A 57,671-nucleotide genomic window follows, 5' to 3' on the forward strand; every position below is an offset into this window, starting at 1 on the left:
TTCCAGATAAGTAGTTCGAGAAAATCTCTTAGTTTCCCGGTAAGGGAAAATGTGGTCGAACCGGTTATCTTATTACAATAAACCTTATCGATTAAAGTGTAGATAGGAGCTTCAAGGGAAATCTCATAAGAATGTTCTTTCTCTGACTTTTGCTTATCCTCAGGATCGCGATTAATTTTGTACTTAACATCTCCCAGCAAAATATAATCTCCCTCTGTCAAGTAAATAGGATCCTCGGTAACAACAGATAGTGTTACCTTATCTTTATCCATTATTCCTTGATTCAGCGAAGCATTCTCTTTGGATATGCTGCAAACCGTAGTTTGAGCACCATCTACAAGCCTGTATATACTGATTAATTCATCCATTGATTACCCTACATTTTAAATCAAACCGAAGCACGCGAGAAGACAAGTAAGTAACCGTCGTTCCATCCTTAAAATATACAGAGCGAGCCGTATTACCGGGTAGTGTCAGAGTATGAAGTCCGGGAGTTATCAGCAAAGAATTCAGTTGATGCATCTTATTGTACAGGTCATAAATATCATTGCCCACCATATTACATTGCTGGCTAAAATCATAATATGATCGATGTGAAGTCTCTTTGTATAGAAGCGTGGTATTCCCTTCTACCCTCTTAGGCGTACTGTTTACATTACGGAAAGAAGTAATATGTAATCCAAAATCTTTTGCCAGATTGTATGAATCAAGCATATACTCACCGTTACCCGAAGCCGGAATTGTTATACTAGCAGGCACATAAGAGTATTCCCAGAACGGAGCTTTTATCACGGCCACACAATTAAACGGATATTCCGTTACGGCTATCTCATCCTTCTGTATGACATCAAACTCTCCGACTTCGGTCCATAGCTTCTTACAAGCAATACAAGCCCCTTTAAACGCGGCTAGCTTAGTGTGAAGATCAGCAAGAGAACTTCCTTTGATGGCTACATTAAGAGTTAATGAGCGACCGTCTAATTCAATATCAGAAGCATCAACGAAAGGTTCTATGGATGTTCCCCAATCGTATTCTGTTGTGCCTTTACGTTTTGGCAAATCAAACAATCCGGAAAGAGCTATTTTTTCTCCGGAAGCATTGGTGGGATATACCCCAAACTCTCTTAAGCTAACATTATCAATTTTATAATTCATGGTCCTTACCTCCCTGATGTATCTTTCGTATTCTTTTTTATCTCCGTAAGTTCACTCTTCAAGTCCTTAAACCCTGTATCAAGCTTATCAATCAATCCGTCTGTATTATCAGCTGTACGCTTGGTATTTTCATTGATCTGGCGGGTTTCATCAAGTATATTGAAGATGTAGTTCATCGTTTCAGCGTAATTCTGATAATGATCTGCGGACATTTCTTTTAGCGCACGTATATCAAGCGCACTCATGTTCATTACACCCAGGACTTCGGATGCCGTGCCCTCTGTCAATGCAGCTTCAAGTTTACCTGTAACGCCTTTCTCCGTGGAAGAATTAGTCGAGAGATCAATGCCGGCATTGGATAGATAAGAATTAACCTCTTTAAGAATATTCTCTAACGTTGGGATATTTGTTTCATAATTGCCAACTAATACTTTTGTCAGTTCAGAGACCTTCTTCATTAATTGCGATTCGTTAATATTGCCCTTAGCATATTCCTCATATACATTAGCTATATCATCGCTAAAACTACCAACAACTTTATCTAAAACGATACTCTTTAACATATCTGACACTATATCGCGGAACGTACTAGATGCATATTCTTTAAAGCTATCCAAGGCGTTTTTACCTTCATCAAACCAATCCCAGATGGAATCAACAAAGTTATTCACAAGAGGCTCATAAAGAGTGCTAACATACTCATGCAGCTGCTCCAGATATTCATCATACTTTTCTTGCAACTCCATTAAAGCCTCGAGTGTGTCCTTGGTCTGCCCGACTAGTTTATCACCATAATTATCTAAAATTGATTTTGCGAGCTCGGTATTTAGATTTAGTTCTTTATCGAAAAGGTTTGTATCTAAACCTTTAAACTTATCCTTATTTTCATTGATCCACGTTTGCAGATCTTCTGTTTTCTGAGATTTTCCCCCTATACCGGAGCCGAGAAATCCTTTACTTTTTTTTCTAGTCTCAATACGCAAGTTATTTATCGCGGCCGTTGTTCCTTTTTCGTAGTCATGTCCGAATATACTTGTGCCATAAATAGAATCATATACACCAAGCAATGAATTCCATGGATTAGTGATCCATCCTCCGCCCGATTGATTTTGATAAACAGCTTGAGCTTCCTTTACTTTGTCAATATAGGCATCCCATACAGCCTCCTGGACCTCTTTGTAGTCTCTTAGATTCTTTAGGTTATCTTCAGAAAACCAACCTGACTCTGCGTTATTAGCCTCTAGCACTGCTATCTTGTAATCGTTTACAGCATCGGTTAATTTGTTAATTTCTTCTATTTTTGCTGCATATTTCTCATATTCATTATAAGCATCAGGAAGTATGGAATTAAGAGATCGCATCAATTGAATACCTGCTTGTAAAATAGTCAGTATAACACTTGCCTTTTCAAGGGCAAGTAAGACTCCAGCGCCTTTTTGGGAAACATTTGTTATACCAGATATTACCTCTGTAGTAAACGAACCAACATCCCCAATCAATGATATAATCTCTCCGGAAGTTCCCTCAATCGTACCTCCCAAGTTGGATAATGCATTGGCCAAACCATCTACTTTTTCAAGAGACGCTTTCTCTGCTTTTTGAAAATTATTGTTCGCCTCATTGGCTTTTTCCTTTGCTTTATTATACTTGGCTAAAGCTTCAGATGCTGATAAATAAACATTCTCTGCTTTAATCTTACCATTGTCAAGCTTTAAACTCTTTACTCCCGTTACTATCTTTGCGCCATTTCTCACAGCATCAAGCTGCTTTTGGGCTATAATAAGCTCTCTTTCCGCATCAATCAATTCTTTTTTTCTATCGGCAAGAGCCTTAAATGGATTTCTTGAATCCAGTTCATCCATCAATTCCCGAATCGTATTCGTGTATTCTCGCAAATCCTCAGGGTTAAGGGAAGCAGCAGCAGAATCTTTCACGGCCTCAAATTGATCAACTAGGGACATGAGCGTATCTGAAGAAGTATTTTTCAAATCCTCAAAAGCACGAATATAATCCGGAGACTGTTTGAGCATTTCATAAGAATTCTGCATCAGAGCTTTGCCTTTCTCTGTTGTGGCATTGGCTATGGCACTGTCTATTTTCGCCAGCTCATCTTTGTCTCCTTTGGCCAAAATCGCTTGTCTCTCTAATTGCAGAGCCAGAATATCATCATTATACTCTTTCTCAATGGCACGGCGCTTTGCATCGTAATCTTGATGTTTTTCAAGCAATGAGTTTAGCAAATCACTCTCAGCCTTTTCCCGCTCTCCATACGCAGCAGAGTACATTGATACAAGTTGTTTTTGTGAATTTTCAGGCAATTGAGAGATTTTTATTGTCGTAGGCTTAAACACAAGGCCTTTTTTCTCCCAATCAGGATTCTTTGTTTGCCATTCAAGTTTCTCCACTTCTTGCTGGGCTTTAAGCATCTCCTTTTCCTTATTCCGGATTTCAAGAATCATCTTATCATAATTCAAGGCTATTCGTGCTTTCTGTTTTGCATAACCTTCATCCATGCGGTCAATACGAGATTGCCAGAGATCAATCTCTCCTTGGTCAAGAGTTTCCTTTATCTTCTGGTTGCTTTCAATGATCTGTTTCGTTCTTTCGGCATCTGCTATTTTCTTTTTATTCGCTTCCTCCTTAGCCTTTCTCGCTGCATCTTGCTCTTGCTTATATGTATCACTGCCATTGTATTCAACAATACCGGCTTTTTTAAATTCATCGGAGAGTTGCTTATTTAAATCATCCGTTGACTTCATTACATGATTTCCCCATATCAAGTGCATACGGGCCTCAACACGGAACTGATTAGCTCTTTTCGACCTGTTAGCCTCCGCATTAGCTGTATCGGACATATCAATTCCTCTATCAATCGTTAAGCCACCTTTGGTTTTGGCAACTTTACGATAATCTTCTTCGGTAGGAGCCGAGTTCTCTATAAATTGAGCTTTCAGTTCAGCCCTGGCCATCTTCTCATACTCTTCCTGTGCTATTTTCTGATAGGCTGCCGCTTGTGCACGTAATTGCATGGCTTTGATTACAGAGTTGGTATTCCTAACAAGTGCATTCTCGGCCTCGTTAACTGTATTAACGGACAGACCTAGATTATGAAATTCATCTTTACTCTCTTCGATGAACTTTTTCTTCTTCTTTAAGTTATCTCCCAAGGCATCCCATCGTTTAATCAGATTATAGAGCGTTACCATCTGATCGGCGACAGTGGATGATACCGAATTAACCGCATTGCTAATTTGCTCCTGAGATTGTTTCTGTCTTTCGGCCGCATAACTAACCCGGGAACTGTATTTATCCCATAGGTAAATAAGGCCACCGATAGCCACCGTTAATCCTAATGTAAGCGTGGCCATTAATGCTTTTGCCGCCACATTTGAGATTCCAAGAGAAACAGCTAATCTCGTATTTGCGGCCGTAAGTAAGTTATCCGCTTTGACTAACAGTATTCGACGGACATAAGAGTCTTTATTTAAGGACGTAGCAACCTGTTGTAGACCTATGGTGATGGCCATTACAGATTGCAAACGAGTCTGTATCGCGGCTAGTTTCTCCTCTTCCATACCAAAGAGAGAAACGGCACCCATTCCGGCAGTCAATGCACCGGAAAAAAGATTCACACTCTCAACGGCAGTACGAATTCCTTTCTCATCATCAGCAAATATCTTTCCTTGAGTAGCAATATCTCCTTGCTTATCCATCAGATCACCAAGCTTCTTCATAGCCGCCTCATAGCCCTCTGATTCTTCCGTCATTAAAGCCATTTCTTCTTTTAGGTTTCTGATCTGTGTACGTAGGGAAATTGGACCGGTACTCGTTTTTTTCATTTGAGTCTCCAAATCCTGAAGAGCTATTTTATCTTCTTGCAGGACCTTCTTTGCTGCTTCCAGTTCCTGAAGGGCAAACATCTTGGCCTTGCCGGGAGCCGCATTCTCAAAAGTATTTTGAAGTGTCTTAATATCAGCCTCAGTTTGGTTAATCCCGATTTTTAGCTCCTTGATCTTATCAGTAATGCTAACGACCCCAGTCCCTGCTTTCGCAAAAGCATCTCTCATTTTACTGCCTTCGGCAACGATGTCATCAGTCATATCTCGAACAATCTTCTTCCCTTGTTCCGCATCTTCAGACAGACCGGAGTTATCTATACCGGTAGCAAAGTACATCGCATTATTCTTGTTTTTTATTCCCATAACCGTTTTCTCTTAAAATATAAAACCCTCGCGGGCTTCACAGCAGGCAAGGGTCAGGATAAATACTATTCTAAACCAAAATAATCTCTAAACTAATATATAGTCATAAGGTCAATTTTCTTTCGTATTCACCTTCCCTGCTATATCATAGTATTTTTTATAACGGATGGTTTTAGTAGGATCATCAAATGAAGGCAACTCTACCCATTCATAATCCTCTCCATCTTCGTCAGTACCTGTTTTCATGGCTCTTTTTCTCTCCTTTTGTATATAAATAAATTCTTGAAGCATAGCTTCTATCAGGGCAATACTACTATCTAGTGTATCTATATGGCTCAGTCCTAGGCAATCATGTACATTAACTAAGAATCGGGCTTGGCTGATTCCTGCCAGCTCATTAGATTCCTGCGGACGGCTATTATCTCCGTCTCCGTCTTTAATGGGCTCACTCTCCGCAGAGTCGTGATAGAGTTGTAAAAAGGGAAAAAACCTATTCTATAGATTATAGCATTAAGCAGAATCCTCATATCTTCCCAAGTGGTATTATCAATCAATACATCCCGGAACCATTCAGGCGGGTTGCTCTTTTTATTATGAATACCAAGGCAAATGATGTCTACAATTAAATCATCATATTTAGCCATTATATCCGCTAAATCAAGATTGACCTCATCTTTCTTAACTACTATCTTCTCCAAATCTTCCTTTTCAATCTGGAGGATAAGTGGTCTTATTCTAAACCATGTACGAACGGTTATCGGTTTGATAACAATAGTATCACCTAGATCCTTACCTTCCGGAACGGACTCTTTATTGCTAAAATCAAACGGTATTACAATAGCTTGTTCGGTTATTGTATCTGATTCTAATTGTGATAGATGCTTAATCATAATAGTACTTATAAAAAAGGCCGGGAGAGTCCTCTTCCGACCTTTTGAAACATAACCTAACCTAGTTTATTATCCAGCTGTCGGGGCAAGAACTTCACGCGTAAAAGCTGTTTTCTTTAACCCTGCCGCCGTAATTGCAGCCTGTTTGTATACTCTTACAAGCAACAATTCCGGCTGTTCAGCTCCGGGAGCTTGAGACAACTTAGCTGCAACTTTTCCGTTAACGATAGTATAACGGACATATTTCCCGTTACGTACCGGAGTATCAATCTGAAAAGACTTATTAATATCCGGTGTTTCAACCGATTCACTCCATTTATCTGTTTCGGCATCAAGTTCACCACCTGTCATTTCCTTAATTACATCATTCGACGGAGTAGGAAGTGAGAATTCAATGTAATCGGTAGAATCCTTCACAAGCGTTACATAGAGAGGATCAGAAGAGCCCTCTACATCAATACGGACTTCCTTAGGGTCTTGAAAATTAAATGCTACACTACTTTTTGTAGGCAACGGGAGATCGGTAAAAGCAGATGCCGGAACTCCATCTCCAACTGTTCCGTAAGCAATACGGGCAATGCCCATTGCAATAGGTCTTGAATTTGCCATAATTTTAATTATTATTTATCAGTTTCAAAAACAATTCTAATGTTCATACAATCAAATCCATCTTTAAGGTTTTCAATCCTCCCGGTCCATTCAATATGTGCATGGCGGTATTGTCCATTGATGGTTGATATGTTTTTAATAGAGGTACGAATAGATCGTACTGCCACTTTCATTGCGGCACGGTCTATCATACCATTTTGATTCAGTTTAATAAAGACGTTCACATTAACAGGAAGCAGACTAACGAAATCGGTAACTTCATCATCACCTTCATTCAGGTTTAAATGATTGATAACAATATGGTTATTAGCTTCTCCGGTAATAGAACGATCTTTATAAACCGTCAGACCTGTGTTAGCAGCTACAACTGCATCATATACGTAATCTATGATATCGAATTCGTCAGCCATTGTTATACTGTTTAAATACGCTCTGAATAGATTTCTTGAGATATATTTCCGCTTGGAAACATGCACCGGCAACAACATCATAGCCTTTAGCCTCAACGGCTGCAGCATATTGCATTCCAGCTACTCCAATAAGAACGTAACCCGACGGATAAGTTAAAGCAATAGACTTAGCCAATTGGCGCCCTTTACCTAGCCCTGTAGATTTATCTGCACCTCTTTCTGATTTCTCGAAATTTTCCATAATATTTTCGCCATCACGAACAATTATGTAACCTATCGAACTTCTTAAATTACCAGAATGGTCATCATAAGTATGTAAATTACGCGCATAATTTACAAACGTTTCTCCAGCAGCAGCAAGATGAATAAAGATCTGCTCTTCTGCCTCTTCCTTGAAAATATCGAACCATTGGTCTATTTCATCATCGGAAAACATTGGCGTAAAGCCTGCATTCTTGCTCATACGTAAATTACTGAATGTGATTGATACTGTTCCCAGGATATAATATCCACATCAATGCCTATTGAGTCAATATGTAAATGACTTGCTTCCTTTACAGCCTTTGCACGGGTATAAAATTCGCCATGAACCTCCTTTTCATTCCCCTGAGAGTTTACCTTGATGACCACCCTGGAATTACTAACGGGATCATAGTGTCCTTTCACTTCTAATTGAGTAGGGCTCTCACCGTTTACCCATTCACCGTTAACAACCTTTCCACCTGACCCGGGAACGGTTACAACTGCTGTATGTGCATTTCGTCTTACCATGAATGCCGCGATCTTCCTCGAGGAACTACAATATTATTTCCCAACTTTGCCGCTTTTTCAGATTCACCATTATCACTGTAAAGTTCTTTAGCTTTCTGTATATACCATGAACGGGGATAGGTCATTGATAACTTATTCTCTGTAAAGTCAGGGAGTCCACCAATCATTGAATACATATCAGCGACAGCCAAGCGAACAGAGGACTTTTCTTCCGCTCTATACTCCTTCTCCCCATCCATAGAACGGTCAGTTAGTACAGTCTCTAAAAAGTCCTCTCCGTCAGCAATGCCCGGAAAACTTAGTATGGTATCCCGGATGGTCTTCATCTTATTCTCCTTCTACTTTATTAGATTCCGGATCAACATCTTCACCCAAGAAAGAAGCAGGCACCTTATCAGTCCCCTCGGTATCTTCACTAGCAGCCCATGCAGAACCGTCTGCTTTGAGGATAAACATAGCATCAGGATCATTCACAACAGGGAAAGCATTAGCCTCTGCTTTAGTCCACTCTTTAAATGGTTCTTCAGTAGAAAACTTAGAGATCAGGATGAAATCCTTTTTCACCATGATAGCTTTCTTCTTTATAGATTCGGAAGCCTCAGCCGCTATCGGTCCATGTTGGATATCACCTACGTTCAAATCCTCCAAGAAACAAATGCGTTTACGTTCCCACGGGTTAATCGTTTTACGTTTGTGATTTTTATCCTCAATACGTACAGCCGGAGAGACTGTTATAATTTGCACAGGGATTTCTTGTTCAGACAAGTACTCGTTGATAACCTTTTTGGTAATGACAATTTTTGAAGTCTGATTAACCCAAGCTTTAATCTTTTCGATTGTTGATTTTTGCTTCTTCAACAACGCAAAGTCAGCTGTATGCATAATAACATACTTAATAGTTACCCCCTCGGCAGAAGCGGCTACAACAACATCATCAATATCCTGTAATCCATCAGCATTAGCAGCATTGGCCCAATCATATCCAGCGACTTTCTTGTTAGCAGAAGGCATACCACAACCTACAAATTCAGCGGTTACAATTCCATTATTATTTTGAGCAGTCAAGTGGAATCCTGCCTTTGACATGAGCTGCATACACCACCACTCAAAACGCCCACGAACGCCATTGTAAACAAAGTCTTCATCTTTGAATGCAAGGTTCAAAACTTCCATCTGCTGAGCATCCCCTTGTGCATCACGCTCCAATTGCTTATATTCGTTATAGTCACTCTCGTTCATACCACGTTTCAAGGCAGTTTTAGGAATGTCTCCAGACAACTTACTTACAACCTCACGTGTCTTTTGTGGTGCAGAAGAATCGAAACTGATAACGTCAGCAACAACAGGCGCACCCTTTTCCCCAACTAAAGTCTCCCATTTGAGTGAAGACTTGGCCTTTATTCCGAAAAAATTCGGAAAATACATAGGTTTAACATGTCTGGTGTTCAAACGGGCAGCCATGTTTTTTTGATTAACTTGTTTGATTAATGATCTTTCCATCTATTAAAATTTTAATATTAGACAATACGAATCCCCTGTGTAGTCAGACGTGCTTTAATAGCATCATCAATAGGAAATGGCATAACAGAACCATTCACAGTACCCCTAATAAGTAATCCGGACGATTGATTTGCAACCGTCAAATTAATCTTATTCATGGTTATTGGCAATTCAGAAGTAGTCTTTCCATACAGAGGTTCAGCAGAGCCGGCCTCTGCTTTAGCTTTTGCCTGAACAAGAACCTCTCCAAGAGCAGCAGCACCGATAGTACCTGCAAGAGTAATCTTATCAAAGGCTGAGTTGGATTTATCAATGGCAGTAATCACATCAGCTGCTTTAGTAAAGTCTCCACCTAAAGTAACAACATCACCGACAGCAAACAAATGATTCTTTTTCACTTGATAAACAACTGCATTTGCGGCTGCAACTGCCTGCACTGCCGCCGTTTTTAATACGTGATAAACGCCTGTGGTCTCATCTTTAACAACGATAACAAGCGGGGGTAATTCGTCTAGCTTAACGCCTGCAAAAACAGCATTCACTAAATCAGAGCGGGCAATCGTACCCCCACCCTGAACATCCTCAAGAATTAGTTCAATCCCGGGATGGTACTGAAATTCACTTTCTCTTTTTAAATACATAGAATAAAATATTTAGAAATTAATTATTTAAGTCCCAAGTCCACCGTTCCCGGATTGTTTGGGTTCGTATCACCATCCATCAGTTTTGCCCAGTCGGCTTCAGAACGATCTTTTGGCTGAAAGCCACCAACATGATATTCGCCGTTGGCAACCTTTTGATTAATTGCATCCTGTTGAATTTTGATATATTCATCACTAAGAATCTTTACCTGATCTTCAATAGGTGTTTTAGATTCAAGATCAACACGCCCCAGCCAGTTTTCAGGCAGTTTAGCATCTTCCATTAACTTCTTTGCTTTAACGCTCATTTCAGCAGTTGCAGCCTTCTTTTGGTTTCCCTCAATTAGTGCTTTCATTTCCTCTAGCTGTTTGTTTTGAGCTTCGATAAGAGCTTTTACAGATGGGTCCAGCCCTTTGAATTTATCTTCATCTGGATTCGGACTTTCAATGGGCTTACCTTCTTTGAGCCCATATTTCTTTTCGTATTCAGCGATTGCCGCATTAACAGACGCTTGAATAGTCTCTTGTGTGGGCTGTCCTGATGGCTGAAGATCAGGAAGAATGTTATCCTTAAAAAGTTGGATATAGGTTTCTAACCCATCTTCCTTTTCAATATTGAATAGCTTCTGTACCTTTTGAGCATACTTTTCGTCAATTCCAGCAGCTTTCAATCCTTTTTTAATTGCATCAATAAGTGTCATAACGATGTAAATTAGTTAGTACTTTTTCCTTTAAAATATAAGACCAACTAAATTTTCACGCACAAAAAAAGCAGCCTGTTACAGCTGCTCTGATTTACCTTGTAAGGTCGGTTATCCATTCCTGCGCTTCATACAATAATTGTTCTTGGTTAATTCCATCCTCAGGTTCGTAACCTGTCGCAAAAGCTGCGTTCAAAATATCTTCTTCATACTGCATAATCGTAATGTTTTGGTTATGCAATATTGGGTTGATAAGGTTAGTTATCCAAGGACATTAGCCTTTATTTCTGGTTTCCTTCAAACCATTTTTTATTATCCTTATACGCATACGAATCACGCATATATTCATTGTTTCGCATGAAGTCAAATGCTAGAGATGGGATATTACGAACAATTTTATTTTCAGGTAGCTCCTTAGTTAAAGAAAAATGAGCTAGCTCTTCAGGAGATGGAACCTTCAAAGTAGCAAAACAAATGCAGAATGGATGCCAAACAGTAAACATAAAATCTTTCGGATACTCACCTGCAAGAGCATCACATATCTTACAAGGCTCCTTTGCACTAGGAGAACGCTTTACTGTGATTCCTAGAGCAAATTTAAGCTTACTCCAACGCTTATGGTCTGCCATTCTATATGCTATATTCGTTTCCGTAGCAGTCAAGCGCAATGCGTTCATTTTAGACGAACGATATTGACCTATTCCAGGGTGATAACCTTTCATCGGTTGTGACGGGACCAACTCACCTTCTTCATTCCTTATTCGATGAAACCTCTTATTCGGATTTTCAAGTAATTGTCTGACATCTTGGCTTATTAGTGCAGCCGGCCTACCGAAAGACAAGCCACTTTTAAGATAGAATTCAAGCTGTGCCTTCGTCTGGTCCGTTATTCTCCAGACTTTTTCACTTAGATTCATCCCATTAGTTGTGCGCTGTTGAAGCGAAACTAAAGCTTCAGCATTACGAGCAAACATTCCTTGATCAACTATCTTGTTAACGACTAAACTCTGTACATAAGCCAAAAAATAATCGTTTTTTATATTAGATAATTCCCATGATTCTCCCTGGTTAGTATGAATGTTAGCTAATAAGGATGATTGTAGAGCTATTAGCTGGCGGTCAATTGCATTCTCAACAGCTGAATTGCGAATCCACACACTGCTTTTTCCGGTATCCGTCCATTGCTTAAGGCTTGTACCAACGGATGAACAAAACTCACTAAAGATGAGCCCGACTTGATTCTGCTGGCTCAATACATGCTGTATATGTTGACGTTCGTAAAATGATAATTTCTTCATATTACACTCCTCCAAATGTCATACCAACCATATTATTTCTTTCTGCCGCTTTCACCTCATCTTCTTCCATTCGTTTAAGTTCTCCCTCAACGTCTCCCGGAGGTGTTAACGGAGATTTAGAAACAACCGTTTGTTGTGAGTTAAAAGCCTTTCCACCGTTAGCGATAGAAAGAACATTGGCCTCTTCCACTGGATCTTTCGGTAAGATGGAATCAAATGACACAGTAATCCAATTATCTATAAGTTGCTGTCGATACTTGATATTGGTAATATTGGCAATACCCGCACATACAATAGAAACGCACCGCTGAATAGCCGGTCCAAAAACTTCCATGTTCTCGCTGGCCATTATTTCCGCATCGATCATCATAAATCGACGTGAGACACCCGATATATTACCGATGCCCTTTAAATTATCGAATGATAAATCAGGTTGAGATGTTCCACTGAATTGTTCATTACGCGTTTCACTAAGTTCTTCCTTTACCGAATCAATAGATTGCTGCCAAGCCAGATAATCAGCATCACCGTGAAATTCCTTACCTGTATCAGGGTCAACCTTAACAGGGAAAGATATCTCTTTTCCTACTGTATTCTTCCCCGGAAGATCAGTATCACCAAAAGTCTTTAATATAGGCTCTGAGAAATAATCATTAGTGTCGGCCATACGAGAAAGCCTCATCTCACGCGCATCCATTATTGAATTTACTTCGTCCCATATCGGAGCATTCAGCTCTGAATACACAACGGGGATAAGACCGAATGGATTAACAACCTCTTTTACTTCCCACCCTCCCCATGTCTGCATGGCAGTAATGATTCTTTCTCTAGTCCAAATAATAACGCGTTCCCTGACCATATTATCATCAGAAAGAACATGGTGACGATGCATAAAAGCATCCATATCATCATCATCATTAAAATGTGGATAGAATTCATACAGAACATTATCTTTATCCGGGAGGCAAAGTATTTTGCATTTAAGAGTAGTCGTTTTTGCACCGCTCCAATGTACAGAGGTGGCAGGATAAAACACAATGGCCGCTTTAGTTTCCGACATTACCTTTCGTGCAAAACACTTTAAAATAGATTGCATTTTAAGTCTCCTGGTCCATACATTCTTAAACTCGTTAAAACCATCATCCTGATTATCGGCGTTGATGTTCATCTTTCCGCCCATCATAAATGCAGCTGCAGTACGCACCGTTTTCTTTGGAAAGTTAGTGACGATACGAGCCACATCAACAATCTTATCATCTAAGCGTATAGGATTTCCCTTGGCATCTACAAGTGTATCGGAATAAACCTCAAGACGTTTAGGTTCACGCCATCCTACAGAGGTTTTACGTCGTCTGCGTTCACCGTTATACTCTTCCTTGTATTCTACAGGCGTACGGTTTTCAATTGTATCTACAGATAGTTCACTTACTATCTGCCCAAAGTTTTCTTTGTTTTTCGCGAGAATAGAATAAATATCCGGCATATTCTTTTCTCTTAAAATATAAGATGCATACACTTTACCTAATTAAAAGTCTCCGACCAAAATGCCTAATTTGTCCTTTTTCGTCGGAAAAGTATCCTGAAACAAATATTAATTTAACGATATATAAGTAAAAATAGTATGAAAACAAGCCCAATAGTTCTATTAAAGAAGCAAATTGATATATTTTGAACGCTATAACTCTATTTTCTCTTGTCCTTTAATACACAATCACTATTTGGTAACTTCGCAGGGCGAGGCAGGGCGTTGTCGATTTCAATTTTTAATCTATGAATTATGTCTAAGAAAAAAAGAAATCATAAAAAAAGCAATAGACCTTGCAATAAAAAGCATATCCAATCTCCGATCCTTAGATGGATTAAGTCTAGAACAGTAGAAAGCATCAATGAATTGGCTAAAGATGTAATAAAAGGAACCATCAAATTGATGTTACTATATATTTTACTCCAATTATTGTAACTCTCTCTATATATAATCTAACCGCAAAATTATATATGTATATATTTCCTAAATGGAAAGACTGTCAAAATGATCATTGCCAGAATAAAAAATGATTTATCATTTAAATTAGACTTCGACTACAATTCTACAAAAAATCTATGAAGAAATAATTAACAATAAAATTTAATCATTCTTTTTTCTTTAAAGGAGTACCATAAATTTCAATTTGACTATCAATATTATTTACTGTTGGCAAAAGTTCATTTACAGCATTAGGTGAAAAGAAAACCTTCTTCGTATTCTTTAGATCATCGGTTGATTCAATCCAAATAAACTCTGAAAATTCTGGGTTAATATCATCACTTTCAGGTTTGCCAATATTAAAGGCTGGGTTATTTACCCATTTTAAATGATGCATTACCTGTTTTAGTTGTATATTAGAAATCTTGTAATCACATTTATCTTTAATTTCGGCATGAATTGTAGTCATGGATGTAGACTCTCTTGACCTATCTTTTTTTACAACTATTTCTCCGATTAGTTTATATATTGGCTTACCTTCATCAGTAGAAATTTTCCCTATCTCTCCAGCAGAAATGGCATTAAGAACTACATTAATCGGACCTTCAGGAGAGTTATCAATATCAAGATCTGCACTCATTAAGGAGTTACTCTTTGAATTATATCCATAAACTCTACCTAGCAACGGATTTATAATTAATATTTCCCTTGGATTGATATCAAAAATCTCAGGAAATAAACTAGACCATATTCGCATAAATTCCTGATTTTTTTCATTTACTTTAGTCTCAATAAAAGTATTAAACTCAGAAGTTTTACCATTTGCTTTCAAATTGTTACCTGCACCTCTATATATTACATCACCTTTTTTCAAGTCATATTCAGGATAATCATTCTTGGGTATGAGCACTGAATTATGCTTCTCAATTAAAACATAATAAAATCTACGAGCTGCAATATTAAACATTTGTATATCTACATTTATTTGCAAATCAAATATTTTAGTAAATTGATCACAAAGATTTTTTAAATCAATTTTCTGTAATATCACTATATTATCCTCTTTTAAGCCATCATCAGTTATAGTTCCAGTCGCTTTGTCTTCATTAAAACCTAGAAATAAAATCCCACCGTTTTTATTTGCGAAAGCCAATATGTCTTTAGCAAAGTTTCTAAGAAAGATCACGATTTCATTAGCTTCTGGACTAAGTTTCAACTCTAACTTATAATCTATCAAGGTATTTTCTTTAAGATAAACACCATTATTTTTAATGTCATCTATTATTTTCTCAGCTTTAGCTTTTAGATCTAAAATATTCATTGTTGAAAACTTTTTAAATTTGCGGCTAAAGATATAAAATTTATCTAATTCCTGTCCCTCTAGCAACTTTTCTTTTCTGCTCACCCTTGATATTGCCAGCAAGTGATTCAAAGAACTCTGCAAGAATAGTCAAACTATCCGGTGCATCATCGTGCTCGTTACCTCCTTCTTTCTTGTAAGAAGTAAGGTATTTCATAAACCACCAATAGTCGGATCCTTTGGCATACTCCGTTTCATCCAAGAAGTGGCAGTGCGCTTTCACCCATCCGGATTTCATAAGGATACGAGTCTCTTTGTTCTTGGTTGTTGGGCGAGCCTGAATTATACATTTACCATCCTTTGCTTGCACTTCTTTACGAACACTAATAGAGAATATACGCCCGCCATTATTTGATTCAATACGCATCTGATCACATCCGGTATCAAGAATCATTTGTGATAACCGTGGCATGGTTATTTCAACAGCATCCTTCGTAAACAATACGTCTGTAATGTATAGTTCTGTCCCAAAAACATCTGCAAAAGGAGAGCTAAAATAGTCATCACCTTCATCTGCCACATCAGTAGCTCCAATACGTCCATCCGGCTGCCGCCCTTTTACATCTGCTAATTTAAAGCGCTTAAGTCCTGATTTCGGGAATAGCAAACCTTTGGCTTCATACGGCTCCTGCATATATTCAGCAGCCCAAATTGCATCATCCGTTTCGGCTCTTAGCTCATGATAATACTGGGTAGTATGCACGTCCTCACAGAAAGATTTATCATTTTCATCCAAGGCTGGAATACGAATGATCTCATCGTAGTATTTACCATCTCTGGACTCTTCTAAGCGGCCAAGTACATCATTAGCAGACCAACGGGTTCCAATATCGATAGAACAACAATTGCCTTCAATACGTGAATCGTGTGTACCTTGCTTCCAACTCCACGTTTTCTCATTGTTGTTGTCAGACAATGCATCCTCAAGTGATTTATACAAGTCATCCGTTACGGCCAACATAGAAGCTCCGAAGCCGATTACAGTACCACCGACACCTGCACCAAAGTACGATACCTGCCGGGCCTTTTCAAGACTCCAACCGTGAACGTTTTGTTTATCCGATCTCAGCTTTATTTCAGGAAAGACTTCTTTATACTTACGCGAGCGAATAATATCACGTGTATCATAAGAGAGTTTATTGTATAGCGGATCAGCGCATGTATTACGCATAACAGATTCTTCCGGGAAGTGACCGAACATCCAAGAGATGAAAAGTGACGTTATGTAAGATTTTCCGGCTCGAGGTGGCATACTCACAGCAAGGCGATAAATCACATTATTAGAATAAGCAACGAAAACACGCATAAACGCCTCAGCGACTAATCTCAAGAACGGACGCTTAGCGAAGAACTTAGGGTCCATATATAAGCAATAAGCCCAGAAGTTATTCCGGGCCTCTCGCTTGCGCAGTATAATTGCTGCTTCGGCTTTACGAATCAGTATTTCTCTCTTGGTCTGTTTCATCACCATCAACAATCTTTTGAAGTTCTTCATCGGACAGGCTTTCCAAGCTGCTCTTAATACCGACTTCACCAGATACTTTATTCTCCTGTCTATTCTTCCAATTATCAGGATCACGGTTGGTAAGAGCAAAGATTACGGCTGCCGGAACCGGTTGGTAATGTTTATCAGTAACTACATGCTCCTTTACTCGGACAATAGGTTTTCCATTATCGTCTTTCTTTCCGGTGTCAGCTGTCACGGTCCGCTTTTCCTGAACCGTATAACCTCGAATCATCTTCACAAGGGATCTCTTAGCCTCAGCAATTATTAAGTCATTAAATTCATCTTCAGCCTTTTTTATAGCGTCCGAAAAGTCCGATTTTGTTTTAAGCCAACTGTAATATGTATCTTTGACGATTCCAACCTTCTCACAGATTTCGGCAATAGTATAACTATCGGTACGGATGAGCGCACAGATATTATCGACTATTTTTTTGTTATACTTTGCCATTGCTTTTTTAACTAAAATATAAAAGGGGAACTACTTTTCAGTAACTCCCCTTATTAATCTATTTAACAGCAAAATAGTTTATCTTCTTCTATTATATATAGGGTTCAAGGCTTTAATTAGTTGTTTCTCGATGGATACAATTAGTTCTTTGGACGGGTAGTCTAAAAATACAAGATTAAAGTTTATAGCTTTCGCATACGCATCTTTTAGATTCTCATCATTAATATTCAGCTTATCTTTCTCCGTTATTTTTCGAAGAAAGTTGTTAAAGAACGCATTAGATCTTGTATCAAAATGAGATGCAAGCCTCTCCAAGATGGAACGACTACTTGATTTTCCGACATAAATAGGAATATCCTTTTCATCAAAAAAAATATAAACCCCTAATAGGCTACGTCTATCATGTAGAAGATCAATTAATCTTATATCTTTCACCTTTATTTTATTCGATTCTTTGATTTTAGTCACCAGTTGCTCAACTGCAAGGTCCTTTATCTCATCAAAAAGCAGAATAAAATTATCCATATCTTTATTATTTATTACTTTTCCAATTTTATCATTGACTCAGCTATATCTAAGCAGTTCTCAAGCTCATTGACAACTGCTTTCAATTCTATGTACTTCCGCTTGTCAACACCAGTTACTTCACTGCCACTATTGATTATTCCTTCTAAGTTAGCCAGCTGTTCTTTTTTGCGAGCCAATCTTTTTTCAAGTACTTCTTTGTAGATCATAAATGCTGTTGTTTGCATGCCGGTATAGTTTTATTTCATGCCGACAAAGTTAATAATTAAATCCAAGGAACCCCTATCTCCTTGTACTTCGAAGAAAAACATCCAAGCATCGCGATTACTCTTCACGTTCTTTCAGGGTTCCATCTCACACAAGTTTACTTTAAATATCTTCTCCAATTAAATCCTCTTCCCTGAAATCAAGCTCTGGGTATAACGATGGAATTTGTTTCAAGTCCCCTTTGAAGAAGACAAGAACGTTCTGATGCGTTTTACCTATCTTCCGGGAATGGTTGAACTGATTTGTCACGCGCATGGCCAGAGAACCTATCTGTGTAGCAAGAATCATCTCGTTGTAGTAATGTAAGCCGGCTTCAAGAAAAGCGTTTATTGTATCGCCGACGAAGTTATAGTACGCTCCATTCTTCCCACGAACCTCCCCTATTACAAATACGGCAAAACGGTTTTCTTTGAGCAATGAGCAGCTCTTCTGAATTATAGTCCTATAGGCATTCAAGAACTCCTCATATTCCATATTCGACAAGTCGCGTGGATCGTCTGAATAAACCTCCAAATCAGCATAAGGCGGACAGCTAAATATCATATCGGCTTTCAGACCAGCGTAGTGCTGATCAATATCACGACTATCACCACACTTCCAAACCAGACAGTCATTCTCCGTGAAAGGTGGCTGCATTTCTGCCGCATTCTCATAATTTGCTTTAATCTGTTCCGGACGCAAGTCAACTCCTCGATAGCGCATTCCTAATTTTGCAGCTACTATCCCACGAACGGAACCTCCGGCGAACGGGTCAAGAATAACTCCTGCAGGAATATTAAACCATCGGTATGCAAGCTCACAAAGAACCGGATCAAAGACAGAGGTACCATCCAGCATTGGAATATCATGCTTTTTGCAATATTCCGTTATTTCATCCCATGAAGGATCATAACCAAGCTTCTCACGCATTCTGTTGCGCACTTCATAAATTGCCGGATTCTGAGCTGAACGAGAATAGGTAATTTCTTTATCTCTGCCCTCTTCGCTCTTTATACCTAGAGATAACCAGGCACGTTTACGCTCCTGCCATCTTCCCTGCTTGGCATCAAGTATAGAGAAAGGAGGAATAATAAATCTTTCAGCTACATTATTGGGTTTTGTGGTAGATGCGGGCAATTCATCGGATAAGTCTATATCATCAAGAGAAAATTCCCAGTCTTTCAGTACTTCTTCGGAAAAGTTCTCTATAACTAGGTCCATGTCGAATTCAGAAGTATCCGAAGCATGGTTATCTGCCAATGCTAAAAGTTTGCGACGCTCATCCTCAAGAGATAGGTCCGTGCGCTTAACTACTACTAACTCTTTTCCGTTGGTTTCAATAACACGCACCGGTATGCCAAGCGCTTTTGCCTGCTCATACACACCGTTGCCGGCTATCAGGTAGTTTTCTTTGTCCATCAGGACAGAACGACCGGCTCCACAATCTTCGAGGCTCTTTCGAATGATATTTTTATTCCGGTCGTTATGAATACGAAAGTTTTTAGGATCTAACTTTATATCTTCCATGCCTTTTTATCGTAAAATATAAAAAGGGAGAAAATTATTATGAAAATAATAGGTTTAGAATACTTTGAAGCGATTTTTTTCATATTTTTGTATAGAGAGGATAATATTTAATTCAATTAATAACAGGTTTTCATGGCACTAGAAAATAACATATTCTCTATCGGATATGGCAATAAAGATATCAACGATTTCATATTGGAGCTAGAAAGCTTTAGGATTGAATTTTTAATTGATATTCGTTCAAAACCATATTCTAAATTCAACGAGATGTTTAATCAAAAATTATTAAAGTTGGCAATAGAGACACGAGGCATAAAATATGGATTTATGGGTGATTCATTGGGAGGATTGCCCTCTGATCGGTCATGTTACACGCAAAACAATAAAGTTGATTATAACATACTGAAGACTAAAGACTTTTTCATAGAAGGATTAAAACGCCTTCAAGATGCAAATGAAAAAAAATATAAAGTTTGTGTTATGTGTAGCGAGAGCAACCCTAAAGATTGCCACAGAGCTAAGCTTATTGGAGTTGAGTTACAAAAGGTTGGTATAGAACTTAGACATATCATTGGTGTATCTAAAGAAAAAACACAGATACAGGTAATCTCAGAAATAACAAAAGGAGATGGCCTTACAACTCTATTTGGAGAAGACAATTTAACATCAAGAAAAAAATACATCTAGAATATGAGATTTTACACTATCGGCGTATACGGTTCAACAGAACAATCATTCTTTGATAAACTGAAAGAGAATAAAATTGATACGTTTTGTGATATTCGACAACGAAGAGGAGTAAGAGGAAAGAAATACGCCTATGTAAACAGTCTATATTTACAGAAAAAACTAAAAGAATGTGGAATCAGGTATTTATACGTACCCAATTTAGCACCAACATCTGAAATCCGAAATATTCAAAAGAAAACAGATAAAAAAGACAATATTTCAAAATCAAATAGAGTTCAAATAAGTAAAGACTTTGAATTAGAATACAAAAATAAGGTTTTATCGACCTTTGATTTTGACTCTTTTATAACAAATTTGGAAACTTCTTCTGCTGCAACAAACGTAGTCTTATTTTGCGTTGAAGAAACAGCAGAAGCTTGTCACCGATCTATTGTAGCAAATGCATTACACCTTAAATATAATAACTTTATAAAAAACTTATAGTCATGGAGGTACTAATTGTTTCAAAAACTCATATGAAGAATGGAGTTTGTGTTGGAGGCCTTGCCAATAATGGTAGATTTGTACGATTACTAGATAATCACTCACATCATCAACCTAGTGATTCTACTTTGGAAGTAAGACAAATATACAACGTAACTTTCTCCCCAAGAAGCAATCCTATTCTTCCACACTCAGAGGATGTTCTTGTACAATCAATGGAATACAGGAGAACTCTAAACAGTAACACTGACTTAATAGAGTATATAACAGAAAGAGGAGTCAGAATCTGTAATGATAATTTAGAACAACTCTTTCAGGGATCTCTAAAAAAAACACAAAATGGAAGTGCCTATATTAATGCGGATAATATACCAGAACAGAGTGTTGCTTTCTGGATATCCGACAAAAATTTAACAAGAACAACTCATTCTGAAAAAAACTATTATAGTTATGCGTTGGGACCATCTCCATTCGCAGGAAGTATATCTATTCCTTATGTGGGATTTCAGCCTGCAGTAGATCAAATACCTAGTGGCACGTTGATACGTGTATCTCTAGCACGATGGTGGACACCAGACGAAGCTACTACCGAGAAAAGGTGCTATCTACAACTATCTGGGTGGTACGCATAATAATACACATTGCTAACAATCACAACGATTTTATTGTTTAAATATTTCAGCAGAAATTATCAGAAGATAAACTCTCCTGATAATTTCTGCTTAATCAGAGATTGCACCCCATTGTAAATTTCATAAAGTTGCTTCTGACTTTCCGGTCCTACCCATTCAGAGAAATTATTATCTTGGAAGAAATGGAACTCAAATACTCGCTTTGCAAGAGGTGATAAATCAAGACTTTCAAAAACTTCACGTACCTGATGCATTCTTTCAAGCGTAATTCCCGGTGTATCTATTTCATTGTCCGGAACATCCTCTATGTCCATACGTAAATAGTCTGCATTATCATCTGCCGGGATCCGTTTGTATTTACTCTGATATGGCGAAGTCGGCGACGTAACATTAAGCTTAATCATCCTCAAAACAAAGAAATCAAGTTCTGTATATCCATTCTTCTTGGTTGAAAGAAGTTTTTCGAGCAGCCTGTCGCTTTTCTGAAGAAGCGAACAAAGCACTTCATTTAAAACATCATGAGCCTCATCTGAAATACCTACTAGGCCACAATGGTACGATGCATAATCTAACCACCTATCGTATCTTTTTGCTATGTAATTATTCACTGCTGTGCTTGACATAAAATTATAAAGTTTTTCAGGTATACAGGATATGTAATTCACGGTTTATCTCCTGCTTTCCCCATCGATCTTAATCACATTGAACATCTCATTCACCCGATCGGCAATGTAGTCTCCATATACATCCGCTATCTTTTCAGGCTTCATGTTCGTGGTAACATGAGTCAGGCATTTATATCTCAACTCATACCGAGTTTGAAAGATAAACTGCATGACATTCATTTCCGTACCAAAATGTTTCACCGGATACGGTTCCCGCCCCACTTCATCAAAGGCAACCGTTACAGGCTTAGCATCATTGTAAGTCATCTTATTGAGACCATCAAGCCCTTTGCTGACATACATGTTTGCCGCCAATGATGCCGAGACGATTGAGAATCCCCCGGTAGAGAACCATCCTACATCATCCAGCTTCGAAAGGAAATCATACGTTCGAAGTATTTGAATGATGGTTGATTTCCCGGTACCGATAGGGCCATGCAACCAAAGCCCTTTAGATGAATCTAGCTTCGTACTACGCCCCACAGCATACAGGTAAATCTCATTCATGATCGATCTGTTTATGTCGCTGATTTCAAACGAGGGGCATTCTTTGACACAAGCTGCCTTAAACAAATCGGCCTGTTTCTTCTGTTCCTGATGATCTGGTGCTATCTGCACATCAGAGGTCGACCGAACGCACCCTAACAGGCTTCCTATCGGCTGTATCGATCCATTTTTCTTGTTGTTTTCCATCTTTTTTGCTTTTAAGTTTAATATCCAGCCATCTCGAGAAATGGCTCATAGCATCTTTGGGCGCTTTTCTAGTCTCACCCTCGTTAGCGAGCTTCTGGAAGAAGCTTTTCAAGTACTGGTCAAAATCAGCCGGCATAAAAGTTTTATCGCGTATTCGAATGTTCATGCATACGGTTTCCTTCCAGGGCTGATTTGCTTTTAACTCATCGAAGCATTCTTCCAGCGATTTTTCAAATACATCGCTATCTGGAAATAAATCTCCAACGGCATGGCTTTCTCGCGTACGCGTGGGAGAGAGAGTCTTATCTCTTATCTCTTTATTCTTATAAGAGCTTACCTCTTTACTTACCAAGTTACTTCCCGTTTTACTTACCATGTTACTTCCTTTTCTACTTACGTCAAGTAAGTAATAAGTGGGAGATTTGACATTACGTTTTCCTGATACAAATTCAATTAATCCTTTTTGCTGCAATCTATTCCGAACTTCAATCACGGTCTTTTCTGCCATACCGGTTGCGAGGACGATTGTCTTGTTGGGATGCTCAAATGGATTCTGCCAACCACGAATATTGCACTCATTTAAAAGATAGAAGTACAAAAAAGCTTCGTTCGAGCTGAATTCAACACTCATATTCATCTTCCAAAATTGGTTCATGTAATCTATATAGGTCATCGTTGTTTTACGCTATTCTCTGACGAATCAGGTTTATATTCTTCTTCACTAGCTGGATGATACGATCGTGGTGTTCTGACTCTCCGTTACATACAGCCCTGGATTGAACTATTTTCAATGTATTGAGATTGATCTCAATTGTCTCAATTGGTTTCTTCTCGATACGAGCTGATAGAATCAAACAGTCCTTCTTTTTAAAATACTCATTGGTAAAGACACAATGGTGCATTCTATCACCTTCCTCTTTAAACTCTTCCACACTCTTAAGTGGAACAATGACTATCGTTCCGTCCGAAATCTTTAAATCAAAAAACACAGATTTATCTTTCACGTAATCTTCAGCTGCTTTTTTAAGTGCAAGCAACTTTTGCATATCCCTTTGCTTCCTTTCTTTTTCATCATCTCGCTTTTTCTTTGCAACATAGCCGTCATGAGCCTTTTTTAGACTTTTAGGGCACACATAAAAAGCGTTTCGTAAGTCTTTGCCGTAACGTTCAAGCAGCTGCAGGTAATCAAACCACATGGTAGCATCTTTAATGCGATATTTATTCCGGAGGCAAATTTTAATAGATGGCCAATATCTATCAACTCGACCTCTATAACCTTGGCAGTGATTTAATAAATCATATTGTTTTGCCTTTAAAAGGGTTTCCGCTATTGGGCTTTTAGGTAGAAGTTTGATTGCTTCCAGAAAAGTCAATCCTTCCAGATTTTTGTCTATACCATACTTTCTATACTCAGCTTTGAATACTGAACTTGGATGAAACTTTTTAGGGTATACATCATATCTTCGTTCATTACTTTTGTCTTGTATCTCCATATATCCACCCCATGAATCGCAATACCAATTAACAGTATGCCTGCGAGCAACAACTTCTCTTTTGCCATTAGATAACATCCAATGCTGCAATATTTCAGAGATGTAATAGCTTGCAGCTTCACCGGACTTATGATAAGAACGTAGCTCAAAGTTCCGTATAACTTGAAACTCTCCATACAGTTCGGCAGATGCGATATAAGTTCGCTGTTCATCCGTCCTTTTCCTTGTCTGTTCTATCTTTAACTTAGTATTGCAGTGAGGGCAAACTGCTTTCTTCCGGCTTACTAATTCCGGAGAAAAAGAATTGCCACAGTCCATGCAGATAACACGCGTTTTAGTCGCAAATCCTTTATGCTCTAGGCAATCTACTTTGGCCCATGTAAGCATATATTGCTCTATGCTGCGCAAGCCTTGACTAAGTGCCAATACTTGATGTTGTAATCTAGTCCTTGCTTTCATTCTTCAAAATCAAATAATGATGGTGCGACTTCTTGTTTAGCCACTTTCTCAGCTTTCTTATCCAGCTTCTTTTTGCGGGCTTCTTCAATCTTCTTGATCTCTTTAGCCTCGTACTCCTTAAGAGCAGCTTCTTTAGCTTTGCGCTTATCCTCCTCGGTTAATTCAATGGTATGGTTCACAACCACCCTGGCATTAGCCGGCTTAACGTTTTTGATGTCGTCTTCGTCGTAGTAGTGTACGGCCATGCCAAAAATTTCATCATCCGAGAACCCATTGCATCCGGACTTTTGCACCTCGCCTAAAATGAAGTTACAGCACTCGTCTATGTTCTTATTAGGTTTCGCATAGGAAGCGGCGAAGAGTTCATCACTCTTTGCACGGTCCTCTAAGTATGATTGGATTGTATTTTTGAAATGATTTGTTGTTTTCATAGCTGTTTATTGATTAATGGATAATGGCATAAGTAGATAAGTAATTGAGGATTCATCCGGGCAAGTAATAACGCCGGCTCTGGAAGGATCATTTAAACTGATTATCACTTCTTCAGTGGGAACATTAGAGAGTAGGTCAATAAGCTTGTTACTATTAAAACCGATTTCAATCTTACTACCATCATAGGAAATGAGGTCTACAGACTCTTCAGCAGAATACGAAAAAGCGTAGTCCCTTCCGGATAACGTGATTTTATTGGAATCAAATTTTAGAATGACCAAAGATGAGCTAGTACTACTAAAGACTGAAACTCTTTTCAGGGCAGACAGCAAAGAATCCTTTGCCAAACGAGCCTTATTTTGGTTATCAGGAATAACAGATCTGTAATTGGGGTAACGGCCTTCTACCATTCGACATATAAGTACAAAAGAAGCAAACTCAAATGAGACATTATCTGAGCCAATACTTATAAGAACATCTTCGGCAGCCGAAGTTATCTTTGATAAGATCCTCGCCATTTTACCTGGCAGAATAAAGGATGATTTATCTTTTCTCTGAAAATCAACCTTTTCTTCATATAAAGCTAATGAGCTACCATCTGTGGCGACAAAAGTAATTCGGTCACTCTCTTTATCAAGAAAGACACCATTCATCACCGGGCGAAGTTCATCATTCGCACAACAGAATTGGACCTGCCTAAGTCCTGATAGGAATTTTGAGCCAAGAATGGAATAAGGAGGCTCCGGAGAGTTGATTGCTATCTTTGGATATTCAGACGAATCATAAGCAGCCATTTCAAAGCGTCCATTCGAATACCTTACACAAACGGTTTTCGTATCAACTTCGATTTTAAGAGGTTGTTCAGGAATATCTTTAAGACCGTCAAGAATAGTCTTGGCATTGAGCATGAATGAGGTACCGGACAAGTTTTCAGCTGTGCAATCTATATTAGCAGATAATTGTCCGCCATCTTCCCCGGCTATCACCTTTACAAGTGAGTCGTTGTCTACTTCAAAAAGAAAATTATCATACGCAGGTAGCGTATTTTTTCCACTGATGATTTTTGAAACAATTGATAGCTTGCTATAAAGCTCTGTTTTGGATACAATAATATGTGCCATAATTAAGTGATTTAAAGGCACATAGCATATAAAATAGAATAGTTTCGGAGTACAAACAAGAAAAGCTGACTTCTTTTCAGAAATCAGCTCAAGCCCTTATACGGATGCAAATATAGGTATTCTTTTTATAAATGCAAATAAATTGCTTCTTTTTTTGCTTCTTTTTTTTCTGAAGCCTTTTTCAGCAAATCTAATACGGCACGATTTGCACGATCGCAAACACCATAATCAATATCAATATAGATATCGGCCATCTTATAATCATTATTGACGTGCCCAAGGCAAAAGTCTACATCCGCTTTAGCTACACAAGCCCTGTTACGTGCTATACTAGCCCACGAATGGCGTGCCCAGTTGGTAGATAGAGGAACACCCAGATTTAATTCTTTAGAAATTTCTTTGAGCTCCTTATTTACAGCTTTCAGAAAATTGTTATAATCTGAATACCTCATGCGAAAATAGGATAAGAATGTTCCGTTGCTGTATTTATCAATTAAGTGCCTCAATTCAGGCTCAATCTTAATAGATAAAGTCAAGCGCCTTTTATTTTCAATCGTAGTCACTTTACTGCGTTCATAAACAATACGCCCATAAGATTCCTGTACGATTGAAAAAAAGTCATTCATGTTAATCCCCATCATATAGAATAACATCATGAATACATCTCTGGCCATATTAGTACGCTCGCGATCAAACTTGGCATCCCGTATTTTCAAGATGTCATCAATAGATAAATTCTTTCTCTTACGCACATATTCGGGGATCGTTATTTTTGAAAATGGATTATTAGGAATCTTAATAATATCGTAATCCTCATTATTATACTCCTTTTTAGCCTTATTATATAAAGATCTGATTCCTCGAAGATAGTTATTAATAGTTCCCGGCTCCATTAGCCTAGTTTGATCCGGAGAACCTTTTGTCTTGCTCTTAATTATAATCTTCCTACCCATCAGGTAAACCATGAACTCTTCAAGTGTCCTGTTTTTTATATCTTTGACGTCAATTCTCTCAGTTCCAAGAAAATTTATTAATGCATTTAAAGAAGATTCATACCATTCTGCCGTCTTTCTTTTAACCGTTTTTGAGATTATTGCCCTCGAAAATGCAACAAAATCAATATATTCAGAATCCGGTGTTGCGTATTTTTCTATTTCCTCTTTTAACTCCTTACAGCTCATTTTTGCCGTTCTTGACGTTCCTAGTTTTATACAAATACCTCTAAAACGCTGTATTAGCTGCCCTAACTCGAAATTCAGTATATCACTACTTTCAGATGATGATACGATTGTACCATCATCTCCCATCTCATCGGGCTTTACATAATATTGAGTAGGTACATACTGAGGTGAGCCATTATGGTAAATACGTATCTTTATGTTCGTAGTGCCATCTTGCTTAATATGTTTGCCTCCTGTAAAAATAACCGCTTTAAATGTTGCCATAATCGCTTTTGTTGTAATAAAAAGGCAACTTGCATGACGAGTTATAAAATAGTTATAAGAGAATCCTATTTTATATGCCCCAAAATAGCTAAAAACAAGGGGTAGATATAAAAAAAGACTCGAACCTATGCAAATCGCACAAGCTCAAGCCCCTTTGTATTCCTTTGATTATCAGCCCATTAAAAGACTTTTTTTGATGTGGGCGTTGACGGGTTCGAACCGCCGACCCTCTGCTTGTAAGGCAGATGCTCTGAACCAGCTGAGCTAAACGCCCTTTTTATATTTAAAACGAGAAATCGGTGTGGGCGTTGACGGGTTCGAACCGCCGACCCTCTGCTTGTAAGGCAGATGCTCTGAACCAGCTGAGCTAAACGCCCGATACATTCTCGTTTCAAAAGCGATGCAAAGATATAGCTTTTGCTGAAAACTCCAAAATATAATCCCATTATTTTTATAACTTATTTTTCTTCTAACGAAAAACAAGCTGATTATCAGACAAATATAGATTCTATTTTTTAGGGTTCAACCAACGCCCAAGGTAAACACCAACTTATTATCATCGGATAAAGAGGCGTTGTACTCAAAACCTTCCCACGAAAAGGCTTTTAAAGTTTCAGGATCCGTCATTCGGTTCTTTATAATATAGCGAGCCATTTCTCCCCTAGCCATTTTGGTGTACACCACAACGGTAGAAAGCTTCCCTCCTTTCCAGATATGAAATTCGGGGGTGATGACTTTTACGGCACTCAACACTTTATCCCAATGAAACAGTCCGCGCATTTCATCACTGGCCAAATAGGCAAGCGTTCCGCCATTTTGCCTAATCTCGTCAATAAACAAATCGGTCAACAAGTCTTTCCAATACGAAAAGAGCGTGCGGTCGGCCGCCACCGGCAATTTCACATCTCCCTCCAAACGATAATTCTTAATCTGATCGAGCGGGCGCAGCAAACCGTAACAAAACGAGGTAAACCGTAATGCTTTTTGTGCATAGGCAAAATCATCCGGATTGAAACCTGCAGGATCGAGCCGTTTAAAAACAATTCCCGTATATGCCAGTATAGCCGGCAAAGCCGTTTCTTCATGATCGTGAAAAACCCGATATCGCTTGTAATTTTCCAATGCGATTTTCCCGTTCACGCGGAGCAACGCTTCCAGTTCTTCTACAGAGTACTGAGTCATCTGCAAAGCAATCTCAGTTGCATTCAACTGAAACAACGGCGTGGTACAAAAAGGAACTTTTGTTTTGGAAACAGCCGTCATCGTTTTGGCACAAGATAGAAGTATCAGCATAACTATGGTATCGTTTAGGGGTTATAAAAGCAAATATAAACTTTTTCCTGCATAAAAAACAAAGAGCCCTCAACAGATGTTTCGTTCATCATGCATTACTTTTTAGAATACATACAAAATATTGACCATCAAAAGCATTTTAAAAACCGTACATTTTTCCTTGGCTTGTTTTCACGACTCTCTTCCCAGCAAATAAAAAGCGCGGTTTACCATCACTTACCCTCACTAACTTATTCAAAATGCCCTTTTTATAGGGTATACAGAAGAGTGACAGTAAAAGATATCTACCACTAAAACAGCTATTTCACTATCACTATCTATCACTTTTAGCTAGTTATATAGATTCATTAACTACAATTAACCCAAAAAGAGCCGACGTTTGAGCTGTTTTGAATGCTTTTGGATGCAAAACAGCAAAAAACGGCTTAGTAAATCATCAAAAAACACTCATTGCGCATTGATAAGTCCCTTTTTGTGCTTCAATACTGGGTGGTTGTTTTTAGGTAGAAGCGACTTGCCTTAATCAATAAAAGACCATTTATTTTACTGCTCTCGTTTTATGAACGATGAAAGTATTGGCTTTCTTTTTGTCCTTATCTTTGCCTGATTAATTGCACACAGCATGTTTATCATCACAAATGGCTTGTAATCAGAGTTTTATGGGTAAAAACGTTGAGTTTCATCGTGGAAAACTCCAAGTTTCATCAGTAGGAAACTCAGATTTTCTCACGACGAAACTAACAGTTTGCTACCGGGAAACTCACTTCAAAACGTGTAAACCAAAAGAGTAACCTACAGCCATTTGACCGAATAAATCAACAAGACAAGAAGCGCCGCCCTGTTGTAGTTCTTTCTCACTACACTTACCAATGTCAACTGCCATTCGTTGAAATATAAAGACTATCACATCCATAAGAGTTGACTATTATTATCCTAAATCAAAGAACCAATCGGTTTACCTCACAACGTAGCACCGTGAGGGCACCGCTTTAGCATGCGCAAGAGCGAACAGTTTAGCCGCAAATACTTGCGCAAATTCACTAAAATGAGCCCTCATCTCAATCTTTTTGTGTAATTTTGCAGTCAAATTTGAATTAAAGATATTTATGGAAACAGTTGTTAGCGGAATTCGCCCTACCGGTAATCTACATTTGGGTAACTATTTTGGAGCAGTGAAGAGTTTTCTGCAAATGCAGAATGAATATAATTGTTTTTTCTTTATAGCAGATTGGCACTCGTTAACCACTCGCCCCAGACCCGAAGATATCATTAAAAGTTCGAGAACCATTCTGGCTGAATATCTGGCATGTGGCATCGACCCGGAAAAAGCGACTATATATGTGCAAAGTGACGTGAAGGAGGTACTTGAATTATATCTTTACCTCAACATGAATGCTTACCTGGGTGAGATGGAAAGGTGTACCACGTTCAAAGAGAAAGCAAGGAAGCAACCCGATAATGTGAATGCCGGATTATTAACGTATCCGACGTTAATGGCTGCCGACATTTTGATACACAAAGCTGTTAAGGTGCCCGTTGGTAAGGATCAGGAGCAGAACATGGAAATGGCCCGCAAATTTGCCCGCCGCTTCAACACCATGTATGAAACGGAATTGTTTCCCGAACCTCAGTCGTTCTCTCTTGCCAGTCAGGCGGTGAAGATTCCGGGTCTCGACGGTTCCGGTAAAATGGGAAAATCAGAAGGTAATTGCATTTATCTGATGGATGATGCGGAGACTATTCGCAAAAAGGTAATGAAAGCGGTGACCGATTCGGGTCCTACTACGCCCAACAGCGAAAAGCCCGAGGTTATCAGAAACCTTTTCACCTTTCTTGATATTGTTTCGACCAAAGATACTTATCAATACTTTGACGAGAAATGGAACGACTGTTCTATCAGGTATGGTGATCTGAAAAAGCAATTGGCGGAAGACATTGCCAAATTCAATGCTCCGATACGCGAACGGATCAATGAATACTCTCAGGACATTGAATTCTTGGATCGGGTGGCAAAGATTGGTGCCGAGAAAGCCGGAGAAAGTGCTTCGAAAACATTAGAAGAGGTTAGGAAGACGATCGGATTCAGAATTTAATCGTCGCTACATACAAGGAAATCCCCTTATTTTTCTCTTTTCAATTCCTGAAACAGAGCTAAAATAAGGGGATTTTTCAATTCATAACCAAGGTGCTACTCACGTTATTTAAAGAGCTTGTTTATATCATCGTCTTTAATGGTTGAAATAACCACGCTGCCATCCGGCGTATAATTAGGAGTTTCGCACGCAAACAAATTATCCACCAAACCGGTAATCTCATCGGGTGTCAGCACTTGGCCGTAAACTATAGCGGCGGCTTTGGCCAAAGTCAGTGCCAATACGTTTTGTATTTCTTCTTTCACGTCGTTGCCTTTTTCCATGGCAGTGTGAACCATGTTACGAACCAGTTGCACAGGATCGAGCCCTTCTACACCCGACGGGATGCTGTTGACCGCAAAACTTCCTCCTCCCAGATTGGTCAGTTCGAAACCTACAGCCGACAAATCGTCCATGATGCCTTCCAAAACGACGACTTCGGATGCCGGCAACTGAATGATTTCCGGGAACAGCACTCGCTGTCCTTCACCTTGCCGGTTGGTGATCTGCGTAATGTAACGATCAAAAAGAATACGCACATGGGCTCTGTGCTGATCAATGATCATCAGGCCTGATTTTACCGATGTTAAAATGTAGCGCCCTTTAATCTGCAAGTGCTGATTAGCTTTCTCAACAGCATGATCTGTATTGTTAAAGGCCGACGAGAACACGGATCCTGTTTCCGCACTTTCGGTGCGTACAGAATCGGAAAAATGATCGGTCGTATCGGGCTCTACATGCGTGTCCGCCTTCTGAAGTCCGCCATAAAGGTTTTCCCAATTCACGCTGGGACGGGAATATGAGGCCGACGACTTAAACGGATTATAATCTGAGTTGTAATGTACCTTGGGAGATTCAACAGGTGCCGCTTGTTCGAAAGCCGGAATATCGGGCATGTCGGCCGTATCAAAGTCAATGGAAGGAACCGCACTGAACTTTCCCAATGACTCTTTAACCGCTGCAGCCAGAATCTGCCAGATGGCTTGCTCATTCTCGAACTTTATTTCTGTTTTCGTGGGGTGTATGTTCACATCAATATTAGCGGGATCGACCTCAAAATATAAGAAATAAGTAATCTGATCGCCCGCGGGTATCAACTGTTCATAGGCATCCATTACGGCTTTGTGAAAATAAGGATGCCGCATGTAGCGTCCGTTCACAAAGAAATATTGATGCATTCCTTTCTTGCGTGAAGTCTCGGGCTTCGCAACAAAACCGGAAACTTTTATCATCGTAGTATCTACGTCGACCGTCAGCAATTGCTGGTTCAATTTCTTCCCGAAAACAGACAATATTCGTTGGCGCAACGAAGAGGCAGGCAGATTGAATACTTCTGCATCATTGCTGTACAACGACAAAGACACGTCGGGATTGACCAGCGCAATGCGTTCAAACTCGGCCAGTATATTGCTTAGTTCCGTAGAGTTTGCCTTTAAAAACTTACGCCGTGCCGGGATGTTGAAGAAGAGGTTTTTCACTGAAAAGTTACTTCCTTTGGGGCAAGAAACAACTTCCTGACTCTCGAACTTGGAACCTGCAATGACTATTTTAGTTCCAACTTCCTCAGACGCGGGACGGGTTTTGAGTTCCACCTGTGCAACGGCAGCAATAGAGGCTAATGCCTCCCCGCGGAAGCCCATGGTACGCAAAGCAAAAAGATCCGATGCTTCCCGAATCTTAGAAGTTGCATGGCGCTCAAAAGAAAGGCGGGCGTCGGTTTCCGACATACCTTTCCCATCATCAATAACCTGAATGCAGGTTTTCCCTGCATCGGTTACCAACACATATATATTACTTGCCTCCGCATCAATTGCATTTTCGACCAGCTCCTTCACAATGGATGCGGGACGTTGAATAACTTCTCCTGCTGCGATCTGATTGGCTACAGAATCCGGCAAAAGACGAATTACGTCACTCATATGCTAAAATTCCTTCTATTTGTTTGAAATGAAAAGTGGATCAATAAAAGCTAACAGCGGGGAATTAAAAACTCCAGCTTCCTGTCAGCAAATAGTGCCAAAGATAAATCAACAAAGCGATGATGATTATTATAAGACCTACATGAATGGGTTTGCGTCCACTCTGTTTTCTACGTTTTAAATGAGTAGTAGCCTCAACAAACTTACCTTTGATGTCTTCGGGCGAGAATTCTTTTTCGGGCAACATTCCTAAATCACGCTTCGCATCCTCCTCCATCTTAGTCAGTTTCTCCTTGCGTTCATCAACATATATATACTGATGATTGAAACCACGCGGTTTCCTAATGCCGAACATTCCCATATCAATTCAATTTATTTAGTTCTCTCTTGGGTGAAGTTACAGGTTTTCGAGTTGTTTTTCGTAACGTTTCCCCACTTTTTTTGCCTCTCCAGTTAAATATATCTTCTTTATTCTGCGGCCGGATGTAATCAAACCACACAAAAGTGGGCAGTTTCATTTTATCTACCGGAATTTGATCCATCGGATAAAGCGTTCCGTTCGACTTGGGACTCATCACCATCTTCTCCATCTTACGATTCATCAGGTGCAAATTGAGCAAGCTGGTTTCCGATGTATTCATTCCAATCATGGTACTGTCTTTTTCTTCCGGATAATAAATCACCAGGACATTCCCTATCACGTCAATCTTCCGGGCTTCTCCACCTTGGAAGTAAGCCTTTATTTCCTTGCCGGATATCTGATTATAATGTATCGAATCTTTCTGTTCAACCGTCAACGCCTGGTTGATGATATGTGCCCAGTCGATTGTACTGTCATTCATGTAAACGTTTATCTCTTCGCCCAGCAGTTGCTGTTTCTCGTTCCAGATAATCGGATCGTGATACATTCTCAGGCAAGAGTCCTTGGAGCTGAACAACAAAGAGTCGCATACGCCCTGAATGTCTTTTCGGAAGATTCTGACTTTGTGGTAGGCTTTCATTTCACGATAGGCCGAGTCTGTTTTCACAAAATAAGAATTCATTTTGAGTGTATCGGCGTGCATAAACAGGCTATCGCCTTGCGAATAGTCAATAGCCACTGCTTTTTGGGTAGCCAGAGCCGATTCGGTGAGTTCATTGTAAAAACAATAGTCGCCCGTCAACATGTTTTTGTTGATGGTATCGTTCATCACTACATTGTAAAAGGCTTCACCGTATCCTGTTTTGCGATCATAAAACAAGCTATCGGCCACCAGCTTTTTCCCTTCGTTGGTCAGCACGGAACGATCCAGGAGTTGTGCCTGGTCTTTAGCCGTATTATAAAAACCTCTTTCGGAATAGATGTGATTCTTTTCATTTACGATGTTCGACGGACCCAATATAGTAGCTATTTTGCTATCCGTACTATACTTCAACGTATCTGAGTACAAGGTAAATCTTGGATTGGCGAGCTTTACCTCGTGATTGAAAACCGCTATTTTGGTTGCCGGACTGTATTCCCCCCAGTCGGATGTCAGAATATTCTCTTCATCCGTCAGCGTTCCCCCTTCAAAGTAGTAGCCCAAGTTGTACAAACGGTCGTAATTCAAACTGTCCGTGGTAAGGGTAGTCTTTCTATTGATCAACTTCACATTTTCGCGGAGCATGGCCAACTGAGTTTCGCCATTATAATTCAAATAATCTCCGTATATAAACAGCGTGTCACCCTGTTCCATGCGGACATTGCTAAACGCTTCCACCGAATTTGTTTTTTCGTAAATGAGGGCACTGTCGCAATACATATACATACTGTCGTGGCGCAACTTCACCGAACCGATGAGCACCTGAACATCCGGTCGCAGCAACTTATCGGCCTGCGCCTCATCGGCATGAAGCAAGTCCACCCGTTTCCTTTTGTCGACAGGCTTCTTTTTGGCAGTTCCCTTCTTGTTCTTGGCAGAATCGTCGCTTTTCTTCTCCACCTTTTTCTGCTGACCGGCAGCCGGTTTCACTTGTGCCACGACACATACGCCAAACAGGCATAGAAGACTCACCAAGAGAAATCTATGCCTGATTATAAAAGATTTTTTTTTATTCATTAGCATACTAAAAAGATTGCTTACATCTCATATTTAGTCTTTTATCCAACCCGGATACTTAAACGAGCAATTCTTCCAATTATCATTGATACGAACGTACGTATGTTTTTGTTTTTCAACGATCCACTTTTCGAGCATCTCCTCACGGCGTTTATCCATCACTATTTCTTTTAGATTCTGATAATCATCCGTAATAGTAGCCTTGTGTCCGTTGATTCTGCTTTTCAGTTTTACAATGGCACATACTTCTTTACCATCTTTCTCATTCACCATCGTGAAAGCCTTAGATATCTCACCTACGTTCATGCCGTCAACTACTTTTGCAATTTCCTGAGGCAACTGTTGCATCTCGAATTTAGAAGTGTTGGTCTGAGGGTTAGGCATCAATCCGTGGTTATTACGGGTATCTTTGTCATGCGAAATAATAGAAGCCGCTTCATCAAAACTGAACTTATTCTTTCTGATGTCATCGGCAATAGAATCCAGACGAGCTCTGGCCGACGTTAAATCTTTCTCATTCACTTTCGGTTTCAAAAGGATGTGACGGGTATTGATACGGTCACCTCTTTTTTCAATCAACTGAATGATGTGAAAGCCAAACTCCGACTCAACGATCTTCGATACTTTTTTGGGGTCTTGTAAGTTAAATGCCACATTGGCGTATTCAGGAACAAGTTCTCCGCGACCTTTGAACCCGATTTCACCACCGCGCATGGCAGAACCTTTGTCTTCAGAATATAAAAGAGCAAGAGTTGAGAAATCCATCTCACCTTTGTTTACACGATCGGTATATTCTCTTAATCGTCTCTTCACATCTTCTATTTCGTCCAATGGAATTTTAGGTTGCGAAGTAATAATTTGAACTTCAACCTGGGTAGGTATATACGGCACACTATCTTGCGGAAGGTCTTTGAAATAACGGCGAACCTCAGCCGGAGTAATCTTAATATCACCGATCAGTTTCTGCTGCATCTTCTGAACTGTCAATCCGTTCTTGACATTCTCACGCATCGCTTCTCTGATTTGCGTAGCAGTTTTATTAAAATATTCCTCCATCTTTTCTTTGGAACCAATCATTTGAATGTACTGATTGGTCATCATTTCCACGCGCTGAAGAACTTCACTTTCCGACACTTCAATACTATCGAGCACCGCCTGATGCAAATACAATTTCTGTATGGCCAGTTCTTCGGGAATAACACAATAAGGATCGCCCTCAAACTTACGCCCTTCGTACTGCGCATTCATTCTTGCCTCTTCAACATCCGATTTCAGGATTGCTTCGTCGCCAACAACCCAAACAACCTCATCTATAACATGATCTTGCCCATACATCACTGATCCTGCCAGCATTAACAGGGCAAATAAAACGACAAACTTAAAGTTAACCAACTTCTTCATTCTGTGTATTTAATAATTTATTATTTCACCGTTTTCAACAGCTTTCTGATAAAGATTCTCTTTCAACTCTTTGATAAAAGTTTGTTTGCTGTGATTCATCAACATCTCTTTCACCTTTACTTGCACAAAGTCAAACGGAGCCAATTCTCCTTTATCCAAAAAGTCAGTTACATTTAAAAAATAATGGTAAGCCGTATCCTTCAACTCCATTTTGCGTTTGCCGGTCAAAGAGATATGTTGTGGCAATTTCTCTAAAACCTCTGAAGCCGAGACCCATTTATCATAAAAATACTCGTAACTGACAGCGTTCTGTAAGCTATACTTTTCCAAATGGTCAACCGTCTCGGGTGTATCCTTCTGGTACCATTGGCGGACCTTGACCAATTGAGGAGCGTGCAACGGTACTTTGATAAAAAGTCCCTTCAGCACAGGTTCTTCAAGAACAAATAGTCCTTTATTGATTTCGTAATAGTCAACCAAAGCCTGATTGGTGGTATCTGCATTCAGTTTCTGATTCAGCAATTCAGACTGGTAAGCGTTCACAATCAGGTCTCGTTTATAGTTATTGACCATTCGTTCTATTTCTTCGTTGTCCGGTATGTTATTCTTCGCTTTTTCATATAACAAAACAGACTCCGACCACTTTCGGATATAATCTTTCACGAAACGCAAACTATCAGCTGCACTCAAACCAACAGGAGTAGATTTCACAACATCTTCCTTATACAAGAACATGCCGTTGACTTCTACCAAAGGGGTTTTTCCTTTATGTTCCTGCTTCTCTGAGCAGGAAAAAAAAGAAAAGAGAATGATCGCAAATAAAAAAAATCTCATTGCAACTGCTGTTTGTCAAATTTCAATATACGAAGATAACGCAATAATATTTATATCAGTGATTATTAACTGTTTTTAAAACCTCTTGGTTTATTTCAACTTTGCCTTTGGAACGTAGTTTCTTTACCCATTCCTGCTCTAAAAACAATTGATAATCAAACATTACAGGTCCGCGCATATCCTCATATTTCTCGGGTCCTTTGATCTTTTCGCCCCATACGTTCACATAGGGGAATGGGCCCAAAGGTACATCTTTTTCTTTCTTAAAAATAAAATAGTCAACATATTTATTTTCTCCGGCAGCAAAAAGACCGAGTTCATATTGTACATTTAACAGCTGCTCGGGAGTCAGCTTTTCCTTGAGCGACGTTTCCCATTCGTCAAAGTCTCTTTTCTTAATCGCTTTCTTGATTAGTTTGAGCGGTTTCTTTTGTTGAGACATTACCACAATGCCCCGGAATTTAGGTGTGGGCCAATAGTAATCTTTCTTATGCGTCCGGAAGAACTCTTCCAGTTCTGCCTCGTCATCAAGATGATCGCCCCAAACTTCGCGATTGGATATTTCAGAGATTAAAATACCGTCTCGGTATTCCATCATCAGGTATTTAAAGTCGGGGTATTTTTGTTCTAAACGCTCATCCTCATAATCAAGCAAGGACTTAACAACGAAATCATGGTATTGCAAATTCAATTCACGCGGATGGTTCTTTGAAAATAACAGGAAGTCCTGACCGGAGTAACTTTTCTCTCCAATTTTAAAAAGAACACGATCAGTTTGGCCCTGGCGCATCAATTCGCTTACATTTTCTTCGTATGACACAAACTGATATTCTTTCTTTAGCTTCTCTACAACCGGGTCGCTAATGGAGGTTGTTTTATATCGGTTATTAAGACGGCGGATCAACTCACCGCGCATTTCTTTGAAAGGGGGGATTGATTTGGAATCAAGCACTTTCACAATGTGAATTCCTTGGGGAGAAAAGAAGGGCTCTGAAAATTCATTTTTATTCAAGGCAAAAGCTACCTTCTCAAATTCTTCGGGCATTTGCAGCCAACTAACCCAAAACTTATTTTTATCGTCGGAATACTGAGCAACATATTGACTGAAGTCGGCAGTGGAATGGTTCCTCAACAGTCTGTATATAGAGTCCATTTTACTTGAAGCATTTCTGATTGCGGTAGCCGATGCATTTTGTGGAAGGTATTTAAAAATGTGCATCACCTGAACCTGACTCACCGACACGCTGTTTTTCATGTCATCGTATAGTTTACGGGCTTGCTCTTCTTCGGCAGCAGTATCTGTCAAATAGGACTTTGCCAGGAATCTTCTGTAACTTGCCAGTTCTTCTTTAAATGATTGAGTGGTGTCCATGCCGGCAGACCTGGCCGCACTGACTTTCAATTTGTAATCGATATAAAGATCTAAAAACTCTTCCGGTGTTTTTTTCTCAAGCATAGCCATGCTATTGTTTTTATGAAAGCTATACTCAAACTCAGAACGTGTTACTACTTCACCATTCACCCGCAGAAGAACAGGATCCGATTGAGAGAACGCATTCACACCACAGCCAAGCCATACCAGAAACAATAAAACAAGCTTTTTCATATTATAGAAGATTTGCTCTAAACATTAAAACGATGTATATATCAGACAAAAAGCACAAAAACACATTAGTCCGTAAGCGACCTGCGTCTTTGTGCTCTCTTATATTTTTAAAGATAGTTATACCTTACTCCGGACGGCTATAGTTAGGAGATTCACTCGTAATGGTAACGTCATGAGGATGACTTTCCATTACTCCTGCATTGGTAATGCGTGTAAACTTGGCATCATGCAATTTATGAATGTCTTGAGCACCGCAATATCCCATCCCTGCACGGAGTCCGCCGGTAAGCTGATAAATAACTTCAAAAAGCGAACCTTTGTAAGGAACACGAGCCGCAATACCTTCGGGTACCAGCTTTTTAACATCAGTCTCTCCACTTTGGAAATAACGGTCTTTTGATCCGTTTTCCATTGCTTCCAGAGAGCCCATGCCTCTGTATGATTTGAATTTTCTTCCGTTAAAGATAATCGTTTCGCCCGGACTTTCTTCTGTTCCGGCAACCAAGGATCCTATCATCACACAGTTACCACCGGCAGCCAATGCCTTCACCACATCACCCGAGTAACGCAAACCACCATCGGCAATTAACGGTACGCCGGTTCCCTGCAATGCTTTGGAAACTTCATATACAGCCGAAAGTTGAGGTACCCCTACTCCTGCCACAACACGAGTGGTACAAATAGAGCCCGGACCAATACCAACTTTCACACCGTCGGCACCAGCTTCCACCAACATCCTGGCAGCATCACCCGTTGCAATGTTACCTACCACAATATCTATTTCGGGGTATTTTTGTTTCGCCTCTTTTAATACGTCAATAACTCCTTTGGAGTGTCCATGAGCCGTATCGATAACAATGGCATCGGCACCTGCTGTCACTAAAGCATGCATGCGTTCAAACGTATCGGCCGTTACGCCAACGCCTGCCGCAACTCTCAAACGTCCTTTCGAGTCTTTGCAAGCCATGGGCTTGTCTTTTGCTTTGGTAATATCTTTATAGGTAACCAATCCGATAAGCTTTCCGTCTTTATCGACTACAGGAAGTTTCTCAATTTTGTATTGTTGTAGTATTTGAGCAGCCGATTCCAAGTCGGTAGATTGATTGGTAGTCACCAAGTTCTCCTTCGTCATAACCTCGTCGATACGTTTGTCCATATTGCGTTCGAAACGAAGGTCACGATTAGTAACAATTCCCACCAGTTTCTTATCATTATCCACAACCGGAATTCCACCGATTTTATATTCCGCCATCAACGCCAACGCGTCATAAACGGTAGAGCCTTGCATGATGGTAACAGGATCATAAATCATGCCATTCTCAGCGCGCTTCACGATAGCAACTTGCTTCGCCTGGTCCTTTATCGACATGTTTTTATGGATTACACCAATTCCTCCCTCGCGGGCAATGGCAATAGCCATTTTGGCCTCGGTAACAGTGTCCATTGCAGCTGTTACAAAGGGGATTTTGAGTTCAATGTTTTTGGAAAACTTTGTCGTTAAATCGACAGTGCGCGGTAAAACTTCAGAATAAGCGGGGATTAACAAGACATCGTCAAAGGTTAATCCGTCCATAACAATCTTATCAGCAATAAATGACATAAAAGTATGCGTTTAAAATTTATTGCGTGCAAATATACGCTTTTTATTCCAGCCTTATAGACTACGGCCCTACTTTTTTTATTAAAAAGACAAAAATAAACGGTGCTCAATCTTTTCAGTATGATTTTTTTAATCCTGATCAGATTGAGCACCGCCCACTTTATTAAACTATTAATTCGCCATTTCAGAGAAGAACTTGATACGAACCAAACGGACTTCTTCTTCCGTAAACTCGTCACCTAGTTCTGCCAAGGCATCCTCCACGCCATCGGTTGTCGATTCTTTAAAGTAATCGTAAATGTCAAGCAAGTGATCTTCGTCCATAATTTCATCGAGGAAGTAGTCTATATTTAATTTCGTACCCGAATAAACAATAGCCTCAACCTCATCGAGAAGGTCACTAAATTCAATACCTTTAGACAACGCAATATCATCCAAAGCCACCTTACGATCAATCGCCTGAATGATTGAAACCTTTAGTTTGGATTTGTTAGCAACCGTACGTACCCTAAGGTCCTCAGGTCTTTCAATTTCATTTTCTTCGCAATGCTTTTTAATAAGCACACAGAATTCTTCGCCATAACGTTTGGCTTTACCCGCACCCACACCCGGAATATTTTGCAATTCATCCAGCGTAACAGGATAGATAGTAGCCATCGCCTCCAAAGAAGGATCTTGAAAGATAACATAAGGAGGTACATTCAATTTCTTAGAAAGTTTCTTCCTCAAGTCTTTCAACATAGAATATAAAGCCGGATCCACAGCACATGAACCTCCTCCTCTTGCCGGTGCTTCATCTTCAACTTCTTCAAAATCGTTATCTTCGGTTATCTTGAAAGATTTAGGATGTTTCAAGAATTTGTGTCCTTCATCAGTTACCTTCAAAGTACCATAGTTCTCTACATCCTTACTTAAATAACCAGCGATCAACGCTTGTCTGATTACAGCATTCCACAGTTTGTCGTCTTCACCCATTCCTGAGCCGAAAACCTCAAGGTCTTCATGCAGGTGAGCCTGCACTTCAGAAGTTTCACGACCTTGCAATATGTCAATAATATAATCTGCTTTAAAATTTTCTTTTACCGCTATGATCGTTTCAATCACAGCACACAACGAATCTTGAGCCTCCACTTGCTTTTTAGGGTTTAAACAGTTGTCACAATTTCCACAATTCTCTTCTGTATATTCTTCACCAAAATAATGTAATAGTGATTTTCTTCTACATACAGATGATTCGGCGTACGCAGCGGTTTCGAGCAGAAGCTGCCTGCCTATTTCCTGCTCTGCAACAGGCTTTCCTTGCATAAACTTTTCCAGTTTCTGCAGGTCTTTGTTTGTATAAAAAGTTATGCACTGTCCTTCACCACCATCTCGTCCGGCGCGACCGGTTTCCTGGTAATAACCTTCCAGACTTTTCGGAATGTCATAATGAATCACATAGCGAACATCAGGTTTGTCAATACCCATTCCAAAAGCAATCGTTGCAACGATTACATCAATCTTCTCCATCAAAAAATCATCCTGATTCTGCGTTCTTGTTGCAGAGTCCATTCCGGCATGATAAGCTTTTGCATTGATGCCGTTTGCCTGAAGGATCTCGGCCAGTTCTTCTACCTTTTTGCGACTAAGGCAGTAAATGATACCCGACTTTTCCTGATTATTTTTGATAAATTTGATAATTTCCTTATCAACATTGACTGTTTTGGAACGTACTTCGTAATATAGATTGGGCCGGTTAAATGATGATTTATAGACCTTTGCATTAACCATTCCCAGGTTCTTCTGAATGTCGTGTTGAACTTTGGGGGTGGCCGTTGCCGTTAATGCAATTACCGGAGCCTTGCCTATTTCGTTTATAATGGGACGAATACGACGGTACTCGGGCCGGAAGTCGTGCCCCCATTCCGAAATACAATGCGCTTCGTCCACGGCATAGAATGAAATCTTTACTGAACGTAGAAAATCGACGTATTCATCTTTAGTCAACGATTCCGGTGCTACATACAACAACTTCGTTTTTCCCGATAAGATATCTGATTTGACTTGATCAATAGCTGCTTTATTTAAGGAAGAATTAATAAAATGAGCAATGCCGTCTTCTTCACTGAAGTTACGCATCGCATCAACCTGATTCTTCATTAACGCGATTAACGGAGAGATAACAATTGCCGTGCCCTCCATTATTAAGGAAGGTAACTGATAACACAACGATTTGCCACCGCCGGTTGGCATCAGTACAAAGGTGTCGTTACCATCAAGCAAATTAATCATAATTGCCTCTTGGTTCCCTTTGAATTTGTCAAATCCGAAATACCGTTTCAGTTGTTCCGTTAAATTAATCTTTTCAGCCATTGCATAAGGTTATTTGTTCAATTCCTACGTTAACTATTGCCCGCCTTCCTTAAAAAGGAAGGCTAACAAAGTTATAAACTACTTATTAAAAATCAAGCAAATCGCAATTAATATTTCAGAGCTTCTCGCTTTTAAACATTGATTTTTTTGTTGTAACGGATTTGTAAACATCAGGCTGTTTGCAAACGAGCCATATTGGCTTTTTCCAGCTGAGCCTTAGCGTACTCCAGAGTCACTTCATATTTCTTTTTGTTTTGCGAAGGCAATTCAAACATGGCATCGATCATTATAGCTTCAACGATAGAGCGTAACCCGCGTGCACCCAGTTTATACTCCACAGCCTTGTCAACAATGTACTCCAATACTTCATCTTGAAAAGTAAGCTTCACCTTATCCATCTCAAACAATTTCACGTATTGCTTGATAATAGAATTCTTAGGTTCAGTCAGGATGGCACGTAATGCCTCACGGTCAAGCGGCTGAAGTGATGTCAGTATGGGTAAACGCCCTATGATTTCGGGAATAAGTCCAAATGATTTCAAGTCTTGAGGGGCGATGTATTGCATCAGATTGCTCTTGTCTATCAACGTATTTTTCTGAGTTGCCCCATAACCTACCACGTGCGTATTGAGACGCTGAGCGATTTTTTTCTCTATCCCATCAAAAGCACCACCACAAATAAACAATATATTTTTGGTATTAACAGCAATCATCTTTTGATCCGGGTGCTTTCTGCCTCCCTGGGGAGGAACGTTCACGACCGAACCTTCCAAGAGTTTCAAGAGTCCTTGTTGCACACCCTCGCCGCTTACGTCACGCGTGATGGAAGGATTATCACTTTTACGGGCTATTTTATCAATCTCATCAATAAACACAATACCCTTCTCAGCTTCTGCCACGTTGTAATCGGCCACTTGAAGCAGTCTGGTCAAAATGCTTTCAATGTCCTCACCCACATAGCCTGCCTCTGTCAACACCGTAGCGTCAACAATAGTAAAAGGCACATGCAGTAGTTTGGCAATGGTTCTGGCCAGAAGAGTTTTGCCCGTTCCTGTGCTTCCAACCATAATGATATTTGATTTTTCAATTTCAACATCATCATTGGTGGTTTCTTGCAGCAAACGCTTGTAGTGATTATAAACTGCTACTGAAAGCGATCTTTTAGCTTCGTACTGACCAATTACATATTGATCAAGGAACGCTTTGATATCTGTAGGTTTAGGAAGTTCTTTGAGGTTGAGTTCCGTAGCTTCACCTTTGTTTTTACCCGACATGGCTTCTTTGGTGATATCGTATGCCTGTTGCGTACACAAATCACAAATGCACCCATTGATTCCGGTTATAAGGAAACCTACCTGACTTTCATCTCGACCACAAAAACTACACTTCTGTTTCACTGTTTTGTTTGATTTGGAATTACTCATGTTTACTCTTTTGATGGTTTTCTAGACAACACCTCGTCTATCATTCCATATTCTTTAGCCTCAACGGCTGTCATCCAGTAATCACGGTCAGAGTCGGCCCATACTTTATCAAAGTCAGTATGTGCATGTTCTGATATGATGGTATAAAGTTCTTTCTTCATCTTCATGATTTCCCGTGCTGTAATTTCAATGTCAGACGCTTGTCCCTGTGCACCACCCATAGGTTGGTGAATCATCACTCTGGAGTGAGTAAGAGCCGAACGTTTTTTCTCTGCTCCTGCCACAAGCAGTACCGCAGCCATAGAAGCAGCCATACCAGTGCAAATGGTAGCCACATCACTTGAAATAAACTGCATTGTATCATAAATACCTAAGCCGGCATACACCGAGCCACCGGGTGAATTAATATAGATTGAGATATCTTTACCGGGATCTACCGAATCCAGGTAAAGCAGCTGTGCCTGTAATGTATTGGCTGTATAATCATCAATCTGAGTTCCCAAAAAGATGATACGATCCATCATCAAACGTGAGAATACATCCAGTTGCGTCACATTAAGCTGTCTCTCTTCAAGAATATAGGGATTCAAATAATTGGCCTGTGACTGTATCACACCATCTAAAACCATACTATTTATTCCTAAATGTTTGGTCGCATATTTTCTAAAATCATCCATAGTTCTTCTTTTATATAATAGTTATTGATCAGAGAGCAAAGAAACAAAAAAGAACACAGAGACACAAAAGCACAGAGTAAAATTTCATAGGAAATCTCTGCAGCCTTGTACCTCTGTGTTCTTTATCCTTCGTAATATCTAATTTTATTTAAATAAAGCGTTGAATTCTTCTACAGAGACCACTTTGTTTTCAAGTGTCACTTTTCCCTTCAATACTGCAGCTAGTTTAGCTTCAACCACGCGGTTCACCAAACCATCAATGCTTTCTTTCTTCTTCAACATTTCTTTGGCATAGTTTTCAAGAATGTCTTCGGGTACGCTTAGCATGCCATATTGAGCGAACTGAGCTCTTGTAGCATCTTTAGCCATGTTGAGAACATCTTCTTGTTCCACTTTGATTTCAGCTTGCTGAACCAACTGTTCTTTAATAAGGTGCCAAGTTAATTCTTCAACACTTTTATCGTAGTTTTCGTTCACAAACTCTTCGCCTTTATCGGTATTGTTCAGTAACATGATTCTTTTAAGCAAAGCATCCGGATACTCTAACTTACCAACTTTAGCTTCTATCACCTTACGTGCGTCTAAGAGGAATTTATAATCACTGTCGGCAACAAACTGCGAAGCAATGCTTTCTTTCACTTTAGCACGGAATTCTTCTTCTGTTGTAACAACATCTTTTCCGAAAACCAAATCAAACAATTCCTGATTCAGATCACCCTCAACGAAGCGGGTAATTTCTTCTACCTGGAAACTGAAGTTCGATTTAACTTCGGCTGCTGCTTCTTTCTCTATTTTCAGCAAAGAAGCAATTTCAGCTTCGTGACCTTCATAAGCTTCGTTGGGATTGAAAGTCAAGACATCATTCACTTTTGCTGCTGCAAAAATGGCTTTCTGTGCTTCGCTCTTCATATAGGAAGGCATCATAACTGCTCCTTCAACCTGAATTCCACCTTCTTTGGTGTTTCCGGCCTCATCGAGTTCAGCCAAAAGACCTTTCAACATATCATTTTCCTGGTAAGCGTCTACCTGGTCATACTTGCCGTTACGTTGAGTATAAGACTTAATTTGGTTATCAACCATTTCATCCGTTACATCGACAGTATAGTAATCAACCTTATCGGTAGCAGCAACTTCTGCTTTAAATTCAGGAGCCAATGCAATATCAAACAAGAAATCGAATTCTTCCATTGTATCGAAATCAATTTGGGGTTGTTTGTCAACATTAGGAAGTGGTTCGCCCAGAATACTCAAGTTGTTTTCTTTAATATAACCGTATACTCTTTCAGAAAGTAATTTGTTTACCTCTTCTGCCATAACGGATTTAGCGTACATCTTCTTTACAAGGCTCATAGGGACCATTCCTTGACGGAAGCCCGGAACTTGCGCTTTCTGACGAATGTTCTTAAGCGATTTCTCAACTTGTTCCTGATAGTCTGCTTTCTCAAGCTTGATTGTAAGTAATGCACTTACTTTGTCAATGTTTTGTAATGAAACGTTCATTCCGACAATTATTTATTTGATTTATACTTTATTCTATATCTTATAAAGAGCGTGCAAAATTAGTGCTAATCTTTCAATTATCAAATAACATTTATGAATTATTTGTGTATCAACCCCTTTGGAAGATATTCTCAAGGGCGTTTTCATTTAAAATATGAATCTCTTTGTCTCTGATTTCAATTAAACCGTCGGTTTCGAAACTCTTCAAAACCCGAATAGCGTTCTCCGTGCTTACGGATGCAAACTCGGCAATGTCTTTTCTATTCATAAATTCAAAAACATTGCAATCGGCGGTATTGAATGAGTTTAGGTAGAGAAGAGTCCGGGCCATCTTGCCATGCATTTGCTTATACAAATGGCTGTGAAGCATTGAAAAGAAACTATTTTCAAGTTCACTATAGCGATGAATCAGCTGAAAACTCATATCGGGGTTTTCTTGTATGACTTGCAACAGATATTCGCGGTCGAACAGGCAAAGAGTTACCTGACTAAGGGCCATTACGGAATAATTGCTGACTTTGTTATTAAACAGTCCGGACAAAGCCACAAAATCGCCTTTGCCCACCAGTCTTAAATTCGTGTTCTTCCCGCCGTTGCCTTCTATGTATTCTTTAATGAAACCATCGAGCACAAACATCACCGAAGGAGCAAATGTTCCTTGCTTACTGATGATATCTCCTTTCTGAAAAGTGATTTGTCGTTTGTGAGCTTCCAGGTCTTTCAATCTTTCCTCGGAAAGATTAGCAAAACAGCTTGCACCTAACTTGATAACGGGAAATCTGGCTGCCAACTCAACTTTATTCATATTTTCATGCATTAACTCATTATCCAGGCAAAAATGCACTGGTCGCACAAAAATATAAAAATCTGCCCGAAACAGCAACGAGATGCTATGCAAAAAACCTCTTTATGTTTTTTAAAAAGATAAAGGTGTTTTTTAAAAACATAAAGAGGTTTTAAGGCAAACTATTAAGCGTTTATTTGGCGCGCTGTGAGCGTGATGTAAAATAGTCAATGATCAGCTCCAGGGGGCAAAACTTTGTAATGGACGACTGTAGTAAATTGGCTCCGACAAACAAAGTCAGAAACAGCCATTCCAAAGCCACAAAATAAGCCAGCGCCACACTAACCAGAATCATGGTTCCTGCTACAAAGCGTACTATTCGTTCTTTCATCTTTCTTCAATCTTTATCGTTACTCAACTTTCAAAAACTCATCCACATTGAGAATGTATGCACGCACCGGGAAGCGCGACTGATTGCATTCGTTACATTCCTCAATAATCTCGATAGCACGGTGTGCCGATTCGGCACTCGTAAAGCTGAACATGACAATGGAATTGGTCTTTCCGTTATCAGATCCAAACCAACCTACATTGTATCCTCTTTTTTTGTATCCGGTAATATCACCTACGCTGAATATCTCCACACCGGCTTTCTCCAGCATCTTGGCTACTTTATCTTGAATTTCGCGGATACTTAAAACAACCAATAACTTCATCATACGCTTATTTAATTTTATTTCTCAACATTTTATAATAGAGCAAAGGCACAACGACCAAGGTAAGCACGGTAGATGTAATTGTACCTCCCATTAAAGAAATAGCCAGACCTTGAAATAGCGGGTCGAACAAAATAACAATTGCACCCAGTACAACGGTTCCTGCCGTTAGAACGATGGGAAGTGTACGCACTGCACCGGCTTCAATAACAGCTTCGGTCAGCGGTATACCCTCTTTGAGTCTGATATCAATAAAGTCAATCAGCAGGACGGAATTGCGCACCATCACTCCCGCCAAGGCAATAAACCCGATCATTGATGTGGCACTGAAATACGCTCCCATGACCCAATGCCCCACAACAATACCAATTAATGAAAGAGGAATAGCAGTGAGCATCACAACAGGCACCATAAAACTTTGGAACCACCCTACTATTAAGAGGTAAATTATGATAAGAGCTACCGCAAACGCAATACCTAAGTCACGAAAGACTTCATACGTAATTTGCCACTCACCATCCCATTTCATGGAATAATTATCTTCGGTCTCGGGTTGCGAACTATTCAACACAGTGAGATCATAGCCCGAAGGAAGTTTGATCTCTTCCAACTTCTTATTGACATCCATCATGGCATAAATGGGACTCTCCAGTGAACCGGCTAAGTCGGCTGCTACCATAACGACTCTTTTCTGATCTTTTCTCCAAATGCTTTTTTCCTTAATAACTTCTTTCACCTGAGTGACATCACCCAACGGAACAACTTGGCCTTGCATGTTCTGAACCGGAAGACTCTTTAAAGCTTCCACGGAGAATTTATCGGCATTGTTCAATTCCAATTGAATAGGTATGGGCGATAACGTATTTTCCTTGTGCAATACGCCCACGTTTTTGCCGGAGACAGCCGCTCTAAGGTTTTCTGTAATTTTCGCAGGGGCTACTCCACGTAGCATGGCCTTTTCTTTATCCACATCAAAACGAATTTCTGTCTGATCGTCTTCAATGAACACATCGGTGTCAACCATGCCTTCTGTCTGATCAAATATGGCTTTTATTTGGCGAGCCACACGAATTTGTTCCTGATAATCGGGACCGTAAACCTCGGCCACGATAGTTGAAAGAACCGGAGGTCCAGGGGGCACTTCAACCACTTTAGCATTGGCTCCCCAGCGTTTGGCAATTTCCTGAATCGGCTTCCGCATTTTTTTTGCAATATCATGGCTTTGAGCACTTCTATCGCCTTTGTCAGTTAAGTTCACCTGTATATCGGCCACATTCTCACCTTTTCTCAAATCATAATGACGCATGAGGCCGTTAAAACTAATCGGGGCCGACGTGCCCACATAAGTCTGACAGTTAAGTACTTCGTCTTGTGTGCTCACAAAAGCAGCAATCTCTTTTGTAACAGCAGCCGTTTCTTCCAGTGTAGCCGTTTCGGGCATGTCAATAACCACCTGAAACTCATTCTTGTTATCAAAAGGCAGCATTTTCACTGGCACCACCTTGAGAAAGAATAAAGAAACTGATGCAATAAGCAAAACCAAGGTTGTCAGCATAAACACCCAGCGCTTTCTGCGCGAAGCAAGCATTGGGCGCATGCTCCATGCATAAAACTTATACAGACGGGTTTGGGTGACATCGTAATCTTCCGGTTCTGTTTCCTTCTTGCTTTCCTGTTGTTTATCATCCTTATGCTTGAGGAATATGTATCCCAAATAAGGGGTCAGTGTCAAGGCAACGATGAGTGAAAACATCATGGCAATGGAAGCACCAATAGGCATCGGGCTCATGTAAGGTCCCATAAGACCGGAGACAAAAGCCATAGGCAGCACTGACGCTACGACGGTGAATGTGGCAAGAATGGTTGGGTTACCCACTTCATTAATGGCATAAAGCGCTGCTTGGCGGAATGACAAGTACTTCATTTTAAAATGCCGGTGCATGTTTTCGGCTATGATAATGGAATCGTCGACCACGATACCGGTCACAAAAACCAAGGCAAACAGCGTAATGCGGTTGAGCGTATAATCCATGAAATAGTACGCAAACAGGGTCAGGGCAAATGTGATAGGAACCGAGAGGAACACAACCAAACCACCTCGCCATCCCATAGCCAGCATCACAAAAAGAGTAACGGCAACAATGGCTCCAACCAAGTGGATCAGTAGTTCGGACACCTTTTCAGAAGCCGATTCTCCGTAGTTACGTGTCACCGTGATCTGTATGTCCGGTGAGATGGATTCTTTTTTCAGGTGTTCCACTTTACTCAATATCTTCTCAGACAAATGCATGGCATCTGTGCCTTCTTGTTTGGAAATAGCTAAAGTAACCGCCGGATAGTCTGACGGACTAGCCTTTTTCAGTTCATTATCTGCTTCCTTTCCATAAGCAAACGATACGTATTGAGTGGGAGAAGTAGCAGGTCCTTCAGTGATTGTAGCAATAGAAGACAAATAAACCGGGTAGCCTTTGTTCATACCCACTACCAGCTTCTCAACATCTTCGCGTGTTTGAAGAAAGTTGCCCGAAGTCACAGCGAAAGTTTCATTACCTGAATAAATATTACCCGCCTGCATCTGAAAATTGGCTGCCTGCATATATTGCCCTATGGAAGCCATATCCAGATTGACACCAGCCAGTTTCTCCTTATCTATTTTTACTGTAACCTGACGAGAACGTCCACCGATTATATCAACATTGGTAACATGTTGTATCTTCTTTACTTCGTTACGAATCAGTTCGGCCTGCTGGCGCAAGGTATAGTCGCTGTTGTCCTTACTCCACAACGTTAACGCCAGAACCGGCACATCGTTAATGGAGCGTGTTTTTATTAACGGCATGCTCACGCCCTGCGGCATTTTATCCATGTTCTTCATCAACTCGTTGTAGAGGTTGACCAGCGATTTTTCAAAATCCTGTCCGACATAGAACTGTACGGTAAGCATGGCCTGATCTGCCATCGACGTAGAAACAACATGTTCTACACCGTTTATATTGGAAAGGGTTTTCTCCAAAGGAGCTACCACTTTCGTTTCCATTTCAGTGGGCGTAGCACCCGGCATACCAATAAAGATATCGGCCACGGGTAGGTTTATCTGAGGTTCTTCTTCTCGGGGAATAAGGTATACGCTATACGCCCCAACCAGGACAAAGGCTACCATCAATAGTAGCGACAACTTACTTTGTAAGAAGCCTCCTGCAATTTTTCCGGCAATTCCTTCTTTCATGTTCTATTTTATTTGCTGGTTTGCACTTTCATTCCATTCTCAAGTCGTTTGCCCTCTGGTAGAATAACCCGATCGTCTTTCTTTAAACCCGAAAGAACTTCTGTCTGATCGCCTACCGTCTGCCCTAAACGCACCCACCTTAATAAGGCTGTTTCTAAAGAAGAGACGACATAAACTCCTGTTAAGCCATCCTTATCGATAACAGCTTGCGAAGGAATTAATAGGTTTTGCTGTTGAACAGCCGACTGGTTTGTTTCTATCGGAACCAAAATATTGGCATACATTCCCGAATACAGTTTGGCCTTTTGCTCTGCAGGAACTTCCACGGTCAATTTATATTGACCACCGGTTTCAACTGAAGAACGGCTAATTTCCGTTATAGGAGCTTCAAATGATACATCGACAGATTTCACACGCACTATGGCTTTCATACCTTTCTTTATCTTAGCGATATCCGATTCCGTGATGGAACTTTCTACTACCCAATCGCTTCCTTTTTCAACCACAATTAAGGGCATTCCGGGGTTAGCCAATGCGCCCAAATCAATGTTGATTTGCGAAATCACCCCACTAAATGGTGCAGTGATCTGAGTATAAGCCTGGTTGGCCTGTACTTCTTTTTTCATCTGTCTGGCCATATCCAGTTTGGATTTCATTGATTGCATTTGCAAATGAACATTCTCATATTCTTTGGTAGAAACTGTTTTGCGAGACAGCATAGCCGCAAATCTTTCTTCGTCTTTTTTGGCTAAATCATAAGCCGCCTGAGCCTCGCGAATCATTGCCTCAGCTTGAGCCTTTTTGGCTCCTAATTCCTCGTCGGAAATCGTTAATAACAACTGGCCTTTCGACACGGTATCACCTTTCTTTACTTTAATAGAAGTAACTGTACCCATCATACGAGTACCTAAACGAGCAATTTCTTTAGACTGAACTTGTCCGTTGCCAACAACACCTGTCTGACTCTGATATATAGGATATACAATGGCTACTTTGACGGGTACACCTTGTGCTTCATTATTATCTTTATTGCCCGAACATGCAACAAAAAGAGTGGCAGTAAGCGTAAGCACAGCAAAAGTTATGAATGTAATCTTTTTCATATTTGTATTTTTTTATTCGTTTGTAGATGTTAGGAATGCCAGATAGGCAATAGTCAGATTCTTTTTGAAATGCACCATCTCTCTCATTAAGCCCGATTGGGCCAGCTGAGTTTGAATCCTTAATAAATCAGGGGTTGTTGATAACCCTTGGGAATATCTGTCTGTTTGAATAAACAAGGCTTCTTCGGCCTGTTTCACCATAGACTCGGCTTGTTCTACTTCAAAAGTAAGGTCGGCCAATTGTCTCCTTGTTTTTTGGTATTCAACTTCGGCCTGCGACTTGGTTTCGTTCAAACGACTAATCATTTTTTGCTGTTCCAGCTTGGAAGCTTTTATTTTATGCCAGTCTTGCGTTCCTGAGAAGATTTTCCACGACAACCGTATGCCGGCAAAATAGCTGTCAGAATTGAAACGGAAGGGTTTCACGTCATTGAACTGATAATTTCCAAATGCATTAATTCTAGGTATGAGGGACATTTTGTCTGATTTCAATTGATTTGTTGCGGCCGATAAACCGGCTTCATACGCCGCGACATCAGAACGCAAATTCACAGATAAAGGCTGAACGCGTGTCTCATCAAATTGCACAGCATCAACGTGGTACATCAGTCCGGGCTTTTTCCCCATCAGGAAACCCAGTTGATCAGAAGCGTTCATTATATTGCTTAGTGCAGTCTGATAATCTGTTTGCATTTTATTCTGAAAGACTTTGGCTTCCAAAAGGTCGGCTTTCTGTATTAAGCCGTGTTCATACATATCTTCAGCACGTGTCACAAAAGCATCGGCCGTTTTCAGGGCACTGGCAAGCACCTCTTTATTCTTATAAGACAATTGAATTTCCAGATAAGCCTTTTTCACTTGAAAGAGCAAGAACTCCTCTTGCCTTTTCTTGGACCACTCCTGCATTTGAGAGTAGTTACGGGCTGCACTCCGCTGATAAATAGCATCTAAATTAAAGATGGGCTGAGTTACTTCTATTTGCCCTACAAAATCCTTATTAAACCCGGGGTTATTCAATCTGGCTGGATCGAAATCTGTAGCTTCCACACTCTGTTGTTGTAACTTAAACCCGAAAGCATTTAATGGATTATTAGTAAAATAGCCGGTATAAGATAACCCTACCTGAGGCATAAAAACAGCATCGGCACCGCGACTGTTTTCTTTTGCAATCCTGGCTGAATAGGTAGCCTGCTTCAATGATTCGTTATGTAAAATAGCAGAATCAATGGCTTGCGTCAAAGAGATGTGTACCTCATCAGTCTGTGCTTTTACTGTCAAAGGTATTAAAAGCAGTAAAAGGATCTGTAAACGAATGTTTTTTGTCTTTCTCATATCTTGTTCTTTTTTCTGCAAAGATAACAAGTAAGAGAATGACTTAGTTTATTTTTAACCTGCTATGCATCAGGGGATAAACTGTTGTGCAACAGGAGTATTAAATAACAGATTCTTTTTACATTGAGTAATAATGGTACGTTATTCTACAGAAAAAGCCTTCTTACAAAACATGCAAGAAGGCTTTAAACATATATGATAACTATATCAGTCTTTTAATTGAAAATCTTTTCTCCGTAAAACAAAGCTGTTACTCAAATATTTTTCACGCACAATCTTATTCTCAGCCAATTCTTCAGGGGTACCCTGAAATAATATTTTGCCTTCAAAAAGAAGATATGCGCGGTCTGTTATGCTTAAGGTTTCTTGTACATTATGGTCTGTTATCAAAATACCGATGTTTTTGTCTTTTAACTTCCAGACAATCTGCTGTATATCTTCCACCGCAATGGGGTCAACCCCGGCAAAAGGCTCATCTAGCATAATAAACTTAGGGTCAATGGCCAGGCAACGTGCAATCTCTGTTCTTCTACGTTCTCCTCCCGAAAGCTGATTTCCAAGATTTTTGCGAACTTTTTGCAAACGAAACTCTGCAATCAGACTTTCTAGTTTCTCCTTTTGATATTCTTTGGGTTTGTTGGTCATTTCCAAAACTGAGGCTATGTTATCTTCTACAGTCATTTGACGAAAAACAGAAGCCTCTTGAGCCAAATAACCGATACCCGTTTGGGCACGCTTATAAACCGGATAATTAGTTATTTCCAAATCATCCAGAAAAATACGTCCTTCGTTGGGAGTGATAAGTCCTACCGTCATATAGAAAGAAGTCGTCTTACCGGCACCATTGGGACCAAGTAAGCCAACAATTTCGCCCTGCTTAACATCAATAGAAACATGACTAACTACCGTACGTTTACCGTACTTCTTCACTAAATCCTCGGTACGAAGAACCATTCTGTTATCTTCCATATCCATTGTTATTTAGCGGCAAATGTAGTAAAAATAAGCTGAAAAAATGTACATTTGCAAACAAATATACAAGATATGATAAAAGCACTCCGAACTGTTGGTTGTTATGTGGTTCTTATGAAAAGAGCGTTTGCCCGCCCTGAAAGAATGCACATGTTCTTCAAACAATACATCAAAGAAATAGAGCAATTAGGCATAAATTCGATTGGTATTGTACTCCTGATATCTTTCTTTATCGGCGCAGTTATTACCATACAAATCAAGCTTAACATTGAAAGCCCCTGGATGCCCCGGTGGACTGTAGGATATGTAACTCGTGAAATCTTACTTTTAGAGTTCTCATCTTCAATCATGTGTTTAATTCTGGCTGGAAAAGTTGGTTCTAACATTGCCTCAGAACTGGGCACTATGAGAGTTACTCAACAAATTGACGCTTTAGAAATCATGGGCGTTAATTCTGCAAACTATCTTATATTGCCTAAAATCACAGCGCTAGTAACTGCAATTCCTGTTCTAGTAACGTTTAGTATATTTGCCGGAATAATTGGGGCCTTTGCCACCTGTTGGTTTGGCGGCATTATGACGGCCACTGATTTAGAATACGGTTTGCAGTTCACCTTTGTTGAATGGTTTGTGTGGTGCGGTATAATCAAATCTTTATTTTTCGCTTTTATCATTGCAAGCGTATCTGCCTTTTTCGGTTATAGTGTTGAAGGCGGTTCTATCGAAGTAGGTAAAGCCTCTACTGACGCGGTTGTGTCAAGTAGTGTACTGATCCTTTTCGCTGATCTTATATTAACTCAACTATTAATGGGATGATTGAAATTAAGAATCTATATAAATCCTTTGATGATAAAGAAGTACTCAAAGGTATTAATGCCACATTTGAAAACGGAAAAACAAATTTAATAATCGGGCAAAGTGGTTCTGGGAAAACCGTATTCATGAAATGCATTGTAGGGTTATTGCAGCCTACAAAAGGGGAAATATTATATGATGAACGCAATTTCCTGAATATGGGCAAGAACGAGAAGAAGCTTCTTCGACGTGAAATGGGGATGATTTTTCAAAGTGCTGCTTTGTTTGACTCCATGAGTGTACTCGAAAACGTAATGTTTCCACTAAATATGTTCAGTAAAGACACTCTTCGGGATCGTCAGAGAAGAGCTTTGTTTTGTCTGGATCGAGTGAAATTATCGGATGCAAGCAATAAATTTCCCGGTGAAATTAGTGGAGGAATGCAAAAGCGTGTTGCTATAGCAAGGGCAATAGCACTACAACCGCAGTATTTATTTTGTGACGAACCCAATTCCGGACTAGATCCTAAAACGTCTCTGGTAATCGATGAACTAATTCAGGATATTACAAGAGAATATAATATGACCACTATCATTAATACCCACGATATGAATTCTGTTATGGGGATAGGAGAGAAAATTATTTTTATATATGAAGGGCATAAAGAATGGGAAGGTAGTAAAGATGATATATTCACTTCTCCCAATTCCAAGCTAAACAATTTTGTTTTCGCATCGGATTTATTTCAAAAGGTCAAAGAAGCGGAAGTTCAGAATCTTGAAGGATAATAAAAAAGCCAATCGCAAACGATTGGCTTTTTTATTATTGTATTACTTACTTCTGACGAATATATACATTAATAGGAGTTCCTTTCAAATTCCACTTCTCGCGAATCTTATTTTCCAAGAAACGACGATATGGCTCTTTTACGTATTGAGGCAAGTTTGCAAAAAACACAAAAGAGGGTATTTGAGTATTAGGTAATTGAGTAATGTACTTGATCTTAATGTATTTACCTTTATTTGATGGAGGCGGATATGCTTCAATCAAAGGTAACAACTCTTCGTTAAGACGAGCCGTAGAAATTTTCACCTTTCTATTCTCATAAACATCACGAGCTTCTTCCAGCACTTTCAAAATACGTTGTTTGGTTAACGCTGAGGCAAATACAATAGGAAAGTCCACAAAAGGAGCGAAACGTGAACGAATAGCGTTTTCAAACTCCTTCATTACCTTCACGGTCTTGTCCTCTACTAAATCCCATTTATTAACAACAACAACAAGCCCTTTTGAGTTCTTTTGTATTAAAGAGAAGATATTCAAGTCCTGACTTTCAATACCCCTCGTTGCATCCACCATTAAAATACAAACATCAGCTCCTTCAATAGAACGAATGGAGCGAATGACTGAATAATATTCTAAATCTTCATTGACCTTATTCTTCTTTCTGATTCCAGCAGTGTCTACCAAATAAAAGTCAAATCCAAACTTGTTATAACGTGTATAGATAGAATCACGAGTAGTTCCCGCAATCTCTGTTACGATGTTACGTTCTTCACCGATGAAAGCATTAACAATAGATGATTTTCCGGCATTAGGACGTCCAACAACTGCAAAACGAGGAATCTCATCATCTAGGATTTCAGATGTTTCTTTCTTAAACTTGCTAACAATCAAATCCATTAAATCACCCGTTCCACTACCTGTCATGGCTGAAATACAATAGGGATCACCTAATCCTAGTGAATAGAATTCCGGCGCATTATATTGTAATTCATGATTATCCGTTTTATTTGCCACAACTATGACCGGGCTATCAGCTCTTCTCAAAATAGAAGCTACTTGCAAATCCAAGTCAGTCAATCCGTTAATAACATCAACTACAAACAGAATCACATCAGCTTCTTCAACTGCCAATAGTACCTGCTTACGTATCTCTTCTTCAAAAATATCATCTGAATTAACGACCCATCCACCTGTATCAACGACGGAAAATTCGCGTCCTAACCATTCAGATTTGCCATATTGTCTGTCACGGGTAGTACCCGCTTCCTCATTTAC

At 39.7% G+C, this 57,671-nt stretch carries 56 protein-coding genes and 2 tRNA genes (2 of these 58 cut by a window edge); 6 read left to right on the forward strand and 52 right to left on the reverse strand.

Annotated features, from left to right (window positions below):
* From C511_RS17270 to C511_RS16595, 22 genes are all read right to left on the reverse strand, one after another.
* Nucleotides 1-368, reverse strand: partial view of a hypothetical protein gene (locus C511_RS17270; protein WP_024997514.1) — the 5' portion only. It extends 2,488 nt beyond the left edge of the window; 368 of the gene's 2,856 nt are visible here — the first part of the coding sequence; the start codon lies at nucleotides 366-368; its stop codon lies off the left edge, out of view.
* Nucleotides 361-1,155 carry a hypothetical protein gene (locus C511_RS0109045; protein WP_024997513.1) on the reverse strand — a complete coding sequence of 265 codons (795 nt, stop codon included), beginning with the start codon at nucleotides 1,153-1,155 and terminating at the stop codon, nucleotides 361-363. The genes C511_RS17270 and C511_RS0109045 overlap by 8 nt, the downstream gene beginning before the upstream one ends.
* A gap of 5 nt (nucleotides 1,156-1,160) precedes the next feature.
* Nucleotides 1,161-5,357 (reverse strand): hypothetical protein, encoded by a 4,197-nt coding sequence (locus C511_RS0109050; protein WP_024997512.1) that lies wholly within the window; start codon nucleotides 5,355-5,357, stop codon nucleotides 1,161-1,163.
* Between the two features lie 111 nt (nucleotides 5,358-5,468).
* On the reverse strand, nucleotides 5,469-5,603 hold the full coding sequence (locus tag C511_RS18435) for a hypothetical protein (RefSeq protein ID WP_262482332.1): 135 nt from the start codon (nucleotides 5,601-5,603) through the stop codon (nucleotides 5,469-5,471).
* A 116-nt stretch (nucleotides 5,604-5,719) separates the two neighbouring features.
* The gene (locus C511_RS0109060; RefSeq protein WP_316929586.1) at nucleotides 5,720-6,247 is read right to left on the reverse strand and encodes a hypothetical protein; all 528 of its coding nucleotides are present in this window, start codon (nucleotides 6,245-6,247) and stop codon (nucleotides 5,720-5,722) included.
* A gap of 69 nt (nucleotides 6,248-6,316) precedes the next feature.
* Complete coding sequence (locus tag C511_RS0109065; RefSeq protein ID WP_024997509.1) at nucleotides 6,317-6,856, reverse strand: hypothetical protein; 540 nt, start codon at nucleotides 6,854-6,856, stop codon at nucleotides 6,317-6,319.
* A gap of 11 nt (nucleotides 6,857-6,867) precedes the next feature.
* Nucleotides 6,868-7,266, reverse strand: a complete 399-nt coding sequence (locus C511_RS0109070) for a hypothetical protein (protein WP_024997508.1) — start codon at nucleotides 7,264-7,266, stop codon at nucleotides 6,868-6,870.
* The gene (locus C511_RS0109075; protein WP_024997507.1) at nucleotides 7,259-7,729 is read right to left on the reverse strand and encodes a hypothetical protein; all 471 of its coding nucleotides are present in this window, start codon (nucleotides 7,727-7,729) and stop codon (nucleotides 7,259-7,261) included. The genes C511_RS0109070 and C511_RS0109075 overlap by 8 nt, the downstream gene beginning before the upstream one ends.
* The gene (locus C511_RS0109080; protein ID WP_024997506.1) at nucleotides 7,726-8,037 is read right to left on the reverse strand and encodes a hypothetical protein; all 312 of its coding nucleotides are present in this window, start codon (nucleotides 8,035-8,037) and stop codon (nucleotides 7,726-7,728) included. Before C511_RS0109080 ends, C511_RS0109075 begins: the two co-directional genes overlap by 4 nt.
* Nucleotides 8,031-8,363 (reverse strand): hypothetical protein, encoded by a 333-nt coding sequence (locus C511_RS0109085; protein WP_024997505.1) that lies wholly within the window; start codon nucleotides 8,361-8,363, stop codon nucleotides 8,031-8,033. The genes C511_RS0109080 and C511_RS0109085 overlap by 7 nt, the downstream gene beginning before the upstream one ends.
* Nucleotide 8,364: 1 nt before the next feature.
* Nucleotides 8,365-9,537, reverse strand: a complete 1,173-nt coding sequence (locus C511_RS0109090) for a major capsid protein (RefSeq protein WP_024997504.1) — start codon at nucleotides 9,535-9,537, stop codon at nucleotides 8,365-8,367.
* Between the two features lie 17 nt (nucleotides 9,538-9,554).
* Complete coding sequence (locus tag C511_RS0109095) at nucleotides 9,555-10,178, reverse strand: hypothetical protein (protein ID WP_024997503.1); 624 nt, start codon at nucleotides 10,176-10,178, stop codon at nucleotides 9,555-9,557.
* 23 nt (nucleotides 10,179-10,201) lie between these two features.
* The gene (locus C511_RS0109100; protein WP_024997502.1) at nucleotides 10,202-10,879 is read right to left on the reverse strand and encodes a hypothetical protein; all 678 of its coding nucleotides are present in this window, start codon (nucleotides 10,877-10,879) and stop codon (nucleotides 10,202-10,204) included.
* A 94-nt stretch (nucleotides 10,880-10,973) separates the two neighbouring features.
* Entirely contained in the window at nucleotides 10,974-11,096 is a 123-nt protein-coding gene (locus C511_RS18440) for a hypothetical protein (RefSeq protein WP_262482333.1), read from the reverse strand.
* A gap of 64 nt (nucleotides 11,097-11,160) precedes the next feature.
* Complete coding sequence (locus C511_RS16585) at nucleotides 11,161-12,177, reverse strand: hypothetical protein (RefSeq protein ID WP_024997501.1); 1,017 nt, start codon at nucleotides 12,175-12,177, stop codon at nucleotides 11,161-11,163.
* A 1-nt stretch (nucleotide 12,178) separates the two neighbouring features.
* On the reverse strand, nucleotides 12,179-13,660 hold the full coding sequence (locus C511_RS0109115; RefSeq protein ID WP_024997500.1) for a phage portal protein: 1,482 nt from the start codon (nucleotides 13,658-13,660) through the stop codon (nucleotides 12,179-12,181).
* Between the two features lie 646 nt (nucleotides 13,661-14,306).
* Entirely contained in the window at nucleotides 14,307-15,461 is a 1,155-nt protein-coding gene (locus tag C511_RS0109120; RefSeq protein ID WP_027318074.1) for an ATP-binding protein, read from the reverse strand.
* Between the two features lie 40 nt (nucleotides 15,462-15,501).
* Complete coding sequence (gene terL, locus C511_RS0109125; protein ID WP_024997499.1) at nucleotides 15,502-16,971, reverse strand: phage terminase large subunit; 1,470 nt, start codon at nucleotides 16,969-16,971, stop codon at nucleotides 15,502-15,504.
* A complete protein-coding gene (locus C511_RS16590; RefSeq protein WP_024997498.1) occupies nucleotides 16,931-17,455 on the reverse strand; it encodes a phBC6A51 family helix-turn-helix protein in 525 nt (174 codons plus the stop codon). Before C511_RS16590 ends, terL begins: the two co-directional genes overlap by 41 nt.
* A gap of 78 nt (nucleotides 17,456-17,533) precedes the next feature.
* On the reverse strand, nucleotides 17,534-17,980 hold the full coding sequence (locus tag C511_RS0109135; RefSeq protein WP_024997497.1) for a GIY-YIG nuclease family protein: 447 nt from the start codon (nucleotides 17,978-17,980) through the stop codon (nucleotides 17,534-17,536).
* 14 nt (nucleotides 17,981-17,994) lie between these two features.
* Nucleotides 17,995-18,207 carry a hypothetical protein gene (locus C511_RS0109140; protein ID WP_024997496.1) on the reverse strand — a complete coding sequence of 71 codons (213 nt, stop codon included), beginning with the start codon at nucleotides 18,205-18,207 and terminating at the stop codon, nucleotides 17,995-17,997.
* A gap of 142 nt (nucleotides 18,208-18,349) precedes the next feature.
* Nucleotides 18,350-19,753, reverse strand: a complete 1,404-nt coding sequence (locus tag C511_RS16595; protein ID WP_051260499.1) for a hypothetical protein — start codon at nucleotides 19,751-19,753, stop codon at nucleotides 18,350-18,352.
* A 132-nt stretch (nucleotides 19,754-19,885) separates the two neighbouring features.
* On the opposite strand from C511_RS16595, the gene C511_RS0109150 reads away from it, so the two are divergent.
* The 3 genes from C511_RS0109150 to C511_RS0109160 are packed head-to-tail and all read left to right on the forward strand — an operon-like array spanning nucleotide 19,886 to nucleotide 21,558.
* The gene (locus C511_RS0109150; RefSeq protein WP_024997494.1) at nucleotides 19,886-20,440 is read left to right on the forward strand and encodes a DUF488 domain-containing protein; all 555 of its coding nucleotides are present in this window, start codon (nucleotides 19,886-19,888) and stop codon (nucleotides 20,438-20,440) included.
* 3 nt (nucleotides 20,441-20,443) lie between these two features.
* Nucleotides 20,444-20,926, forward strand: coding sequence for a DUF488 domain-containing protein (locus C511_RS16600; RefSeq protein ID WP_024997493.1), 483 nt, complete (start codon nucleotides 20,444-20,446; stop codon nucleotides 20,924-20,926).
* Nucleotides 20,927-20,928: 2 nt separating this feature from the next.
* Nucleotides 20,929-21,558 carry a dual OB domain-containing protein gene (locus tag C511_RS0109160; protein ID WP_024997492.1) on the forward strand — a complete coding sequence of 210 codons (630 nt, stop codon included), beginning with the start codon at nucleotides 20,929-20,931 and terminating at the stop codon, nucleotides 21,556-21,558.
* Nucleotides 21,559-21,617: 59 nt separating this feature from the next.
* On the opposite strand, the gene C511_RS0109165 is transcribed toward C511_RS0109160, so the two are convergent.
* From C511_RS0109165 to C511_RS17895, 11 genes are all read right to left on the reverse strand, one after another.
* Nucleotides 21,618-22,181: a hypothetical protein gene (locus tag C511_RS0109165; protein WP_024997491.1), complete on the reverse strand. Its 564-nt coding sequence runs from the start codon at nucleotides 22,179-22,181 to the stop codon at nucleotides 21,618-21,620.
* Nucleotides 22,182-22,226: 45 nt separating this feature from the next.
* Entirely contained in the window at nucleotides 22,227-22,916 is a 690-nt protein-coding gene (locus tag C511_RS0109170) for a P-loop NTPase family protein (protein ID WP_226992582.1), read from the reverse strand.
* Nucleotides 22,843-23,571, reverse strand: coding sequence for a DUF7833 domain-containing protein (locus tag C511_RS0109175; RefSeq protein ID WP_211227689.1), 729 nt, complete (start codon nucleotides 23,569-23,571; stop codon nucleotides 22,843-22,845). The genes C511_RS0109170 and C511_RS0109175 overlap by 74 nt, the downstream gene beginning before the upstream one ends.
* Nucleotides 23,572-23,596: 25 nt before the next feature.
* Nucleotides 23,597-24,868 carry a PcfJ domain-containing protein gene (locus C511_RS0109180; protein ID WP_027318075.1) on the reverse strand — a complete coding sequence of 424 codons (1,272 nt, stop codon included), beginning with the start codon at nucleotides 24,866-24,868 and terminating at the stop codon, nucleotides 23,597-23,599.
* On the reverse strand, nucleotides 24,865-25,299 hold the full coding sequence (locus C511_RS0109185) for a PcfK-like family protein (protein WP_027318076.1): 435 nt from the start codon (nucleotides 25,297-25,299) through the stop codon (nucleotides 24,865-24,867). Before C511_RS0109185 ends, C511_RS0109180 begins: the two co-directional genes overlap by 4 nt.
* 6 nt (nucleotides 25,300-25,305) lie before the next feature.
* Nucleotides 25,306-26,421 (reverse strand): DNA polymerase III subunit beta, encoded by a 1,116-nt coding sequence (gene dnaN, locus C511_RS0109190; protein ID WP_034782084.1) that lies wholly within the window; start codon nucleotides 26,419-26,421, stop codon nucleotides 25,306-25,308.
* A gap of 125 nt (nucleotides 26,422-26,546) precedes the next feature.
* The gene (locus C511_RS0109195; protein ID WP_027318078.1) at nucleotides 26,547-27,866 is read right to left on the reverse strand and encodes a tyrosine-type recombinase/integrase; all 1,320 of its coding nucleotides are present in this window, start codon (nucleotides 27,864-27,866) and stop codon (nucleotides 26,547-26,549) included.
* A gap of 199 nt (nucleotides 27,867-28,065) precedes the next feature.
* Nucleotides 28,066-28,140 (reverse strand) — tRNA-Val (locus C511_RS0109200).
* Nucleotides 28,141-28,168: 28 nt separating this feature from the next.
* Nucleotides 28,169-28,243: transfer RNA gene (locus C511_RS0109205), tRNA-Val, on the reverse strand.
* A 145-nt stretch (nucleotides 28,244-28,388) separates the two neighbouring features.
* Nucleotides 28,389-29,159, reverse strand: a complete 771-nt coding sequence (gene yaaA / locus C511_RS0109210) for a peroxide stress protein YaaA (protein ID WP_024997541.1) — start codon at nucleotides 29,157-29,159, stop codon at nucleotides 28,389-28,391.
* Between the two features lie 760 nt (nucleotides 29,160-29,919).
* Nucleotides 29,920-30,072 (reverse strand): transposase, encoded by a 153-nt coding sequence (locus C511_RS17895; protein ID WP_148297770.1) that lies wholly within the window; start codon nucleotides 30,070-30,072, stop codon nucleotides 29,920-29,922.
* A 193-nt stretch (nucleotides 30,073-30,265) separates the two neighbouring features.
* On the opposite strand from C511_RS17895, the gene trpS reads away from it, so the two are divergent.
* Nucleotides 30,266-31,252 (forward strand): tryptophan--tRNA ligase, encoded by a 987-nt coding sequence (trpS, locus tag C511_RS0109220; RefSeq protein WP_024997542.1) that lies wholly within the window; start codon nucleotides 30,266-30,268, stop codon nucleotides 31,250-31,252.
* Nucleotides 31,253-31,356: 104 nt separating this feature from the next.
* Here the strand turns inward: trpS and mutL are convergent, their stop codons facing one another.
* From mutL to lptB, 18 genes are all read right to left on the reverse strand, one after another.
* Nucleotides 31,357-33,210: a DNA mismatch repair endonuclease MutL gene (gene mutL, locus C511_RS0109225; RefSeq protein ID WP_024997543.1), complete on the reverse strand. Its 1,854-nt coding sequence runs from the start codon at nucleotides 33,208-33,210 to the stop codon at nucleotides 31,357-31,359.
* A 64-nt stretch (nucleotides 33,211-33,274) separates the two neighbouring features.
* The gene (locus C511_RS0109230) at nucleotides 33,275-33,571 is read right to left on the reverse strand and encodes a hypothetical protein (RefSeq protein ID WP_024997544.1); all 297 of its coding nucleotides are present in this window, start codon (nucleotides 33,569-33,571) and stop codon (nucleotides 33,275-33,277) included.
* Between the two features lies 1 nt (nucleotide 33,572).
* Entirely contained in the window at nucleotides 33,573-35,294 is a 1,722-nt protein-coding gene (locus C511_RS0109235) for an OstA-like protein (protein WP_024997545.1), read from the reverse strand.
* A 27-nt stretch (nucleotides 35,295-35,321) separates the two neighbouring features.
* The gene (locus C511_RS0109240) at nucleotides 35,322-36,689 is read right to left on the reverse strand and encodes a peptidylprolyl isomerase (protein ID WP_024997546.1); all 1,368 of its coding nucleotides are present in this window, start codon (nucleotides 36,687-36,689) and stop codon (nucleotides 35,322-35,324) included.
* 9 nt (nucleotides 36,690-36,698) lie between these two features.
* A complete protein-coding gene (locus C511_RS0109245) occupies nucleotides 36,699-37,523 on the reverse strand; it encodes a hypothetical protein (RefSeq protein WP_024997547.1) in 825 nt (274 codons plus the stop codon).
* Nucleotides 37,524-37,578: 55 nt separating this feature from the next.
* Nucleotides 37,579-39,129 carry a peptidylprolyl isomerase gene (locus C511_RS0109250; protein WP_024997548.1) on the reverse strand — a complete coding sequence of 517 codons (1,551 nt, stop codon included), beginning with the start codon at nucleotides 39,127-39,129 and terminating at the stop codon, nucleotides 37,579-37,581.
* Nucleotides 39,130-39,253: 124 nt separating this feature from the next.
* Nucleotides 39,254-40,729, reverse strand: coding sequence for an IMP dehydrogenase (gene guaB / locus C511_RS0109255; RefSeq protein ID WP_027318080.1), 1,476 nt, complete (start codon nucleotides 40,727-40,729; stop codon nucleotides 39,254-39,256).
* A 171-nt stretch (nucleotides 40,730-40,900) separates the two neighbouring features.
* On the reverse strand, nucleotides 40,901-43,081 hold the full coding sequence (recQ, locus tag C511_RS0109260; RefSeq protein ID WP_024997549.1) for a DNA helicase RecQ: 2,181 nt from the start codon (nucleotides 43,079-43,081) through the stop codon (nucleotides 40,901-40,903).
* Nucleotides 43,082-43,251: 170 nt separating this feature from the next.
* The gene (gene clpX / locus C511_RS0109265; RefSeq protein WP_024997550.1) at nucleotides 43,252-44,505 is read right to left on the reverse strand and encodes an ATP-dependent Clp protease ATP-binding subunit ClpX; all 1,254 of its coding nucleotides are present in this window, start codon (nucleotides 44,503-44,505) and stop codon (nucleotides 43,252-43,254) included.
* Between the two features lie 2 nt (nucleotides 44,506-44,507).
* Nucleotides 44,508-45,182 (reverse strand): ATP-dependent Clp endopeptidase proteolytic subunit ClpP, encoded by a 675-nt coding sequence (clpP, locus tag C511_RS0109270; protein ID WP_024997551.1) that lies wholly within the window; start codon nucleotides 45,180-45,182, stop codon nucleotides 44,508-44,510.
* A 144-nt stretch (nucleotides 45,183-45,326) separates the two neighbouring features.
* The gene (gene tig / locus C511_RS0109275; RefSeq protein WP_027318081.1) at nucleotides 45,327-46,682 is read right to left on the reverse strand and encodes a trigger factor; all 1,356 of its coding nucleotides are present in this window, start codon (nucleotides 46,680-46,682) and stop codon (nucleotides 45,327-45,329) included.
* A 109-nt stretch (nucleotides 46,683-46,791) separates the two neighbouring features.
* Nucleotides 46,792-47,487 carry a Crp/Fnr family transcriptional regulator gene (locus C511_RS0109280; RefSeq protein WP_158332570.1) on the reverse strand — a complete coding sequence of 232 codons (696 nt, stop codon included), beginning with the start codon at nucleotides 47,485-47,487 and terminating at the stop codon, nucleotides 46,792-46,794.
* Between the two features lie 172 nt (nucleotides 47,488-47,659).
* Nucleotides 47,660-47,857 (reverse strand): YgaP family membrane protein, encoded by a 198-nt coding sequence (locus tag C511_RS0109285; RefSeq protein WP_024997553.1) that lies wholly within the window; start codon nucleotides 47,855-47,857, stop codon nucleotides 47,660-47,662.
* A 19-nt stretch (nucleotides 47,858-47,876) separates the two neighbouring features.
* The gene (locus tag C511_RS0109290) at nucleotides 47,877-48,185 is read right to left on the reverse strand and encodes a hypothetical protein (protein WP_226992586.1); all 309 of its coding nucleotides are present in this window, start codon (nucleotides 48,183-48,185) and stop codon (nucleotides 47,877-47,879) included.
* A 4-nt stretch (nucleotides 48,186-48,189) separates the two neighbouring features.
* Entirely contained in the window at nucleotides 48,190-51,408 is a 3,219-nt protein-coding gene (locus C511_RS0109295; RefSeq protein WP_024997555.1) for an efflux RND transporter permease subunit, read from the reverse strand.
* An 8-nt stretch (nucleotides 51,409-51,416) separates the two neighbouring features.
* On the reverse strand, nucleotides 51,417-52,511 hold the full coding sequence (locus C511_RS16605; protein WP_051260500.1) for an efflux RND transporter periplasmic adaptor subunit: 1,095 nt from the start codon (nucleotides 52,509-52,511) through the stop codon (nucleotides 51,417-51,419).
* A gap of 12 nt (nucleotides 52,512-52,523) precedes the next feature.
* Nucleotides 52,524-53,843, reverse strand: coding sequence for a TolC family protein (locus tag C511_RS0109305; protein WP_027318082.1), 1,320 nt, complete (start codon nucleotides 53,841-53,843; stop codon nucleotides 52,524-52,526).
* Between the two features lie 207 nt (nucleotides 53,844-54,050).
* The gene (gene lptB, locus C511_RS0109310) at nucleotides 54,051-54,812 is read right to left on the reverse strand and encodes an LPS export ABC transporter ATP-binding protein (RefSeq protein WP_024997559.1); all 762 of its coding nucleotides are present in this window, start codon (nucleotides 54,810-54,812) and stop codon (nucleotides 54,051-54,053) included.
* A gap of 75 nt (nucleotides 54,813-54,887) precedes the next feature.
* Here lptB and C511_RS0109315 point away from each other — a divergent pair, with 75 nt between their 5' ends.
* Nucleotides 54,888-55,631 carry an MlaE family ABC transporter permease gene (locus tag C511_RS0109315; protein WP_024997560.1) on the forward strand — a complete coding sequence of 248 codons (744 nt, stop codon included), beginning with the start codon at nucleotides 54,888-54,890 and terminating at the stop codon, nucleotides 55,629-55,631.
* Nucleotides 55,628-56,398, forward strand: coding sequence for an ABC transporter ATP-binding protein (locus C511_RS0109320; protein WP_024997561.1), 771 nt, complete (start codon nucleotides 55,628-55,630; stop codon nucleotides 56,396-56,398). Before C511_RS0109315 ends, C511_RS0109320 begins: the two co-directional genes overlap by 4 nt.
* 46 nt (nucleotides 56,399-56,444) lie before the next feature.
* Here the strand turns inward: C511_RS0109320 and der are convergent, their stop codons facing one another.
* Nucleotides 56,445-57,671 carry the 3' portion of a ribosome biogenesis GTPase Der gene (gene der / locus C511_RS0109325; protein WP_024997562.1) on the reverse strand. It continues 87 nt past the right edge of the window, so 1,227 of the gene's 1,314 nt are visible here — the last part of the coding sequence; its start codon lies off the right edge, out of view; the stop codon is at nucleotides 56,445-56,447.

This window comes from Bacteroides graminisolvens DSM 19988 = JCM 15093, assembly GCF_000428125.1.
Lineage (GTDB): Bacteria > Bacteroidota > Bacteroidia > Bacteroidales > Bacteroidaceae > Bacteroides > Bacteroides graminisolvens.

Bases quoted from the DNA above. Each gene is read 5' to 3' on its own strand.
- C511_RS0109320 (WP_024997561.1), top strand. From the start codon at position 55,628: ATGATTGAAATTAAGAATCTATATAAATCCTTTGATGATAAAGAAGTA.
- C511_RS0109195 (WP_027318078.1), bottom strand. From the start codon at position 27,866: ATGGCAACATTTAAAGCGGTTATTTTTACAGGAGGCAAACATATTAAG.
- C511_RS16585 (WP_024997501.1), bottom strand. From the start codon at position 12,177: ATGAAGAAATTATCATTTTACGAACGTCAACATATACAGCATGTATTG.
- C511_RS0109100 (WP_024997502.1), bottom strand. From the start codon at position 10,879: ATGACACTTATTGATGCAATTAAAAAAGGATTGAAAGCTGCTGGAATT.
- C511_RS16595 (WP_051260499.1), bottom strand. From the start codon at position 19,753: ATGGAAGATATAAAGTTAGATCCTAAAAACTTTCGTATTCATAACGAC.
- C511_RS18435 (WP_262482332.1), bottom strand. From the start codon at position 5,603: ATGAAAACAGGTACTGACGAAGATGGAGAGGATTATGAATGGGTAGAG.
- C511_RS16605 (WP_051260500.1), bottom strand. From the start codon at position 52,511: ATGAAAAAGATTACATTCATAACTTTTGCTGTGCTTACGCTTACTGCC.
- C511_RS0109090 (WP_024997504.1), bottom strand. From the start codon at position 9,537: ATGGAAAGATCATTAATCAAACAAGTTAATCAAAAAAACATGGCTGCC.
- C511_RS16600 (WP_024997493.1), top strand. From the start codon at position 20,444: ATGAGATTTTACACTATCGGCGTATACGGTTCAACAGAACAATCATTC.
- C511_RS0109150 (WP_024997494.1), top strand. From the start codon at position 19,886: ATGGCACTAGAAAATAACATATTCTCTATCGGATATGGCAATAAAGAT.
- C511_RS0109235 (WP_024997545.1), bottom strand. From the start codon at position 35,294: ATGCTAATGAATAAAAAAAAATCTTTTATAATCAGGCATAGATTTCTC.
- C511_RS0109135 (WP_024997497.1), bottom strand. From the start codon at position 17,980: ATGGATAATTTTATTCTGCTTTTTGATGAGATAAAGGACCTTGCAGTT.
- yaaA (WP_024997541.1), bottom strand. From the start codon at position 29,159: ATGCTGATACTTCTATCTTGTGCCAAAACGATGACGGCTGTTTCCAAA.
- C511_RS0109160 (WP_024997492.1), top strand. From the start codon at position 20,929: ATGGAGGTACTAATTGTTTCAAAAACTCATATGAAGAATGGAGTTTGT.
- clpP (WP_024997551.1), bottom strand. From the start codon at position 45,182: ATGGATGATTTTAGAAAATATGCGACCAAACATTTAGGAATAAATAGT.
- C511_RS0109175 (WP_211227689.1), bottom strand. From the start codon at position 23,571: ATGAACCAATTTTGGAAGATGAATATGAGTGTTGAATTCAGCTCGAAC.
- C511_RS0109165 (WP_024997491.1), bottom strand. From the start codon at position 22,181: ATGTCAAGCACAGCAGTGAATAATTACATAGCAAAAAGATACGATAGG.
- C511_RS0109245 (WP_024997547.1), bottom strand. From the start codon at position 37,523: ATGAGATTTTTTTTATTTGCGATCATTCTCTTTTCTTTTTTTTCCTGC.
- C511_RS0109070 (WP_024997508.1), bottom strand. From the start codon at position 7,266: ATGGCTGACGAATTCGATATCATAGATTACGTATATGATGCAGTTGTA.
- terL (WP_024997499.1), bottom strand. From the start codon at position 16,971: ATGGTGATGAAACAGACCAAGAGAGAAATACTGATTCGTAAAGCCGAA.
- C511_RS0109045 (WP_024997513.1), bottom strand. From the start codon at position 1,155: ATGAATTATAAAATTGATAATGTTAGCTTAAGAGAGTTTGGGGTATAT.
- C511_RS0109240 (WP_024997546.1), bottom strand. From the start codon at position 36,689: ATGAAGAAGTTGGTTAACTTTAAGTTTGTCGTTTTATTTGCCCTGTTA.
- guaB (WP_027318080.1), bottom strand. From the start codon at position 40,729: ATGTCATTTATTGCTGATAAGATTGTTATGGACGGATTAACCTTTGAC.
- C511_RS0109305 (WP_027318082.1), bottom strand. From the start codon at position 53,843: ATGAGAAAGACAAAAAACATTCGTTTACAGATCCTTTTACTGCTTTTA.
- C511_RS0109080 (WP_024997506.1), bottom strand. From the start codon at position 8,037: ATGGTAAGACGAAATGCACATACAGCAGTTGTAACCGTTCCCGGGTCA.
- C511_RS0109060 (WP_316929586.1), bottom strand. From the start codon at position 6,247: ATGATTAAGCATCTATCACAATTAGAATCAGATACAATAACCGAACAA.
- C511_RS0109285 (WP_024997553.1), bottom strand. From the start codon at position 47,857: ATGAAAGAACGAATAGTACGCTTTGTAGCAGGAACCATGATTCTGGTT.
- C511_RS0109115 (WP_024997500.1), bottom strand. From the start codon at position 13,660: ATGCCGGATATTTATTCTATTCTCGCGAAAAACAAAGAAAACTTTGGG.
- C511_RS0109315 (WP_024997560.1), top strand. From the start codon at position 54,888: ATGATAAAAGCACTCCGAACTGTTGGTTGTTATGTGGTTCTTATGAAA.
- C511_RS0109185 (WP_027318076.1), bottom strand. From the start codon at position 25,299: ATGAAAACAACAAATCATTTCAAAAATACAATCCAATCATACTTAGAG.
- C511_RS0109140 (WP_024997496.1), bottom strand. From the start codon at position 18,207: ATGCAAACAACAGCATTTATGATCTACAAAGAAGTACTTGAAAAAAGA.
- C511_RS0109085 (WP_024997505.1), bottom strand. From the start codon at position 8,363: ATGAAGACCATCCGGGATACCATACTAAGTTTTCCGGGCATTGCTGAC.
- C511_RS0109095 (WP_024997503.1), bottom strand. From the start codon at position 10,178: ATGTATTTAAAAAGAGAAAGTGAATTTCAGTACCATCCCGGGATTGAA.
- C511_RS0109290 (WP_226992586.1), bottom strand. From the start codon at position 48,185: ATGATGAAGTTATTGGTTGTTTTAAGTATCCGCGAAATTCAAGATAAA.
- C511_RS0109050 (WP_024997512.1), bottom strand. From the start codon at position 5,357: ATGGGAATAAAAAACAAGAATAATGCGATGTACTTTGCTACCGGTATA.
- C511_RS0109065 (WP_024997509.1), bottom strand. From the start codon at position 6,856: ATGGCAAATTCAAGACCTATTGCAATGGGCATTGCCCGTATTGCTTAC.
- recQ (WP_024997549.1), bottom strand. From the start codon at position 43,081: ATGGCTGAAAAGATTAATTTAACGGAACAACTGAAACGGTATTTCGGA.
- C511_RS18440 (WP_262482333.1), bottom strand. From the start codon at position 11,096: ATGCAGTATGAAGAAGATATTTTGAACGCAGCTTTTGCGACAGGTTAC.
- C511_RS0109180 (WP_027318075.1), bottom strand. From the start codon at position 24,868: ATGAAAGCAAGGACTAGATTACAACATCAAGTATTGGCACTTAGTCAA.
- clpX (WP_024997550.1), bottom strand. From the start codon at position 44,505: ATGAGTAATTCCAAATCAAACAAAACAGTGAAACAGAAGTGTAGTTTT.
- C511_RS0109295 (WP_024997555.1), bottom strand. From the start codon at position 51,408: ATGAAAGAAGGAATTGCCGGAAAAATTGCAGGAGGCTTCTTACAAAGT.
- dnaN (WP_034782084.1), bottom strand. From the start codon at position 26,421: ATGGCACATATTATTGTATCCAAAACAGAGCTTTATAGCAAGCTATCA.
- C511_RS0109120 (WP_027318074.1), bottom strand. From the start codon at position 15,461: ATGAATATTTTAGATCTAAAAGCTAAAGCTGAGAAAATAATAGATGAC.
- C511_RS0109280 (WP_158332570.1), bottom strand. From the start codon at position 47,487: ATGAATAAAGTTGAGTTGGCAGCCAGATTTCCCGTTATCAAGTTAGGT.
- C511_RS17895 (WP_148297770.1), bottom strand. From the start codon at position 30,072: ATGGATGTGATAGTCTTTATATTTCAACGAATGGCAGTTGACATTGGT.
- mutL (WP_024997543.1), bottom strand. From the start codon at position 33,210: ATGAGTGACGTAATTCGTCTTTTGCCGGATTCTGTAGCCAATCAGATC.
- C511_RS0109230 (WP_024997544.1), bottom strand. From the start codon at position 33,571: ATGGGAATGTTCGGCATTAGGAAACCGCGTGGTTTCAATCATCAGTAT.
- C511_RS0109170 (WP_226992582.1), bottom strand. From the start codon at position 22,916: ATGGAAAACAACAAGAAAAATGGATCGATACAGCCGATAGGAAGCCTG.
- tig (WP_027318081.1), bottom strand. From the start codon at position 46,682: ATGAACGTTTCATTACAAAACATTGACAAAGTAAGTGCATTACTTACA.
- C511_RS0109250 (WP_024997548.1), bottom strand. From the start codon at position 39,129: ATGAAAAAGCTTGTTTTATTGTTTCTGGTATGGCTTGGCTGTGGTGTG.
- lptB (WP_024997559.1), bottom strand. From the start codon at position 54,812: ATGGAAGATAACAGAATGGTTCTTCGTACCGAGGATTTAGTGAAGAAG.
- C511_RS16590 (WP_024997498.1), bottom strand. From the start codon at position 17,455: ATGGCAAAGTATAACAAAAAAATAGTCGATAATATCTGTGCGCTCATC.
- trpS (WP_024997542.1), top strand. From the start codon at position 30,266: ATGGAAACAGTTGTTAGCGGAATTCGCCCTACCGGTAATCTACATTTG.
- C511_RS0109075 (WP_024997507.1), bottom strand. From the start codon at position 7,729: ATGAGCAAGAATGCAGGCTTTACGCCAATGTTTTCCGATGATGAAATA.